51 protein-coding genes and 1 pseudogene are annotated in these 52,889 nt (G+C 66.9%); 24 read left to right on the forward strand and 28 right to left on the reverse strand.

Features of this window, described 5'->3' with window-relative positions; genetic code table 11:
- Nucleotides 1-852 (forward strand): glycosyltransferase family 4 protein (locus tag VHL31_RS08380; protein ID WP_329660757.1); only part of this gene is annotated, 852 nt, incomplete at its 5' end.
- Nucleotides 849-1,613 carry a class I SAM-dependent methyltransferase gene (locus VHL31_RS08385; protein WP_329660758.1) on the forward strand — a complete coding sequence of 255 codons (765 nt, stop codon included), beginning with the start codon at nucleotides 849-851 and terminating at the stop codon, nucleotides 1,611-1,613. The genes VHL31_RS08380 and VHL31_RS08385, both read left to right, overlap by 4 nt.
- On the opposite strand, the gene VHL31_RS08390 is transcribed toward VHL31_RS08385, so the two are convergent.
- From VHL31_RS08390 to ribA, 3 genes are read right to left on the reverse strand one after another with little or no spacing between them, the layout of a single operon-like run.
- On the reverse strand, nucleotides 1,539-2,321 hold the full coding sequence (locus VHL31_RS08390; protein ID WP_329660759.1) for a RibD family protein: 783 nt from the start codon (nucleotides 2,319-2,321) through the stop codon (nucleotides 1,539-1,541). The two genes, VHL31_RS08385 and VHL31_RS08390, sit on opposite strands and share 75 nt — an antisense overlap.
- Nucleotides 2,321-2,911, reverse strand: a complete 591-nt coding sequence (locus VHL31_RS08395; protein WP_329660760.1) for a YceI family protein — start codon at nucleotides 2,909-2,911, stop codon at nucleotides 2,321-2,323. The genes VHL31_RS08390 and VHL31_RS08395 overlap by 1 nt, the downstream gene beginning before the upstream one ends.
- Nucleotides 2,908-3,780, reverse strand: a complete 873-nt coding sequence (gene ribA / locus VHL31_RS08400) for a GTP cyclohydrolase II (protein WP_329660761.1) — start codon at nucleotides 3,778-3,780, stop codon at nucleotides 2,908-2,910. Before ribA ends, VHL31_RS08395 begins: the two co-directional genes overlap by 4 nt.
- Nucleotides 3,781-4,363: 583 nt before the next feature.
- Between ribA and VHL31_RS08405 the strand changes: the two genes are divergently transcribed.
- The gene (locus tag VHL31_RS08405) at nucleotides 4,364-4,918 is read left to right on the forward strand and encodes a CDP-alcohol phosphatidyltransferase family protein (protein ID WP_329660805.1); all 555 of its coding nucleotides are present in this window, start codon (nucleotides 4,364-4,366) and stop codon (nucleotides 4,916-4,918) included.
- Nucleotides 4,915-6,519: a sulfatase-like hydrolase/transferase gene (locus VHL31_RS08410; protein WP_329660762.1), complete on the forward strand. Its 1,605-nt coding sequence runs from the start codon at nucleotides 4,915-4,917 to the stop codon at nucleotides 6,517-6,519. Before VHL31_RS08405 ends, VHL31_RS08410 begins: the two co-directional genes overlap by 4 nt.
- Before the next feature lie 7 nt (nucleotides 6,520-6,526).
- Here the strand turns inward: VHL31_RS08410 and VHL31_RS08415 are convergent, their stop codons facing one another.
- The 8 genes from VHL31_RS08415 to VHL31_RS08450 form a co-directional block, all read right to left on the reverse strand.
- Nucleotides 6,527-7,276 carry a hypothetical protein gene (locus tag VHL31_RS08415; RefSeq protein WP_329660763.1) on the reverse strand — a complete coding sequence of 250 codons (750 nt, stop codon included), beginning with the start codon at nucleotides 7,274-7,276 and terminating at the stop codon, nucleotides 6,527-6,529.
- Nucleotides 7,248-8,594: a hypothetical protein gene (locus VHL31_RS08420; RefSeq protein ID WP_329660764.1), complete on the reverse strand. Its 1,347-nt coding sequence runs from the start codon at nucleotides 8,592-8,594 to the stop codon at nucleotides 7,248-7,250. The genes VHL31_RS08415 and VHL31_RS08420 overlap by 29 nt, the downstream gene beginning before the upstream one ends.
- Nucleotides 8,595-8,688: 94 nt before the next feature.
- Nucleotides 8,689-10,341 carry a GMC family oxidoreductase gene (locus tag VHL31_RS08425; protein WP_329660765.1) on the reverse strand — a complete coding sequence of 551 codons (1,653 nt, stop codon included), beginning with the start codon at nucleotides 10,339-10,341 and terminating at the stop codon, nucleotides 8,689-8,691.
- Nucleotides 10,342-10,522: 181 nt separating this feature from the next.
- Complete coding sequence (locus tag VHL31_RS08430; RefSeq protein WP_329660766.1) at nucleotides 10,523-10,741, reverse strand: dodecin; 219 nt, start codon at nucleotides 10,739-10,741, stop codon at nucleotides 10,523-10,525.
- A 98-nt stretch (nucleotides 10,742-10,839) separates the two neighbouring features.
- Nucleotides 10,840-12,378 carry a sugar ABC transporter ATP-binding protein gene (locus tag VHL31_RS08435; protein WP_329660767.1) on the reverse strand — a complete coding sequence of 513 codons (1,539 nt, stop codon included), beginning with the start codon at nucleotides 12,376-12,378 and terminating at the stop codon, nucleotides 10,840-10,842.
- Complete coding sequence (locus VHL31_RS08440; RefSeq protein WP_329660768.1) at nucleotides 12,378-13,349, reverse strand: ABC transporter permease; 972 nt, start codon at nucleotides 13,347-13,349, stop codon at nucleotides 12,378-12,380. The genes VHL31_RS08435 and VHL31_RS08440 overlap by 1 nt, the downstream gene beginning before the upstream one ends.
- On the reverse strand, nucleotides 13,349-14,383 hold the full coding sequence (locus VHL31_RS08445) for an ABC transporter permease (RefSeq protein ID WP_329660769.1): 1,035 nt from the start codon (nucleotides 14,381-14,383) through the stop codon (nucleotides 13,349-13,351). Before VHL31_RS08445 ends, VHL31_RS08440 begins: the two co-directional genes overlap by 1 nt.
- Before the next feature lie 62 nt (nucleotides 14,384-14,445).
- Nucleotides 14,446-15,477: a sugar ABC transporter substrate-binding protein gene (locus VHL31_RS08450; protein WP_329660770.1), complete on the reverse strand. Its 1,032-nt coding sequence runs from the start codon at nucleotides 15,475-15,477 to the stop codon at nucleotides 14,446-14,448.
- A 116-nt stretch (nucleotides 15,478-15,593) separates the two neighbouring features.
- On the opposite strand from VHL31_RS08450, the gene VHL31_RS08455 reads away from it, so the two are divergent.
- Together VHL31_RS08455 and VHL31_RS08460 are read left to right on the forward strand one after the other, a co-directional pair.
- The gene (locus VHL31_RS08455; protein ID WP_329660771.1) at nucleotides 15,594-16,331 is read left to right on the forward strand and encodes a GntR family transcriptional regulator; all 738 of its coding nucleotides are present in this window, start codon (nucleotides 15,594-15,596) and stop codon (nucleotides 16,329-16,331) included.
- Between the two features lie 11 nt (nucleotides 16,332-16,342).
- Nucleotides 16,343-16,672, forward strand: coding sequence for an L-rhamnose mutarotase (locus VHL31_RS08460; RefSeq protein WP_329660772.1), 330 nt, complete (start codon nucleotides 16,343-16,345; stop codon nucleotides 16,670-16,672).
- A 16-nt stretch (nucleotides 16,673-16,688) separates the two neighbouring features.
- On the opposite strand, the gene VHL31_RS08465 is transcribed toward VHL31_RS08460, so the two are convergent.
- Entirely contained in the window at nucleotides 16,689-17,285 is a 597-nt protein-coding gene (locus VHL31_RS08465; protein WP_329660773.1) for a glutathione S-transferase family protein, read from the reverse strand.
- A gap of 107 nt (nucleotides 17,286-17,392) precedes the next feature.
- Here VHL31_RS08465 and VHL31_RS08470 point away from each other — a divergent pair, with 107 nt between their 5' ends.
- The 5 genes from VHL31_RS08470 (at nucleotide 17,393) to VHL31_RS08490 (ending at nucleotide 21,042) form a co-directional block, all read left to right on the forward strand.
- Nucleotides 17,393-17,749, forward strand: a complete 357-nt coding sequence (locus VHL31_RS08470; protein ID WP_329660774.1) for a TIGR04076 family protein — start codon at nucleotides 17,393-17,395, stop codon at nucleotides 17,747-17,749.
- Entirely contained in the window at nucleotides 17,746-18,783 is a 1,038-nt protein-coding gene (locus VHL31_RS08475) for an aldo/keto reductase (RefSeq protein WP_329660775.1), read from the forward strand. The genes VHL31_RS08470 and VHL31_RS08475 overlap by 4 nt, the downstream gene beginning before the upstream one ends.
- Nucleotides 18,780-19,184, forward strand: a complete 405-nt coding sequence (locus tag VHL31_RS08480) for a hypothetical protein (protein WP_329660776.1) — start codon at nucleotides 18,780-18,782, stop codon at nucleotides 19,182-19,184. The genes VHL31_RS08475 and VHL31_RS08480 overlap by 4 nt, the downstream gene beginning before the upstream one ends.
- Nucleotides 19,185-19,248: 64 nt before the next feature.
- Nucleotides 19,249-19,677, forward strand: a complete 429-nt coding sequence (locus VHL31_RS08485; RefSeq protein WP_329660777.1) for a hypothetical protein — start codon at nucleotides 19,249-19,251, stop codon at nucleotides 19,675-19,677.
- A gap of 111 nt (nucleotides 19,678-19,788) precedes the next feature.
- Nucleotides 19,789-21,042: an ABC transporter substrate-binding protein gene (locus VHL31_RS08490; RefSeq protein WP_414653675.1), complete on the forward strand. Its 1,254-nt coding sequence runs from the start codon at nucleotides 19,789-19,791 to the stop codon at nucleotides 21,040-21,042.
- Here the strand turns inward: VHL31_RS08490 and VHL31_RS08495 are convergent.
- From VHL31_RS08495 to VHL31_RS08505, 3 genes are read right to left on the reverse strand one after another with little or no spacing between them, the layout of a single operon-like run.
- Nucleotides 21,020-21,910: a LysR family transcriptional regulator gene (locus VHL31_RS08495; protein WP_329660806.1), complete on the reverse strand. Its 891-nt coding sequence runs from the start codon at nucleotides 21,908-21,910 to the stop codon at nucleotides 21,020-21,022. The two genes, VHL31_RS08490 and VHL31_RS08495, sit on opposite strands and share 23 nt — an antisense overlap.
- 33 nt (nucleotides 21,911-21,943) lie before the next feature.
- The gene (locus tag VHL31_RS08500) at nucleotides 21,944-22,537 is read right to left on the reverse strand and encodes an NUDIX domain-containing protein (protein ID WP_329660779.1); all 594 of its coding nucleotides are present in this window, start codon (nucleotides 22,535-22,537) and stop codon (nucleotides 21,944-21,946) included.
- Entirely contained in the window at nucleotides 22,534-22,890 is a 357-nt protein-coding gene (locus tag VHL31_RS08505; RefSeq protein ID WP_349262394.1) for a DUF4406 domain-containing protein, read from the reverse strand. Before VHL31_RS08505 ends, VHL31_RS08500 begins: the two co-directional genes overlap by 4 nt.
- Nucleotides 22,891-23,053: 163 nt before the next feature.
- Here VHL31_RS08505 and VHL31_RS08510 point away from each other — a divergent pair, with 163 nt between their 5' ends.
- Complete coding sequence (locus VHL31_RS08510; RefSeq protein ID WP_329660781.1) at nucleotides 23,054-24,559, forward strand: aldo/keto reductase; 1,506 nt, start codon at nucleotides 23,054-23,056, stop codon at nucleotides 24,557-24,559.
- Between the two features lie 10 nt (nucleotides 24,560-24,569).
- Here the strand turns inward: VHL31_RS08510 and VHL31_RS08515 are convergent, their stop codons facing one another.
- Both VHL31_RS08515 and VHL31_RS08520 read right to left on the reverse strand, forming a co-directional pair.
- Nucleotides 24,570-25,796: a winged helix-turn-helix domain-containing protein gene (locus VHL31_RS08515; RefSeq protein ID WP_329660782.1), complete on the reverse strand. Its 1,227-nt coding sequence runs from the start codon at nucleotides 25,794-25,796 to the stop codon at nucleotides 24,570-24,572.
- Nucleotides 25,793-27,319, reverse strand: a complete 1,527-nt coding sequence (locus VHL31_RS08520; RefSeq protein WP_329660783.1) for an FGGY-family carbohydrate kinase — start codon at nucleotides 27,317-27,319, stop codon at nucleotides 25,793-25,795. The genes VHL31_RS08515 and VHL31_RS08520 overlap by 4 nt, the downstream gene beginning before the upstream one ends.
- Nucleotides 27,320-27,875: 556 nt before the next feature.
- On the opposite strand from VHL31_RS08520, the gene VHL31_RS08525 reads away from it, so the two are divergent.
- On the forward strand, nucleotides 27,876-28,319 hold the full coding sequence (locus VHL31_RS08525) for an SRPBCC family protein (protein ID WP_329660784.1): 444 nt from the start codon (nucleotides 27,876-27,878) through the stop codon (nucleotides 28,317-28,319).
- A 39-nt stretch (nucleotides 28,320-28,358) separates the two neighbouring features.
- On the opposite strand, the gene VHL31_RS08530 is transcribed toward VHL31_RS08525, so the two are convergent.
- Together VHL31_RS08530 and VHL31_RS08535 are read right to left on the reverse strand one after the other, a co-directional pair.
- A complete protein-coding gene (locus VHL31_RS08530) occupies nucleotides 28,359-28,778 on the reverse strand; it encodes a hypothetical protein (RefSeq protein WP_329660785.1) in 420 nt (139 codons plus the stop codon).
- Nucleotides 28,779-28,836: 58 nt separating this feature from the next.
- Nucleotides 28,837-29,805, reverse strand: a complete 969-nt coding sequence (locus VHL31_RS08535) for an ABC transporter ATP-binding protein (protein WP_329660786.1) — start codon at nucleotides 29,803-29,805, stop codon at nucleotides 28,837-28,839.
- 102 nt (nucleotides 29,806-29,907) lie between these two features.
- Between VHL31_RS08535 and VHL31_RS08540 the strand changes: the two genes are divergently transcribed.
- From VHL31_RS08540 to acnA, 7 genes are all read left to right on the forward strand, one after another.
- Nucleotides 29,908-30,129 (forward strand): zinc-finger domain-containing protein, encoded by a 222-nt coding sequence (locus VHL31_RS08540; protein ID WP_329660787.1) that lies wholly within the window; start codon nucleotides 29,908-29,910, stop codon nucleotides 30,127-30,129.
- Between the two features lie 224 nt (nucleotides 30,130-30,353).
- Nucleotides 30,354-31,232 (forward strand): hypothetical protein, encoded by an 879-nt coding sequence (locus VHL31_RS08545; RefSeq protein ID WP_329660788.1) that lies wholly within the window; start codon nucleotides 30,354-30,356, stop codon nucleotides 31,230-31,232.
- Between the two features lie 44 nt (nucleotides 31,233-31,276).
- Nucleotides 31,277-32,266, forward strand: a complete 990-nt coding sequence (locus VHL31_RS08550) for a hypothetical protein (protein ID WP_329660789.1) — start codon at nucleotides 31,277-31,279, stop codon at nucleotides 32,264-32,266.
- A gap of 14 nt (nucleotides 32,267-32,280) precedes the next feature.
- On the forward strand, nucleotides 32,281-32,865 hold the full coding sequence (gene ccmA / locus VHL31_RS08555; RefSeq protein ID WP_329660790.1) for a heme ABC exporter ATP-binding protein CcmA: 585 nt from the start codon (nucleotides 32,281-32,283) through the stop codon (nucleotides 32,863-32,865).
- A complete protein-coding gene (gene ccmB, locus VHL31_RS08560; protein ID WP_329660791.1) occupies nucleotides 32,862-33,536 on the forward strand; it encodes a heme exporter protein CcmB in 675 nt (224 codons plus the stop codon). Before ccmA ends, ccmB begins: the two co-directional genes overlap by 4 nt.
- 124 nt (nucleotides 33,537-33,660) lie before the next feature.
- Entirely contained in the window at nucleotides 33,661-34,377 is a 717-nt protein-coding gene (locus tag VHL31_RS08565; protein WP_329660792.1) for a heme ABC transporter permease, read from the forward strand.
- A gap of 145 nt (nucleotides 34,378-34,522) precedes the next feature.
- Entirely contained in the window at nucleotides 34,523-37,234 is a 2,712-nt protein-coding gene (gene acnA, locus VHL31_RS08570) for an aconitate hydratase AcnA (RefSeq protein ID WP_329660793.1), read from the forward strand.
- Nucleotides 37,235-37,404: 170 nt separating this feature from the next.
- Here acnA and VHL31_RS08575 read toward each other — a convergent pair.
- Nucleotides 37,405-38,471: pseudogene (locus VHL31_RS08575) on the reverse strand (integrase core domain-containing protein).
- Nucleotides 38,472-39,111: 640 nt separating this feature from the next.
- On the opposite strand from VHL31_RS08575, the gene VHL31_RS08580 reads away from it, so the two are divergent.
- Nucleotides 39,112-39,315, forward strand: coding sequence for a hypothetical protein (locus tag VHL31_RS08580; protein ID WP_329660794.1), 204 nt, complete (start codon nucleotides 39,112-39,114; stop codon nucleotides 39,313-39,315).
- Between the two features lie 683 nt (nucleotides 39,316-39,998).
- Nucleotides 39,999-40,973 carry a quinone oxidoreductase gene (locus VHL31_RS08585; RefSeq protein WP_329660795.1) on the forward strand — a complete coding sequence of 325 codons (975 nt, stop codon included), beginning with the start codon at nucleotides 39,999-40,001 and terminating at the stop codon, nucleotides 40,971-40,973.
- Here the strand turns inward: VHL31_RS08585 and VHL31_RS08590 are convergent.
- The 3 genes from VHL31_RS08590 to VHL31_RS08600 are packed head-to-tail and all read right to left on the reverse strand — an operon-like array spanning nucleotide 40,963 to nucleotide 42,731.
- On the reverse strand, nucleotides 40,963-41,367 hold the full coding sequence (locus VHL31_RS08590) for a hypothetical protein (RefSeq protein ID WP_329660796.1): 405 nt from the start codon (nucleotides 41,365-41,367) through the stop codon (nucleotides 40,963-40,965). The genes VHL31_RS08585 and VHL31_RS08590 overlap by 11 nt on opposite strands.
- Nucleotides 41,364-42,113, reverse strand: a complete 750-nt coding sequence (locus VHL31_RS08595; RefSeq protein WP_329660797.1) for a sulfite exporter TauE/SafE family protein — start codon at nucleotides 42,111-42,113, stop codon at nucleotides 41,364-41,366. Before VHL31_RS08595 ends, VHL31_RS08590 begins: the two co-directional genes overlap by 4 nt.
- 9 nt (nucleotides 42,114-42,122) lie before the next feature.
- Nucleotides 42,123-42,731: a hypothetical protein gene (locus VHL31_RS08600; protein ID WP_329660798.1), complete on the reverse strand. Its 609-nt coding sequence runs from the start codon at nucleotides 42,729-42,731 to the stop codon at nucleotides 42,123-42,125.
- 105 nt (nucleotides 42,732-42,836) lie between these two features.
- Between VHL31_RS08600 and VHL31_RS08605 the strand changes: the two genes are divergently transcribed.
- Nucleotides 42,837-44,003, forward strand: a complete 1,167-nt coding sequence (locus tag VHL31_RS08605; RefSeq protein ID WP_329660799.1) for an FAD-dependent monooxygenase — start codon at nucleotides 42,837-42,839, stop codon at nucleotides 44,001-44,003.
- Between the two features lie 3 nt (nucleotides 44,004-44,006).
- Here the strand turns inward: VHL31_RS08605 and VHL31_RS08610 are convergent, their stop codons facing one another.
- The 5 genes from VHL31_RS08610 to hemE all read right to left on the reverse strand — a co-directional run bounded on the left by VHL31_RS08610 (nucleotide 44,007) and on the right by hemE (nucleotide 52,120).
- Nucleotides 44,007-47,093: an efflux RND transporter permease subunit gene (locus VHL31_RS08610; RefSeq protein WP_329660800.1), complete on the reverse strand. Its 3,087-nt coding sequence runs from the start codon at nucleotides 47,091-47,093 to the stop codon at nucleotides 44,007-44,009.
- A gap of 11 nt (nucleotides 47,094-47,104) precedes the next feature.
- The gene (locus VHL31_RS08615; RefSeq protein ID WP_329660801.1) at nucleotides 47,105-48,274 is read right to left on the reverse strand and encodes an efflux RND transporter periplasmic adaptor subunit; all 1,170 of its coding nucleotides are present in this window, start codon (nucleotides 48,272-48,274) and stop codon (nucleotides 47,105-47,107) included.
- A gap of 101 nt (nucleotides 48,275-48,375) precedes the next feature.
- Nucleotides 48,376-49,623, reverse strand: coding sequence for a transcription termination factor Rho (gene rho / locus VHL31_RS08620; protein WP_329660807.1), 1,248 nt, complete (start codon nucleotides 49,621-49,623; stop codon nucleotides 48,376-48,378).
- Nucleotides 49,624-50,503: 880 nt separating this feature from the next.
- Nucleotides 50,504-50,935 carry a protoporphyrinogen oxidase HemJ gene (hemJ, locus tag VHL31_RS08625; protein WP_329660802.1) on the reverse strand — a complete coding sequence of 144 codons (432 nt, stop codon included), beginning with the start codon at nucleotides 50,933-50,935 and terminating at the stop codon, nucleotides 50,504-50,506.
- Between the two features lie 138 nt (nucleotides 50,936-51,073).
- Entirely contained in the window at nucleotides 51,074-52,120 is a 1,047-nt protein-coding gene (gene hemE, locus VHL31_RS08630; protein WP_329660803.1) for a uroporphyrinogen decarboxylase, read from the reverse strand.
- Between the two features lie 430 nt (nucleotides 52,121-52,550).
- Here hemE and VHL31_RS08635 point away from each other — a divergent pair.
- The coding region (locus tag VHL31_RS08635; protein ID WP_329660804.1) for a kinase/pyrophosphorylase at nucleotides 52,551-52,889 on the forward strand (339 nt) is incomplete at its 3' end.

Genomic DNA, 52,889 nt, shown 5'->3' on the forward strand with positions numbered 1-52,889 from the left:
GTTCTGGTCGATGGCCTCGCGTTCAGCGCCATGCCCGAGGTCATGGCGAATCATGCGGCACGACTACCTTTCGTCGCCCTCGTGCACCACCCGCTCGGCTACGAGACGGGCCTGCCCGACAAGTGTGCCGACTTCCTCGTCAGCCAGGAACGCGAGGCATTGCGTCATGCGCGTGGCGTACTCGTGACCTCGACCACTACTTTTCGCACGCTCCTCAACGATTTTGGCGTTCCTGCTGACCGGATGCGGGCTGCCATGCCTGGAACGGACGAAGCGCCTATCGCTGTCGGCTCGAACACCGACACGATCGCACTGCTCGCGGTTGGTTCCGTCCTACCGCGTAAGGACTTCGCCGGTCTTGTCGCCGCGCTCGCCCCATCGAGCGGCTTGCCATGGACGCTGACGATCGCGGGAAGCACGAAACGAGACCCGACGGAAGTCCGGCGCCTGCGCGACGAGATCGACCGGCATGGCCTTGGTGAGCGGGTGGTGCTCGCGGGTGAGCTGGAAACGAGCTTTCTGGCGAAACTGTTGGATCGAACCGATTTGTTCGTCTCCTCTTCCCGCTACGAAGGCTTCGGCATGGCGCTGTCCGAGGCGGTGGCGCGGGGACTCCCGATTGTCGCCGTGGCAGGCGGAGCGGTCGCCGACTGGATGGACCCGGAAGCCACCTTGCTGGTTCCACCAGAGGATCCTCCTGCACTACAGCAAGCCCTCGGCCAGGCGCTGTCGAATCCTGACCTGCGCGCGCGTCTGCGGCGGGCCGCCCTGGTGGCGCGGGAGCGCCTCCCGACCTGGAGTGATTGTGCTCGTCAGGCAGATGCGCTGCTCCGCTCGCTCTTGCCAGCATGACCGTTTTTGCCGCTGATTGGCTCTCCCTGCGAGAGCCTCACGACGCCAGGGCCCGCAACAGCAAGGTGCTCAATGCAATGGCGGCCTGGGCGAAAGGGCGGCACGCGCTCCGGATCGTAGATCTGGGCGCCGGCACCGGCAGCGCACGCCGCGCCCTGTCGAGCTGTCTCCCATCCGACTGCACATGGACGCTCATTGAGCACGATCCTCGCCTGATCGTCACCGGCGAGGCGCAATTGGAGGCTGGAGCGAACGCCCATTATCGGCGGGCGGATCTCCTCAAGGATCTTGATTCGATCTTCAGCGAGAAGATCGATCTCGTCACTGCTTCGGCCCTGATCGACCTGGTGTCCGGGAACTGGCTGGAACATCTTGCCCGCCATCTCCGGCAGAAGCGCTGTGCAGCGTGGATCGGCCTCACCTATGACGGGCTTCTCCGCTTCACCCCTAAGATCGTCGGCGACCGCGCCGTAGCGGATGCATTCAACCATGACATGACGCGGGACAAGGGCTTCGGTCCGGCACTCGGCCCGCGCGCGCATCACATCCTCGCGGACCTGCTGCTGGGGCATGGCATCGTCATGGAGGGCTCATCACCTTGGCTGCTCGGTGAAGAGGATCAGAAGATGATCATGGCTACCGTGGACGGCATCGCTGATGCAGCGCTGGATGTACCAGAGATCGGCCTATGGCGGAGCCGGCGCCAGAGCGGTACGAGCGCGATGGAGGTTGGTCATCACGACCTGCTGTTCCTGCCCTGATCCGGCCAAGCATTGCCGCTTGCGGCGCAACACATAGAGCATGTCGTGGCCCAGCGTGAAGCGCTCCGGCTCGAAGCGCTCGGTCTCCTCCATGCAGGTCGCGGAGGGCAGGGGCAGCGCGTCGCGGCCCTGTCCGATGATCACCGGCGCGATGCAGAGGTCGAGCCGGTCGAGGCAGCCATGACGCCAGAATCGCGCGACCGTGGAGCCACCTCCCTCGATCATCACCCGCCGGAGGCCCTGCTTTGCCAATGCAGCCAGCACTGAGCGGGGGCAGTAGTTGCCATCGTCGGCACGCTCAATCGGCAGGACGGTCGCCCTCCCGTGTCCGCTGTCGCCCACGTTCTCCGGAAATGTCAGGAGCAGGGTTCGCTCGTCGGCATTGCGGAACACCCGGTAGTCTGCACCGAGCCTTCGTTTCGGGTCGATGATCGCGCGCCAGGGCGACCGGCCCGGACACAGCCGGACAGTCAGCTGTGGGTCATCGTGAAAAACGGTGCCTCCACCGACCACGACCACGTCCGATGTCGCGCGCAACCGATGCATATGCACGAGATCGCCGTGGCCGGTGACATAGGTGGACTGCCCGTTCGCCGTGGCGATCTTTCCGTCCAGACTCTGCCCGAGATGGGCGACGACGTGGAGGCCGTCCTGCGCCGGCACAACCGGCTCGTCATACAGGGCCGCCACGGAGCCTGCGCTTTCCATCAGGGGGCAGGCTCCTCGCGGATTGCTTCCACTTCGATCCGCACCGGGATCTCGTCGGGGATCCAGCCCTCCTGGAGCGCATAGGTGCTGCCGAAGTCCGATCGCTTGATGATCGTGGTGAGGGAAGCGCCCAGGACATAGTTGGTGCCGAACGGATATGGCCCGATCCGGTTCAGGGTCACGTCCAGCGTCACCTGCCGCGTGACCCCGCGCAACGTGAGGTCGCCAATGATCTGACCGGTGCGGTCCGACATCGGATCGGCATCCGTCATCACGAACTCCGCTACCGGATGAGAGTTCGCATCGAGAAAATCCGCTGAGCGCAAGTGCCGGTCGCGCTTCACGTCGTTGGTGAACACGCTGTCGACGTCGACCTTTACGCGCAGCGATGTGAGCGAGCGGGTGGTCTCATCGAAGATGAGTTCCCCTTGCACCCTCTGAAAGAACCCGAAGATCCGCGCGTAGCCGATGTGTGGGGCCTCGAACATCACCGTCGTATGATCGGGGTCCAGCCGCCAGCGGTTCTCGGCGTAGCCGGTCGCCGGTGCCAGCCAGAGGCACAAGGCAACCACGCCGATCAGTGGCTTCATCCAATGTCCTCGCCGTTCACCGCCGGCCGACCATGATGCCCGGCACGCTGCACCTTCGTCTCCAGATAGCGCAGATTGTGACGGTTCGCAGCGATGGACAACGGTACACGTTCGACCACCTGGATGCCGTGCTGGCCGATCGAGTTCACCTTCTCAGGGTTGTTCGTCAGCAGCTTCACCCGCCGCAGGCCGAGCGCACGCAGCATTTGGGCGGCGGTCCGGAAACTGCGCTCGTCCTGCTCGAAGCCGAGATGCGTGTTCGCATCCAGCGTGTCGAGGCCAGTCTCCTGCAAGCGGTAGGCTCGCAGCTTGTTGGTGAGCCCGATCCCGCGACCTTCCTGTCGCAGGTAGAGAAGGACGCCGGCGCCTTCCGCTGCCATTCGACGCAATGCAGTCTGAAGCTGCGGCCCACAATCGCAGCGCAGGGAGCCGAACACGTCACCAGTCAGACATTCCGAATGTAGCCGCACCAGCGGCGCATCGATCGTCGACGGAGCGCCCACGACCAGGGCCACGTGTTCATACGCGACGTCCGGGGCGCGGAACGCCACGATCTTGGCCGTTTCGGTCAAGCTGATCGGAAGCTGTGCCTGGACCGTCGGCACCAGCGGCGGATCCGCCTCGGGAACGACCGACCCCGCCGCTATGCATTCAACGACGGCATCCGGTTCGCGCCGTCCAACCGGTGCGGCGACGAGCGCCGGAAGCAGGGCTGCGCGCTTTGCAAGGTCGATTGCCGCTGATTCTGCTGCCGTCGCCGGCTCTACGACAAGCGCCGGCAGCCCGACCGGGCCCCGGCCGGTCGTAGGGAGCCCAGCCAGCATTTCCAGGAGTTCATCGCCGCCGGCATGCGGCACGGCCAGCGCCACGCATACTGCTCCTCCGGCGTCCAGCCCGAGCGCTCGCGCGCGTGCGCCTGTCAGCACGAGCCTCACCGCCTCACCCCCGGAGCGGGCGAATGCCAATGCCGCCGCCGTTCCGGCACCATCCATGGCGACACAGTCGACGGGCGTACCGTGTGGATCCAGGATCCGGACGATCCCGCCCTCGCGCATCACTGCCTCGGCAGCGGCCATGCGTGCACGTCGCCGGATGGCCGGCTCGGTCGCATACCCCATCCCAGATTTCTCGTTCCGCCCGAGCATCATTTTCCCCGAGATCTGACTTCAGCCTTGCGGCGTATGACAGCTATGTGAATGGCTAACATGACGTAGGCCGGAAGCGGTTACTGGTAGAAGATGGGCTTGGCACCCGCCGATGTCGATAACACACCATACGAACAGTGGAGCGCCCTCGATCACCGGCAGCTGGACCAGGCTGATCATACGCTGGTCGTGGCCACTCCTGCCATGCGTATTGACGCTCGCTGCCGTGGCGACCGCAGCGCAGCTGGGCGGCTTGCCGGCTCTGCTGCCTGCTCTGCCGCTCGTCTTGGTTGCCATCGTCATTGCGATGTCAGCGGCCCTTGCCACCGATTCAGATGGCCCAGGACCTGCAGATCTCATCACGGGCCTTCGCCTCGGCATGGCGATCGGCATTGGTTCGGCCGCCTTGTTCGCCGCGCCGAAGCCGGCGCTGGTGACAGCCCTGCTTCTGATCGCGCTTGCCACCGATGCGTTTGACGGGTGGCTGGCTCGCGGCAGCGGGACCGCCAGTTCGTTCGGCGCACGCTTCGATCTCGAAACGGATGCAGTGCTGCTGGCCGCTGCGTCGCTGCACGCGGCGGCCTTCGCTGGAGCACTCGTGCTGGTGGCGCCGCTGCTGCGTCCGGCCTGGGTTATCAGTTGCCGATTTCTGCCCTGGCTCGACCAGCCACTGCCGCCGTCCCGACGCCGCCAGACGCTCTGCGCACTCCCGATCTTCTTGCTGATCTTCGTGCCCTGGCCGCTCGGCGGGTCGGTCTGGGCGGCACCCGTGGGCCTGACGGCCGTGTTGTTGCTGTTCGTCTCGTTCGCGATCGACGTTGTGCATCAATGGCTGCGCCGTGCTGCAAGCTCGCCGGCGTGACCAGATACCTGCTGCTGGTCGCACCAGCGTTTCTGCTCGCGATCCTCGGGCTCAACCTGCCGAACTCGCTCGACGAGCTGCGCATGCCGCAATTCTGGAGCCTGCCTGTCGAGTTGCTCCTTGCGTTGCTCCTCGTGATCCTGGCGGGCGCCCGACTTGGCCGCCAACTGGCACGCGTCCTGGGCTTGATCCTTGCACTGATGATCCTCGTCCGGATCGGAGACCGGCTCCTGTGGCTCTGGTTCGGCCGCGAGCTAGTGATCGCAACCGACATCGAACTCGTCCTGCCACTCCTGGAAGTCTCGTCGGGCGGCTGGCGGTTCCTGCCTCTTGCTGCGGTCGTGGCGCTGCTTGCGAGCTGCGCCCTTCTCCTGGCTTGGCCCCTGGTGAAGGGGCTGCAGGCGATGGCCGGCCTGCCGCGGCCGCTGGCGCTCGCTCCGGCCCTGGCGGCTTCCTTGTGGCTGATGGGTGGCCCAATCTCCGCAGCCGGCTTTACCCAGGTGAAGAACCAAGTCGCCCGTCTGGCGGACGCGCGAACTGCCCAGATGCGCTTCCAGGCCGCGCTCGCCACTGATGACTGGCGCCGCGCACTCCCCGCCGAGCTTTTTCCGCAACTGCGTGACGTCGACGTCCTGGTCGTCTTCGTCGAGTCCTATGGCCGGTCGTCCTTCGACCAGCCGGAGGTGGCCACAGCCGTCGGACCCTCCCTGGATCGCTTCGCAGCTGCGGCACATGACGCAGGCAAGATTCTCGTGAGTGGCTACCTGCGCTCGCCCACGGTGGGCGGCCAGTCATGGCTGGCCCACGCTACCGTCGCCTCCGGTATCAGGACGACCGGCCAGGGGGGGTGGCGGGTTTACTTGCAGTCCGCCGACGCCGACCTCGCCCATCTGTTCGGGCGTGCTGGCCACGCCACCTTCATGGTGCAGCCCGCCATCGTCCGGCCATTCCCCGAAGCCGACCGGCTTGGGTTCGACCGGCTGCTGTTCGCTGAGGAACTGGACTATCGCGGACCCCGTCCCGGCTACGTGACCATGCCGGACCAGTTCACCCTGCACCGGGTCGAACAGCTGTTGGATGACCAAGTGGGCGGACCGAGCTACGGCCAGGTCGCCCTGATCGGCAGCCATGCGCCGTTCACGCCGCCGGTACCACGTCCCGTTCCCTGGGCCGGGATGGCCGATGGCCACGTTTTCGCGGGCCAGATTGAGCCGGGCATGGACCCGGCGCCGCTCTGGGCGGACACCAATGCCCTCCTCGATGCCTACAAGGACACGATCGCACGCACGCTGGACGTGCTGGCGGGCTGGGTGATGCTACCCTCGGCCCGACCGCGCCTCGTCCTGCTTCTGGGCGATCATGAGCCCGCCGCCCGCGTGCTCGGCCGATCGCCCGGCTACGATGTGCCGCTCCATGTCCTAGCCACGTCGCCTGACCTCGCGGCACCATTTCGCAGGCTTGGTTTCGTCGATGGCGCCCGGCCGGATCCATCCGTCGAACCGGTCGGCATGGAGAGCCTGCGAAAGATCATGCTCGATGGCTTTGCCCATCAGCGGCATCCGAAGCTTGCTTCAACGGACGGCACTGCCCAGCTCGAGTAGGTCCGGCTCAGCTGCGTTCGGCGCCATCGGATATGTACTCGGGGCCGATTGCGATCCCAGCAGCACCCCCCTGCCGGAAGACCTCGGTCCAGAACGCTTCCAGCTCGCGCGCCACCGAAGCCGACAAAGGCGGTCGGCCAGGGGCATGGCTGCGTCCCGTCCCAAAGGCATCCACGTCGATCCCGGCCACGTCGGGCAATGCGTCCTGCGCCTCGACACGCGCGACGGATGGGCCGGCACCCTGGTTCGTCAACGTGGAGAGGGTCAGCACGTCCGAATTCTCCAGCATGTCCGAGAACATGACCAGCCGTGCGACCTGAGCGTTCCGGTTCGTTGCCATCACCGTCCGGACCGTCTCCAGGATCGCCGAATGTTCATAATGGACAGGCTGCTTCAGGAGATCCAGCAGGGTTGCCAGCAGCTTGCGGGTGAAGTCCTGACGGTTCGCGCGCGCCACGATTGGCTTGCAGGTGCTGAACAGGCTGTCGAGGATACCCTGCTCGGGACAACCGGGTACGCACGCATCAAACAGGCGACGGCTATCGGCCGCACTCCCGCCGATCGTGTAGAGCAGCAGCCGGTCGCCGGTGCCCAGCTCCCTGAAGAACCGGTCCAGCCCGTCGACCAGTACCTCCCGGTCCCGCTCGTCATAGGCGGTGGTGCGGTCGATCAGGAACAGGATGGAACGGGTGCTGCTTGCGCAATAGTCGGTCGCCTGGGCCTCGGCGTCAGCCGGCAGAGCGCATATCGACCACATTAGCAGGATCGTCGATACCAGCCATTGGCGCATCATCCAGGCTCCGCTGCAGCGCCCGTGCAATGCCGGGCTCACTGAAATCATCGAGGCAGGGTGGACTCGCCCCGTCGGTCCGCCCGAGCCGGTTGCCGATGCGATAGGAACCGAAGCGCTCTACCAGCGTCCGTGCGACGGCTCGTACCATGGCCGGCTGATGCTGGGCTGCCTGATCCAGCGTGCGCCGCGCTGTCGCCAGCTCATTGTCGATCCGGACCAGCTGGCGGTCGAGCGTGGAGATACGCTCGTCGAACTGACGGGAGAGCGCCGCTTCCCGCCGCTCATAGTTCCAGCGCATCTTGTTCAGCCGCCGCTCCGTCCGCTTGGACTGGGTCACCGCCGCCTCGTAGTCGGGATGCGGGTCGTGCCGCACGAAGCTGACAATGGCACCGACGACCAGGAGCGCCATGTTCAGGATGAGGAGCGTCCACCCTGGGCCTCCAAGCTCCACCGAAAGCACTTCCCGTGCACTGGATAGCCCACCCTCCAGGCCCTGGCGCAACAAGGTGCCGAAGTCGCTAGCTGCCTCCGCTTCCAGCAGAGCCAGGTAGTGCTGGCGCATTGCCGCGATGAAGTAGAGCAGCGGTGCCGCGATCGCGATGATCAGGAGCACGCCCGCCAAGTGCCCGAGCTTGCCTCCGAGCGTTTTGTAGCTGGCCGCCTGCCGGAGCCAGAGCCCGGCCTGGTGAGCAAAGAACGCCAGGAGGAGACCGACCGCGAAGGACAGGAACAGGGAAACGATCGGCGCTTCCTGGAAGAACAGCTCGAACGCCAGCCGGTTGATCGGAATCTCGGCGATCGCGATGATCAGCAGGATGAAGGGATAGATGGGCACCATGCTGGTGCGCAGGGGGCGGCCCAGGTCGGCCTCGATCTGCGACGCACGGCCCCGCGCCTCGACATGCTGATCGACCGCGCTCTGCATCCGCGTGCTGCGCGGACCGACCGTCTTGTTCAGCTCGGCCAGCGCGCTGGTCCGCTCCTCCAGAACACCGGCCTTGCGCTTCTGGTAATTCTCGTCCGCCTCGCGGGCCAGCTCGTCGACCTGCCGCTCGTTGGTGATCACCAGCTCCATGCGGTCGCGCTCGTAGGCACCGAGTGCACCTTTGGCCTGCCCGAGCAGGCTGCCGTAGTAGAGACACTCCCGGTCGTTGACCTTCGGCTCGCCTGCTGCGCCGTGCTTGCGGCCGGTTGCCTCGTCGGCACGGCGGTCGCCCGATGAGTAGCGCAGGTAGCCAGTCAGATGCGCATTGGCGATCTGCTGCAGACGGTGATCCGACATCCAACAACTCTCCGGGCGGGACGACGTACCGCCGACACTGTCGGATGAAATCGCCCCCGCAGGGAAAAGATTCAACCGCGCAACCGCTATTTCCTCAGGCTCTGGCGGCGGTTGCGCCGGTCGCCACGCGTTCGACACCTCTCACCAGCGAGATCGCGCGGTCGGCGATGGCCATGGTCGGTGCATTGGTGTTGGCCGATACGAGCTTTGGCATGATCGAGGCATCGATCACGCGCAGGCCCATCACTCCCTGCACCGCCAGGTCGGGTCCCACCACCGTCGCCGGATCGCCGGATCTGCCCATCCGGCAGGTCCCGACCGGATGAAAATCGGTGCGCGCAGTGCGGCGCAGATGGGCGGCGATGTCCTCGTCGCTGGTGGCCTGTGGGCCAGGCAGCAGCTCGTCCACGATCACGTCGGCCAGCGGGCGGGAGCGCATGATCTCGCGGACGGCCCGCACGCCGGCGACGTGATGGCGCATGTCATCGGGGTGTTCGAGATAGTTCGGATGAACCAGCGGCATGTCATTGGGATCGGCGGAACGCAGCTTCACCCAGCCGACGGAGCGGGGCCGCAGCAGCACGGTGTGCAGCGTCACCCCGTCCACCGCCGGCACGTCGCCGGCATAGCTCGTCGTCGGCACGCAGTAGACCTGCATCACCGGATCGCCGGTTCCATCCTCCGGCACATGGAACGAACAGGCCTCGACGCCGGTGCTGGTGATCCGTCCGCGCCGGAACAAGACGTATTCGATCCCGTTCAGCACCATCTTCAGGCCGCGGTCATGCCCGAAATGTCCATAGTTGCCGTTCGTCGAGGCCACGACCGGCGAGCCGGGATGGTCCTGGAGGTTCTGGCCGACACCAGGCAGATCGACCTTCACCTCGATCCCCAGGCTGCGCAGATGGTCCGCCGGGCCAATGCCAGACAGCATCAGCAGCTTCGGCGACACGAAGGCGCCGCCGGCCACAAGTACTTCCCCATCCACGTGCGCGGACTCGATCTTTCCGTCGTGGATGAATTCCACGCCCATCGCCCGCCCGTTCTGGACGATGATCTTCGTGACATGGGCATGGGTGCGCAGGTGGAGGTTCGGGTTGTCCATGACCGGCCGCAGGAATGCATCCACCGCGCTGCACCGTCGTCCGGGCGTGCCGGTGATCTGCAGGTAGCCGACGCCACCCGGCGAGCCGTTGTTGAAGTCGGCCCTGAACGGCACCCCCATGCCCTGAACGGCCCGCACAAACATGTGGGTCATGTCACAAACGAACCCGCCGCTGCCGACCTTCAGCGGTCCATCGATCCCGTGCAACTCGTCGTTGAACCGCTGGTTGCCTTCCAGCGCCTTGAAGTGGGGGAGGATCTTCTCCCAGGACCAGGCCTCGCTGCCGGCAAGCTCGCCCCACGCATCGTAGTCTGCGATCCGGCCGCGCATGTAGGCCTGGGCATTGATGCTGCTGCCGCCACCGAGCACCCGTCCTTGCGGGATCGTGAGCACGCGCCCATCCAGCTGCGGCTGTGGCACGGTCTCGTGGTGGCTCATGTACTTCTTGCTGGAGAGCAGCTTCACAAAGCCTGCTGGGATGCGCAGCAGCCAACCGTCGTCAGGACCGCCCGCCTCGAGCAGCAGCACCTTCGCACCGAATTCCTGCGTCAGCCGCCAGGCCGCGACACAGCCGGCACTGCCGCCCCCGATCACGATATAGTCGTAGCTCACCACCGCCCGTTCCTTCTGCGAGGAATCCATCCGACCGTCCCCACATCCCGGGTCGGTCGCGCAGGCGAGGCTCCCTGTCCTGCCGCCGCAAGGAGCCTATGGAAGATCGGGAACGGCAGCCAGACCTAAGCGACGTTCGTCCTGGGACGTAACGGCTGGCCCGGTGGCGGCCGTCACTTGTCGAGCTATGTCTGTTTTCCGCTACGGTCGGTCAGGAAGAGCGGTCGTCCAGCGTGAAGCCCAGCTTCAGGGTGACCTGGAAATGCTTGACCTGACCATCCTCGACATGACCCCGCGTCTCCACGACCTCCAGCCAGCGGATGTGGCGCAACGTCTTCGACGCGTCTGCGACCGCACCCTTGATGGCGTCCTCGATGCTGCTGCTCGAGGACCCGACGACCTCGATGACCCGGTAGGTATGGTCGGACATGGCTTCTTCCGCTTCGGCTTGCTTCCTCTGCGGGAAGAAAAGCCCACCCTACCGATCCGGTTCCACACCGCCCGTTGTAGAATAGCTGCATCCGGCCGTCAGGCGACGACCACTCGATCTTCGGCGGGCTCTTCGCCGTGGATCAGCCGCATGATCCCCTCGGACATCTGGCGGTAGTCGCGGTTGTTCACGAGCGTGCCGGTGACCCGGTAGCCGTCCATCACCGAGATCCTGTCGGCCAGCGTGATCATCTCAGGCATGTCCGAGGTGATCAGCAGGATGCTGGTACCGTCCTCGGCCAGGGCCCGGAGCAGTTCGTGCAGGTAAGCCTTGGTCTTGATGTCGATCCCGACCGACGGCTCATCGACGATCAGGATCTTCACGCCCGCCGCCAGCCACTTGGCCACCGACACCTTCTGTTGATTGCCGCCGGAGAGCAATCCCACCTGCTGCGCCAGGGAAGGCGTCTTCACTTCCAGTCGTTCGATGGCCGGGGAAACCCGGCTCCGGACCGTCCCGTCCTTCAGGTACCCGAGCAACCCGGCCAGCTTCGACCAGACGGTGATCCCGGCGTTTGCCAGCACCGAATGAGCCAGTACCAGTCCTTCGCCCTTGCGGTCCTCGCTGACATAGCCCAGCCCGTGACGATGCAGCGCCTCCGACACTGAATTGATGGCGACGGTTTTCCCGTCGATGGCGACCGTGCCGCTCGCGATCGGAAACAGCCCGATCAGGCATTTCGCCAACTCGCTGCGCCCGGCCCCGACCAAGCCATAGAGACCAAGGATCTCGCCGGCATGGAGCGTCAGGCTGACATTCTTGTGTCCCAGCATCGTCGAGACATCGGTGAGCTGTAGAACCACCGGCTCGGTCGTACGGTCACGTTCGGCCCAGGCCGGGATTTGCTCGTTACGGCCGATCATCAGGCGCACGAGATCCTGCCGGCCCATCCCGGCCATGGACTGGCTCTGGCAGGCATTGCGTCCGTCCCGCAGCACCGTGACGGAGTCGCAGATCTGCAGGACTTCCTCAAGCTTGTGGCTTACGAACACGATGGTGACACCGTCTCGCTTCAGCCGCTCCAGGAGGGCGAACAGGTGGGTCGTCTCGTGTGGGGTCAGCGACGCGGTAGGCTCGTCCATCAGGAGCACCCGCGAGCGTAGCGATAGTGCCTTGGCGATCTCCACCAGCTGCATCTTGGCCGCGGACAACCGTCCGACTGGAGTGGCAGGGTCGACGTCCAGCTCCAGGAGGTCCAGCCAGCGCTTGGCCTCGGCCTGGAGCACGGACTGGTCGACCTTGGAGAGGACGGAAGGGCCCAGCCGCTCCAGCATGATGTTTTCGGCCACCGAGAAGCGCGGGATGAGATTGCGCTCCTGGTGCACCACGCCGACCCCTGCGGCGATGGCCGCGTGCGGATCGGCGAAACGCACCGGCTGGCCGTCCAGCAGCAGTTCGCCCTCGTCCAGCCGGTGAACACCGGTCAGGATCTTGATCAGCGTGGACTTGCCGGCCCCATTCTCTCCGAGCAGTGCGTGGATCGAGCCCTTGGCAAGCGTGAGATTTACGTCGTCGAGGGCACGTACGCCGGGGAACGACTTGCCGATGCCACGGGCCTCCAGGAGTGGCCGTTCCATCAGGCCCTCCTCAGGCGGCGTTCGACGCGCACTTCTCGCCAACGGTTGATGCCGACGGCCCAGAGGATCAGCACGCCCAGCACGATCTGCACCACGAACGGGTCGATGTGGAACAGGACGAGAGACTGGGTGATGATCGCCACCACGACGACGCCCAGCGCCGTGCCCGCCACCGAGACATGCCCGCCGGCCAGGACCGCGCCGCCGATCACCGGTGCGGCGAACGACAGGATCAGCCAGTCGTCGCCGATCGATGGCTGCCCGATCTGCAGCCGGGCCACGACCATGACGCCGCCGAGCGCGGCCAGCAGGCCGGACAGGCCGTGCGCCCAGACTGTCGTCTCGACGATGGAGATGCCGGACAGCTCGGCGGCATGGGCGTTGCCGCCGACCGCCAGGATCTGCCGTCCGACCCTGAGCTTGGCCAGCAGATACCAGATGAACAGGCCGGCGATCGCAGCGGGCAGGACCAGCCAGGGGATCGGCCCCAGCATGTTGGTGTTGCCGAATGCCTTCACGGCCTCCGGGATGCCGTAGAAGGGCTGTGCCTCGGTGATGCCGAGGTTGACGCCCTTGTAGAAGGAGAGGCTGGCCAGCGTGATGATGAAGGCGCTGATGCCGGTCCGCGCGATGATGATGCCGTTGGCCAGTCCGGCGGCCGTGCCGATCGCCAGGGCTAAGATGAGCGCCAGCGGGGCCGGCAGTCCCCACACTTCCATCATGCCGGCAAAGGCGATGGCGACCAGCCCGCCGATGGCGCCTACCGACAGGTTCATCTGGCCGAGCGCGATGATGATCATCTGGGCCAGCGCGATGACCAGGTTCACGGCGATAGCGGAGAGCAGCACCTGGACGTTGAACGATGACAGGAAGGATGGCTCGATCGAGCCGATGGCGGCGACCGCGATCACCACCACGATCAATGGACCGAACCAGTCAGTATCGGTCGCTTTGCCGAGGAATGTCTGCATCACACGGCGATCCGATGGCGGGCCAGCAGCCGGCGGCGGCCCAGGTCGAGCAGGACGGCGGCCAGCAGGAGCAGCCCGAGGAAGGCCTGCACCCAGAACTCGCCGACCCGCAGCAGCAGGAGGCCGTTCGTGAGCGCGCTCACCAGCATCGCACCCAGGAACGTGCCGAGGACGGAGACTTTCCCGCCGGTCAGAAGCGTGCCACCCAGGACTGGGGCCAGGAAGGCCGGCAGGAGCCAGTCCTGGCCGAGATGGCCGGCCATGGATGGAATGGCGGCGCCATGACGCGCGGTCAGCATGGCGCCGGCCAGCGCTGCCAGGATGCCGGACAGGATATGGCAGCCGACGATCGTCCGATCGACCCGGATACCCGACACTTCAGCGGCCCGTGGACTGGCGCCGGCAGCCAGCATTCGGCGTCCTAGTGCAGTGAGGCGATAGAGCCAGGCAAGCACAAGACCGGCGACGATGCTGACCAGGAACAGGGGCGACAGGAAGCCCATGAGCCGCAGCTTGCCGAACTGGGCGACCTCTGGCGGCAACCCGCGAAAGGCTTCGGCCCGGCTGAGGAACACCATGCCGCCGAAAAAGATGCTCATCGTGGCAAGCGTGATGATGAAGCTGTGCACGCCGCTCCGTACGATCACCTCGCCGTTGACAGCACCGAGCGCCGCGCCGACGAGCAGTGTAACGGCAAGCCCGAGCGGCCAGGAGAAACCCAGCCGCTCCATGGCAAAGCCGCCGGCCATGACCGCGCAGACGCCGATCGCGCCGACGGCCAGGTTCAGGCCGCCCGATACGATCACGACCATCATCGAGAAGCCGATGACGATGTCGATCGCCATCGTGCGGCCGAGCGTGAAGAGGTTGAAGGGCGAGGCGAAGCCCTTGGTCGCGAGCGAGAAGATCGCCGCGAACACGCAGATCAGGACGATCAGGCCGAACTCGTTGCCACCGAGAAAGCCCGCCTGGACGAAGGAAGCGGTCTTGGCCGGTCTGGCCGGAGCCGCAGGAAGCGTGCCTGCCGGTTGCATCGATATCCCGAACGGAAGAACACGAGAAAGGCTGCCCCGGCCATGGAGCCGGGGCGACGGGATCAGCTGCAGCTGAGGTACTTGCTCTCGAAGTCGGTCATCAGCTGCTTGGTCACGGCCTGCATCGCACCGACATAGTTGTCGACGCCGGAAGCGTCCACGAAGGCCGTGCCGCTGTCGATGAACCGGTTGGTCAGCGCGGTCGCGCCGAACGGCGCGTCCTCCTTGACCGTGCAGCCGCTGCGCAGCCGGTCGATCGCGAACGTGCCGATGTAGCCCTGGCCATAGGGGTTCTGCAGCATCGTGCCGTCGACGAAGCCATCCTTGATTGCCTGCAGGACGACCTCGTCATGGTCGATGCCGACCATCTTGATGCGCTTGTCGCCGATCTTGCGCAGGGCGTTGGCCGATACGACCGCCGGGATCCAGGCGGTGGTCACGATGCCGTCGACCTCGTTGCCATGGGCGGCGAGGTAGGCGTTGATCTTCTCCTCGGCAGGCTCGGGCGCGTCGATGTCGGCGATCACCTGGATGACCTCGACCGCACCGTTGGTCTCGGCCGCCGCCTTGTTCACCGCGTCGATGCGCAGCTGCGTGTTGGGGTCGACGAGGAAGCCCGTGAAATGGGCGATCTTGCCCTTGCCGCCCATCCGCTTGATGAGCTCCTGGGTTCCAAGATAGGCCGAATTGCCCGTATCGGTGCCCAGGCAGAATGCGGCATCCGACGGCTCTTTCAAGCAGCCGGCCGTCGCGATCACCGGCGCGCCCTGTTCGACCAGTTCGCTCACCACGCCGTTGCCGCCGACCGGGTCGCCGGGGAACACCAGGAAGCCGTTGTAGCCCTGGGTGATCAGGCTCTCGAGGAGCTGGTTCTGCTGGGAAAGCTCCCACTTCGGCGGCACGCGATAATCGGCGCCAGCCAGCTTGAACTCGGCCGCCGCGTCCTTGCCTGCCTGCTCCCAGGCCGCAAAATAGGGGTGTGGTCCACCCGGAACGAGCGCGACCATCGTATCGTCGGCAGCACGCGCCGAGGTTCCTGCAATGCTCAGCAGCAAGCCTGCCGCGAGCGTGGTGAATATTGTCGTTTTGACCATGGCCTGTTCCCTGATCGCGATCTTGGCGCGGGCCGCCCAACTTAGTTGCGGCGCGTGAGCTGGATGCTAGGATACAAGCATCCGGTGCGCAAGAACTCGGGCAGCATGGAACAGGGATGGCGACGAACGCAGCTGCGACAGTGCTCGAACCGATCATGGAGGTGGGCGGTCCTCGCTTCGAACTGCTCGTCGACCGGCGACGGAACGTGGCCGATCAGATCTACGCCGGACTGCGTGATGCGATCGTCGAACTGCGCCTGGCACCGCGGACATTCATCAGCGAGAACATGATCTGCCGCCAGACCGGCGTTTCGCGCACGCCTGTTCGCAACGCCATCGTCCGGCTCGTCGAGGAAGAACTGCTCGACGTCTATCCCCAGCAGGGGACCTACGTCGCTCCGATCAAGATGGGCAAGGTCAAGGACGGCCACTTCATCCGCAAGGCGCTGGAGATCGCCATTCTCGAGAAGGCAGCGCCCGCCTGGACGACTGCCGCGTCGGCCGAGGCGCACGCTGTCCTGGCCGAGCACGAGGCCCTGCACGACCTGAGCGATGTCCACGCCTTCTTTCGCGTCGACGTGAAGTTCCACCAGTGCTTCGCGCGTGCAGCCGGCGTGGAGGGGGTGTGGCGACCGATCCAACATGCCAAGGCCCACCTGGACCGCCTGCACCGCCTGGGCTTCCCGCTCAACGACCGCATGAAGGCCGTGGCCCTCGAGCACCGTGCGATCCTCGACGCCTTCGAAGCCGACCGCCTCGCCCTGGCCCGTGCACGGCTGAACGCGCACCTGGACGTCATCCTGAGTATGCTCGGCCAGTTGCACGAGGCGTACCGTGACTATTTCGACGAATAGGAGCTTCGGCCATGCGCAGATACGGCAGTTGCATCAGGCTGCGGCCGGAGGCCATCGAAGAGTACGAGCGGCTGCATGCTGCCGTCTGGCCGTCCGTGCTCCAGATGATTGCCGCCTGCAACATCCGCAACTACTCGATCTTCCTGAAGCGTCCGGACAACATCCTGTTCACCTACTTCGAGTACCACGGCACCGACTTCGCAGCCGACATGGCGAAGATGGCGGCGGACCCTGAGACGCAGCGCTGGTGGAAGCTCACGGACCCGATGCAGGAGCCGTTCGAGGCGCGCGGCAAGGGCGAGTGGTGGGCGCAGATGGATGAGGTGTTCCACACGGACTGATCCGGTACGTGACTAGCTAGCCGCTGGCATCCATCGCCTGGGCGCGCTGGAAGGCCGGCCGCGCCAGGCAGCGATCGACATAGGCCGAAAGTGCCGGCCGCGGTTCAATCAGTTTGAACTGGTTCATGCCGAAGTTCACATCGGAGCCGATGATGACGTCCGCCGCAGTGAACTGGTCGCCGAGCAGCCAGGGCCTGCCTGCGACCGCTTGTTCCAGGACGTCCACGACACGCTCGAAGCTACCCCATCCGGCAGCCAGGTAGGGCAGCTTCAGGTTGCCGAACTTCTCGCCGAATGCAGCTTCAATGCAGTTGCCCGAGAAGAACAGCCACTTGAGGTAGCTGCCGCGCCTTGAGTCCCCGATCGCCGGCGCCAGCCCTGCTTGGGAGAACCGATCACCCAGATAGGCAGCGATGGCGCCCGATTCGGAAACGATCACCTCGTCGTCCACGAGAACGGGAACCTTGCCCATCGGGTTGATCGCCAGGAACGCAGGGTCAGTTTGTGGGCCTGATCGGATGTCGACAAGAACACGTTCATAGTCACAGCCGATCTCTTCCAGGAGCCAGAGAATCCTGAGTGAGCGTGACTTCGGCGCCCAGTAGAGCTGCATCTTTTTCCTCCCTCCGACCTGCGCATGACCATCGAGCGAACGGGCACCTCTTCTGGCAAAGGTTGTGTCTCCATTCTACCCTTGGAGGACCAACTCCGAGGTAGCCCTTGTCCAACCAAGCCGATGACCTGTTCGAGCTCTACGACCTCGAAATCGAGGTGGTGGCTGGCAACCAGCCGATGGTCTGCAACCACAAGGTCGGCGACCGCCTGTTCCTGTCGGGCGAAAACCTGTCCATGCCACCCGGGCAGAGCTTTCCGATCTATGCACTGGCGGCTCTCCTACCGCTGTTGCCCGCCAAGCAGCGCGATACCCACCCGAACGACTGGATGACCACGGATGCCGTTGTCGCCTGCCCGGACCCGCACTGCGGTGGACGCTTCCTGATCCGCCGCAGCGGTCGCACGGCCTTTCGCCACGCCGAGACCACCCGCGTTTCCCTGCGGGCGGAGAGCGATCGATGACCGTGGAAAGATACGAGCTGGCACCCGGCTATCGCATCTCCCGCATGCTGCGTGGCGGCTGGCAACTGGCCGGCGGCCATGGTCCGGTCGACCAGATGCGGGCCATCGACGACATGGCCGCCTTTGTCGACCAGGGCATCACCACCTTCGACTGCGCCGATATCTACACCGGTGTGGAGGAAATGATCGGTGTGTTTCGCGCGCAGGCTGGCGAGGAGCGTCGCCGCCGGCTGAAGGTCCATACCAAGTTTGTCCCCGACCTTGGCCACCTCCACCAGGTCGACCGGGTCTATGTCGAGCGAGTCATCGACCGTTCGCTCCGGCGCCTGCGCACCGACCGGCTGGACCTCGTCCAGTTCCACTGGTGGGACTATGCGGTCCCGGGCTGGCAGGAAACCGCGGCCTGGCTGGTCCACCTCCAAAAAGCCGGCAAGATCCACCTTCTGGGCGGCACCAACTTCGACCGCAACCACAGCGCGGCCCTGATCGACGCCGGCATGCCCCTCGTGTCCATGCAGAGCCAGTACTCCCTGCTCGACAGCCGAGTGGAGAAGGGGCTGGTGTCCTTGTGCGAAGGCAGCGGCATGAAATTGCTCTGCTACGGCACGCTCGCGGGCGGATTCCTCTCCGAGCATTGGCTGGGCCGGTCAGAGCCTGATGGCTTCGAGAACCGCTCGCTGATCAAGTACAAGCTGATCATCGACGATGTCGGCGGCTGGGAATTGTTCCAGGCCTTGCTGCAGCGGCTGAAGGCGGTCGCAGACCGGCATGGCGTCGCCATCGGCAACGTCGCAACGCGCTGGGTGCTGGACCGGCCGCAGGTTGCCGGGGTCATCGTCGGTTCCCGCTATGCGGACCATCTGGCGGACAACCTCCGCACCTTCAGCTTCGAGCTCGACCAGGATGACCATCGTGCCATCGACGAGATCCTGGCCCAGCGGAGGACACTCGAAGGCGACTGCTTCGACCTGGAGCGCGATCGCGACGGTCGCCATGGCCGTATCATGAAGTACGACCTGAGCAGGGCGACATGAGCGGAACGGCGGCCGCCATCCGCGAGATCGTCGAGTTCCACGAGTTCTTCACCTCCTGGCTCGGCAGCGGTAATGGCAGCCTTACGCGGGCCGAGGCCGCGCTGGCCGCCGACTTCCAGATGGTCGACCCGTCCGGCCACTTGCTCGGGCGTGCTGATGTTCTGACGGGGCTGAAGTCCGCCCGTGGCCGGTTCGGGCCGACGTTCCGCATCGAGATCGCCAACATCCAGGCCGTGGCGATCGACGCGGCGCATGTCATGGCGATCTACGTGGAACGGCAGTTGCACGGAGATGCGATGACCCAGCGTCGGTCCAGTGCGCTGCTGAAAACGGACCACCGGGCACCGCAGGGGTTCGTCTGGGTGCATCTCCAGGAGACCTGGATCAGCCCGACCTCATGACCGGACCCAGGCCGCGAAGCACCTCATCCAGAACCTCGTCGGTGAAATCGCCGTCGAGTGGCGCATGGCTGACCAGCGGGCCGTAGAAGAGCGGCCCGTAGATCAGGTCAAGCGCACTCTCCAGGTCGATGGCAGCCGGTGGCGGGCGATGAAATGGTTGCGGAAGGCCTTTGCAAGCTTGGTATTCGCGTTCTGCCGCCGCGACCATCGCTTCCAGGTTGCGTCCTGTGCGATTCACAAAGGCCATGCAACTGCCGCCGCAGCACGTCCGGTGGACATTCGTCGGCTGTTGGAGATCCGGATCGGCCGAAGCATGGTGATGCTTGCCAACGAGTACCCGGACTTCGGCCAGTTCTACGGCGACAGGAGCGGGATGATCGCTGATCTATCTGGCCATCTCTGGTCGGTAGCGAAGCGAATAGGAATGGTGGACCCTGCCGACATGCAACGTCGTTTCACCCAGGCTCTTGCTGGCAGCGCCTCCTACGCTTGACGGCGGCTGCTCCGCGCTTTCCACTCCAGCTCCGTTCACCGCTGGACCGAAGCACCGGTCCCCTTGGCGGTCTGTTGAGGGTGCCTGATCGTGAAACTTCGTCTCGCAGCATTGGCGCTTGCCGCTCTCGGTACCTCGGCCCTGCAGGCACCGACCCCTGCCGCTGCCCAGGATTGCACGATCACGATCGGCTCGGTGGTCTCCCTGACCGGGCCTGCCGGCCGGTTCGGGCAGGCAGCCGCGAAGTCGATCGAGCTCGCATTCAACGACCTGAATGCAGCCGGCGGAGCGGCTGGCTGCAAGCTCTCCCCCGATGTCCGGGATGCGCAGAGCCAGGGCACGGTCGCGGTCGATGCCGCCCGCCAGCTGGTCGACCTCCAGAAGGTGCCGGCCATCATCGGCGGGATCATCTCGTCCGTGTCCATCCCGATCGTGACCTCGGTCACCGGGCCGGCCGGCGTGGTGCAGGTCTCGCCTGCCTCCTCCTCGCCGACCCTCACCGTGCTTGCCAAGGAAGGAAAGACCGGTGGGGTCTTCTTCCGGACGATCACCTCCGACGCGCTCCAGGGCACCGCCGCGGCCAAGTACGCGCTCGACCAGGGGCTGAAGAAGATCGCCATCGTCCACGTCAACAACGATTTCGGCGTCAACATGGTGGCCGAGTTCCGCAAGTCGTACGAGCGGCTGGGCGGCCAGATCACCTCGACCACGCCCTATAATCCCAACCAGGCTTCCTATCAGCCCGAGGTGACCGAGGCGCTGGGCGGCGAGCCTGAGGCCCTCTACCTCGTGGCCTATCCAGGGGATGGCACCACCGTGGCGCGCACCTGGATCGCCCAGGGCGGGCCCGCCCGGTTCCTGCTCAACGACGGCATGAACTCGGCGGACTTCATCAAGGATGTCGGGGCGAAATACCTGGACGATGCGTTCGGCACCTCGTCCGGCACCACCGCCACGCCGTCGACCGACTATTTCTGCCAGGCCTATAACGCCTTTGCGACCGACTTCGACTGCCAGGCGCCGGCCGCGGACCGCGCCTATGATGCCGCTGCCATCGTCGGGCTCGCGGTCGCCATTGCCGGTGCGCCGGACAAGGCGAAGCTGAAGGACGCGATCCGCAAGGTGGTCGATCCGAACGGCGAGACCATCCATGCAGGGCCGGACGGCTTCAAGAAGGCGCTGGCCCTGATCGAGGAGGGCAAGCCCATCCGCTACGAAGGCGTCATCGGCCCCGTCCAGTTCGACCAGCACGGCGACATTACCGGGCCGTTCCGGCTGTGGCGGATCCAGAACGGCGAGGTCGTGACCATTGGCGAGATGAAGGCCGACGAGGTGGCGGCGCTCAAGGCCCAGGCTGGCGAGTAGTCTTCGCGTCATTGCGAGGCTGTCCGCGCAGGATGGCAGCTTCTGTCCTGAACAGCCGCACCAGCGCGTCCATGACCGCGCGCACCCCGGGCAGTTCCACCAGATCCTGATGCACGAGGAGGAAGACGTCTTCCTCCAGCTCGGGCGGTGGCGGTGCGGCCCGGGCCAGCCGCGGATCGTCGTCACCGAGAAAGCAGGGCAGGAGACCGATCCCCCGGCCGTCCAGGATCGCCTCCAACCGCAAGTGGACGTCGCTGAGCCGAACAGTCATGCGCGCGTCCGGCTGGAATGACGCCAGCCAGCGTGCCTGGCGCGAGCCTGCATCGTCCCGCAACCCGATGATTCCCGCCTGCGCACCGAAGCCGGCAGTGACGTAGGGTGCAAACGTGATCCTGCCCAGGCGGCGCACCATCAGCTGGCCGCGCTCGGGTGGGCGGCGCATGCGCAGGGCGATATCGGCCTGCCAGTGACCGAGATCCAAAGTTTCGCGGGTCACCAGCAGCTCCAGGGGTGCGCAAGCTGCGGCAGCCAGCAGCGTTGCCAGATGCCGCACCAGGAACAGGCCCACCGAGCTGGTCGACGTGATCCTGATCGGCGCGGCCGGGTCGGCGGCGGCGGCCTTGGCCAGCCTGGCCACGCCATTCGCAGCCTCGGCCATGGCCTCGGCGGCCAAGACCATCCGCTCGCCCTCGCTCGTCAGACGCAGCCTGTTCGGGAGCCGGTCGAACAGCCGCAACGCCAGCGCAGCCTCCAGCGACGCCAGATGACGTCCGACCGTGACCTCGCTGGCGCGCAGGGAAGCGGCGGCGCCGGCTAGGCTGCCGGTCCGCGCGATCGCCAAGAAGATACGGACATCGTCCCAGTCCAGGCCTGCACCTCATGCCGGAGCTGCCGGACCGTCTCACTGGAACAGCCCGCTGACCCGCGCATGATAAAGGAGCATGATCGTCTTGGCGTCGACGATCTCGCCGGTGCCGATCTTGGCAAGCGCCTCCTCGAACGGCATCTCCACGACCTCGATGTCCTCGTTCTCCTCCTCCAGCCCCCCACCCGCGTCCGTGCGCATCCCGGCATGGACCGGGGCAGCGAAGAAATGAAGGCGTTCGGATACGGAGCCCGGGCTCATGTAGGCACTGAACAAGGCCCGTACCTCGCTGACCTGGTAGCCGGTCTCCTCCGCGACCTCGCGCCGGATCGCCTCGGCGGGGTCGCGGGCGTCCAGCAGCCCCGCCGGTGCTTCCAGGATCCAGCCGTCGGGGTGCCCGTTCACGAAGGTGGGCAGGCGGAACTGCCGCACCAGCACGACGGTACGCGCAACCGGATCATACAGCAGGATCACGGCGCCGTTGCCGCGGTCATAGACCTCGCGGCTGACCTGGCGCCAGGAACCGTCGCGCCGCCGGTAGTCGTAGTTGTACCGGCGTAGCACGTAGCCATCGTTCGACAGCGTTTGCACCTGGTTCATCTTGATCGTCGCGCTCTGCGGCAGGGTCATGCAGGAACATCCTCGATCCGGCGGTACACGGGCCGGCCAGCAGCCTCGGCAAGGGCCACCATCTCGTCGGCGCCCATGGACGGACCGCCGATCCGCAGCACGGCGTCGCAGCGCTCGAGCAGCCGCCGTGCCACCGGATGAAAGATCTCGTCGAACTGCGGGTCGGACAAGTGTCGCCCGCCGGCCGTCTCGATCAGCGGCAGGGCCAGCCATTCGCCTGCCAGCGGCAGGTGGCCGGCTCGGAACAGGCCGAGCCAGGCCTCGTTCATCGCCCGCATGTTCCGCGCGATCAGTGCCGGATCGTCGCCCGTGCCCGAACGATAGGGACCGGCTACCAGGATAGCCCGAGGCATTGCCACGAATGTGTCTCCCACGACTGCGTGGTGGCGGACATTGCCGCGATCCCCACGCTGCGGGAGCCCCAAACTTCCGCGATGCTACCCCTGCAGATCCGTTGCCCTCCACCATGCCTGCGCAAGCTGCTATCTCTCTACGTAGCAGCGAAGGAATGCGACGTTGGCGAGCAGCTCTTCCGGGATCGAACGCATCGACCTCGCTCCCGGCCTGAACATCCCGCGGGTGGTGACGGGCCTTTGGCAGGTCGCGGACATCGAGCGCGGTGCCGGGCCGATCGATCCGGACGAAGGCGCAACGGCGCTGGCGGCCTACATGGTCGACGGCTTCGATGCCTTCGACATGGCGGACCATTATGGCAGTGCCGAGGTCCTGGCCGGCCGGCTCCGCGAGCGGCTGGCGAACGGGACGCTCGAGGTAGCGGATCAGGCCAGGCTCGCGACCTTCACCAAATGGTGCCCGGAGCCAGGGGAGATGACGCGCGAAGTCGTCCAGATCGCGGTGGACCGAGCCTGCAAGCGCCTGCACACGGACCGCATCGACCTCCTGCAGTTCCACTGGTGGATGTTCGAGCACCCGGCTTGGCTGGATGCGATGCGGGAGCTGGCGAAGCTGCGCGAGGAGGGGCGGATCGCGCAGCTGGGCGTCACCAATGTCGACACGGACCATCTGCGCGTGCTGGTGGCCGAGGGCATTCCCGTGGCGACCAACCAGGTCTGCGTGTCGCTGCTCGACCGCCGGGCCACCGAGGAGATGAGCGTTTTTTGCCAGCAGCACGGGATCAGGCTCCTGGCCTATGGCACGCTTGCCGGCGGATTCCTTTCCAAGCGGTGGCTCGGTGCCGAGGAGCCGGATTCGGTCGGCGATTGGAGCAAGATGAAGTACCGGCGCTTCGTCGAGGCGGCCGGGGGCTGGGATGTCCTGCAGGGCATCCTGCAGGCGCTGGACACGGTCGCCCGCAAGCACGGCGTGTCCATCTCCAACGTCGCGACCCGCTGGGTCATGCAGCAGCCGGCCGTGGCAGCCGTGATCGTGGGCGCCAGGCTCGGGGAGCGCGAGCATCGCGGTGACAACCTGCGGCTTTGCGGGTTCAGCCTGGACGACGAGGACATGGCAACGATCGGCGAGGCGCTGGCGATCGCGACCCGCATTCCCGGCGATTGCGGCGACGAGTACCGGCGTCCGCCCTTTCTCACGGCCTCGGGCGACCTGTCGCACCATCTGGACCAGGTCCCGCCAGTCTATCAGCCGGCGCCGATCGATCACCGGACCGGCCGCATCCGTGTCGACAGCGGCAGCGTGTGGGAGCCGATCTGCGGCTACTCCCGGGCCGTGCGGGTCGGCGACCGGATCCTGGTCTCCGGCACGACCGCCACCCACAGTTCGGGCGAGATGATCGGCAAGGGCGATCCGGCGGCGCAGGCCGTCTACATCCTGGACAAGATCGCCGCCTCGATCCGCTCGCTGGGCGGCAAGATGAGCGAGGTCGTCCGCACCCGCATCTACCTGCGCAACGCCGATGACTGGGAGAAGGTCAGCCGCGTCCATGGCCATTATTTCGGCCAGATACGGCCGGCCAACACCCTCCTGGAAGTCAGCCGGCTGATCGGCGACTACGACGTCGAGATCGAGGCCGAGGCCGTGGTGGAACCGCCCCCCGCCCGCTGATCCCGCGGGTTCAGCCGGCATGGCGCGCCAGCCTTGCCGCAAAGGGGACAGATCCCTCGACGGCGACGGCCCGCAGGCCCAGCCAGGCCGCGAGGTCCTGGAGTTCCAGGGCGAGCGCTGCGGCTACTACCTCCTCGTCCACGCCCTCCTCGGCATGGGCGGAGCGGACCAGCAGGACGCCTGCCGTCCGGTCAGCCTTCAGGTCGACCCTCGCCACCAGGCGCTCGCCCAGGAGGAAGGGCAGGACATAGTAGCCGTGCACCCGCTTCTCGGCGGGCGTGTAGATCTCGATGCGGTAGCGAAAGCCGAACAGCCGCTCCGTCCGGCTGCGCTCGAAGATCAAGGGATCGAAGGGGACCAGCAGTGCCCGGGCCTCCACGCGCCGTGCCATGCGGGCCTCCTTCGCGAGATAGGCTTGGGCACGCCAGCCCTCCACGGCCACTGGCAGAAGATCGCCCGCCTCGACTAGGCGGCGGACCGCCTCGGCGGCCAGCTCGACGGGCAGGCGCCAGTAGTCCCGAAGATCGGTGGCCGTCGCCACGCCGAGCGCCTGCCCAGCCTGCCGGGTCAGGATGGTGGCGGCGTCCGCTGGGTCCGGTGTCGGGGTGGCCAGGACGGCGGAAGGCAGGGCGCGCTCCGGCAGGTCGTAGACGCGCTCGAACCCGCGCCGGCCAACCGCCGTGACCCGCCCTGTCCAGAACAGCCATTCCAGCACGGTCTTCGAATCGGACCAGCCCCACCAGCCGCCCCGGCTTTTCTCCGCGGCCTGGAGGTCGCCGGCACCAAGGGCGCCGCGATCGCGGATCTCGTCGAAGATGGCGGCGACCAGCTGCGGCCGCGAATCGGCCACCGCCTTCACGCCCCGCCACACCCCTTGCCCGGCGTCGGCACGTGCCATCCGCCAGCGCAGCAGGGGGTGGCAGGCCACCGGCAGGAGCGAGGCCTCGTGCCCCCAATATTCGAAGAACTGCCGGCGATGCGGTTTCGGCCAGATGCCGTCATGGCTGGCGAGGCGATCGAGCACGGAACGGTCATAGCTGCCCAGGCGGGAGAAGAGCGGCAGGTAGTGTGCCCGGATCAGGACATTGACCGAATCGATCTGCAGCAGGCCCAGCTTCTCGATCGCCGCGCGGATCCGCGCGGCCGATGGCAGGTCGCTCCGCTTCGGCCCGAAGCCCTGGGCAGCCAGCGCGATGCGCCGGGCCTGGGCCGCCTTGAGCGTTGCGTCGGTCCTCATGCGCCCCCGCCGTCGATCACCTCGTCCCAGTGCGGCGCCAGGGCCCGGGCGAGGTTGCGCCAGATCCGGTAGCGGCGATCGAGCAGGCCGGCCAGCGCGCGGTCCGGCTGGACCTCGCCAACCGTCCTCGTCATCGCGGCGACGGCGCTCGCGAGGTCCGGATGCCGGCCGATGGCGACGCTCGCCAGGATTGCGGCACCAAGCGCGCCCAGCTCCCTGCCGGCCGGGAGGACGAGCGGCAGGTTCAAGGCTGCAGCGAAGATCTCGCGCCAGGGCACGCTCCTGGCGGCACCGCCGGCGAAACGTGCCGCGGACGGACGGCCGCGCAGGGCCGCCAGCCGGTCGAAATGACGGCGATGCTCGAAGGCAATGCCCTCCATCACGCCGCGCACCGTGTGGGGCAGGCCGTGCCAGTTGGTCATGCCGATCAGGCTGGCCCTGGCCGAGGACTGGTCCATCGCACCGTTCAGGTAGGGAAAGAAGAAGATCGGCGGGGCGGCCGGATCGAGCGGGGCCACCGCCGCGTTGATCTCCGCGAACAGCACGTCGTCCGCGATGTCGGGGCGCTGGCTGCGGATGAAGCGCTCCACGAACCAGTCGAGCTGCCCCGCCGAGGTGGGGCTGCCCTCGATGGCGAGCCAGCTGCCGGGGACCAGCCCGTGGGTCAGGAAGATCGCGGTCTCGTCGGCGGGAAGTTCCGACAGGAAGCACTGGTGCAGGCCCCAGGTACCGGCCATCACCACCACGTCGTCGGGCCCGATGGCAGCCGTGCCGAGCATGACCGCCAGGTTATCGGAGCAGCCGGCCGAGACGGGCGTGCCGGCGCGAAGGCCGGTCAGGTCGGCCGCCTCGGCGGTGACCTCGCCGGCGATGTCCATGGGCTCGAGCAGGGGCGGCATCAGCCGCACGAGGTCGCCCAGGCCCACGCACTCCATCATCGCCGGCTCGTTGCGGCGGCTCTGGACTGGCGAGAAGCCGCCGCTGGACTGGTCGCTCACCTCGCCGGCCACACGGCCGGTCAGCCGCGCGCGCAGGAAGTCCTTGCTGGACAGGGCAAAGCGGCCGCGCGCGATCGTGTCCGGCGCATGCCGGTGCAGCCAAGCCAATAGCGGCATCGGCTTGCCAGGCCAGGCGGCGGCATGGGCGCGGCGCCGGCGAGTCGCCTCGTCCTGCTCCTCGTTGCGCCAAGCCGTGCAGAGCGAGGCGGCCCGCAGGTCCAAGGTCAGCACGCCGTTCATGACCGCATGGCCGGCCTCGTCGACCAGCCACAGCCCGTTGCCGTAGCCGGTCACCCCGATGCCGTCCACGTCCTCGCCGCTGATGCCGGCATCAGCCAGAACCTTGTGGATGTCGGCGCCCAGACAGCGCCAGACCCGCTCGGGATCGCGCTCGGCGTGGCCGGGTTTCGGCGTGATGGCGGGGTGGGTGGTGCCGCGTACCGCCACCTCCGTGCCATCGGACGCGATCACGGCCACCTTCACGGCCGTGCCGCCGCTGTCGATCCCCAGCATGAACTCTGCCACGTCGCCCCCCGGATTCTTCTCGTTCGACTGCCGTCGCGACTTGTCCGGCGGGATCGCCCATCTGTCGAGGTGCCTGCGAGCAGGTGGCCGCGGCTCGGGTTCGTTTATGCAATTTCCCGTGCTGCCGGACAGCACGAAGCCTCTCTTTTCCGGCGGCAGGTCGGGTCGCCCGGACGGGTACCGGTCGCCATCGCTTGCGCATGAGGCCGTGGAAGCGGCGCTCGGGTTCGTTCATGCAATCATGCACCGTTGCGGCCCCCACGCTTGGCGGCTCCGCTCGGGTTCGTTCGTGCGTGTCGACGATGCGGGTGGCGGTGCATGCGGCCTCCTGGATGGGGAGGAGAATAGCACAGCCATAGGATCATTTGCCTGCCAATAACGGTGCGGCGGGGCTTGGGATCGTCGCAAGGGAACAGTGACGGGAAGCTGGGGCCCTTTGCGCATGGCGATCAGGACGGTTCCGATAGGCTGCGAATTGATCTAGAGGCGGTCGTGGGTCGCTGGCGCGGGTGGATGCCGGGCGATGCCGGGCGATGCCGGAATCAGGGAGAGAAGAATGCCGAAGGCCTATGCCAGCACCGTGATCGATCTGCCGGCCGACCAGGTCTGGGCGGCAGTCCGCGACTTCAACGGCTTGCCCGTCTGGGGCGGTCACATGGTGGCGCGCTCCGAGATCGAGGATGGCAAGCAGGGGGATCAGGTCGGCTGCGTGCGCAGCTTCCATCTCCATGATGGCGCCCATCTCCGCGAGCGCCTCCTGGCCTTCTCCGACCGGGACCGCTTCTACGTCTACAATTTCGAGAAGACCCCGTTCGACGTGCAGAACTATGTCGCCACCCTGCGCGTCACGCCGGTGACGGACAGCGGGCGGAGCTTCGTCGAGTGGTGGACCACCTTCGACTGCGCACCAGCCGACAGCGAATCCTGGGTCGATACCTTCGCCAACGGCGTGTTCGGCGGCGGGTTAAAGAACCTCCAGGCCCATCTGGCCAAGCGCTGAACGGCGTCCGCGCCGGGCGCACCCGGCGCGGAGCATCGGCTAGGGATGCTCGGGGAACAGCGGGATGGGCAGCCCTGGCGGCGGCTGGCCCTGGCCGATCCAGCGATCGCCCCGCTGCCGGTCGATGTTCTGCTGGCCGCTTCCGTTCACCCCGGTGGTCTGGTCGAGGTGGATGCTGTTGTCCGAGCTGTCGATCGAGAGCCCCGGCGGCAGCTCGAAGAAGTCCGGCCCCAGCTGCACCGGGGGCGGACCGCAGTTCCCGCGCAGGATCCCGCAATCCCAGCGCCACCCTTCCGGCTGGCCGATCATCAGCCCGCCGCGCTGGAATTCGCAGGCGCAGGAGCGCCCGGCCATGCAAACCACCGCGCCGGCGACCTCCGGCGTGCAGCGCGGCAGGTCTTGCGCCCCGGCCGGGAATGACATGGCCAGCAGCAGCATCAGGATCGGCAGAACGGGCAAATGTTGTCCCCGGATCGGTTCATTTGCCCGATCCTAGCCGCCATTCCTGAATGATCCGTTAAGCCACCTCTTCGACAGGTTCCGCATGGTGGCCGGTCAGGCGGACGAACAGGTCTTCCAGGTCAGCTTCCTGGGTCGTGAGGTCGGCGATCGACACGCCCGCCGCGCGCAGCCGGTCCAGGAGATGCTCGACCATCGTCGAGGAGCGCCGGTAGCGCAACACGAGGCGCCCTTCACCGTCGATCAAGGCGTGGCCATCGTCCAGGGCCGGGGGCACACGGGTGAAGGGTTGGGCGCCGCGGACGATCAGGCACTTCTCGTCCAGCCGGCCCAGCAGGGCCGAGGTCGTATCGAACGCCACCACCCGGCCGCCGTCGACAATCGCGATCCGGTCGCACAGCTCCTGGGCTTCCTCGAGATAATGGGTGGTCAGGACGATGGTCACGCCCTGCTCGTTCAGCTCGCGCATGTAGCGCCACAGCGAGCGGCGCAGCTCGACGTCCACCCCGGCCGTCGGCTCGTCCAGCACCACCACCGGTGGCCGATGGACCAGCGCCTTGGCGACCAGCAGCCGGCGCCGCATGCCGCCGGACAGCGTCCGGGCATAGGCATCCGCCTTGTCGGCCAGGCCCACTGCGTCCAGCAGTTCGTCCGTGATGCGGTCGCGCCTGGGCACACCGTAGAGACCCGCCTGGAGGTCCAGCGCCTCGCGCGGCGAGAAGAACGCATCCAGGTTCAGCTCCTGCGGGACGACGCCGATCGCCCGGCGGGCTAGCCGCGGGCGCTGGTCGATGTCGATGCCGAAGATCTCGACCTGGCCCTCGGTCTTGTTCACAAGTCCTGCCAGGATGTTGATCAGCGTGGACTTGCCCGCGCCGTTCGGCCCGAGCAGGCCGAAGAAGGAGCCGCGCGGCACCGTCAGGTCGATCCCATCCAGGGCCCGCTTGGCCGGGCGCTTGCCGTCCGCCGCGTAGACCTTGCCCAGGCCCCGGATGGACAGCCCGTGTTCGGGCGGGGAAAGCGGCATGTGCGGTTGTCTCCGTGCGCGGGCAGCGGCTATATCGCGCGGCGCCGGCCATCATGGCAAACTGCCTGCACAATTGGGCAGGTTCTCAAAAGGATCGACCGGGTGAAGGATCTTTTTCTGTCCGTCGAAGGCCGGGAGGTGGTCATCACCGAGGCACTCTATGTTCGCTGTGACGGTGGCGACGGCTCGATGGGGCACCCGCTCGAGTTCATGACGCTCGAGAAGGGCGGCGAGACGATGTGCAAGTATTGCGGCCGCCATTACATCCATGCCTCGGCGCCGACGGCAGACAAGTTCAAGCAGCCGCTCGACCCGGCCGCCTGACACGACATGATGCCGGGTCTCCGATCCGGCATGGCCGCTCCGCTCGATTGCAGCAATAACGTCACGCTGGCCCGGCCAACGCGTGCGGCAGCCATTCCTACGCTTGACGCACCATGGCGGGACGCCGTTGGACTTCCGCCCGGACGGGGCTCCTTCGGCACCGGTCCTGCCTTCGTTGAACGGATGACGTGGTGCTGGCTGTCGATCTTGGAGAACCGCAAGTCGTGATGGAGGGACCCGCCGCGGTACCCTCGGCAGGGCAGGCCCCCTTGCCGGCCCGGCGGCCGCCGGGCCGGCGCTCTGGCCCCGCGCAACGGGCAGTGCAGCGGCTGGCGGCCGCCTTGAAGCGGGAACGGCCGGACGTCGCGGTGGATGCCGACGGCCGGGTCGCCCGGATGCGCGATCTGCTGGTCCCCTCGGCGCTGCCGGCCGCGCAAGGGTCGGGCATGCTGATCGACCGGCCCCGCACCCCGGTCGACGATCCGCTGGCGCTGACGGCCAACTGCTTCCTGCCCTGGAGCGGCCAGGAATCAAGACTGCGCCTCGCCAATCTGGAAGGTTTTCACGAGCTGCGCTTTGCGGCTCGCTGCCCGACCGGCATTCGCGGCACGCCGCCGCAGACCGACCTGCTGCTGACCGGCGTGCAGGACGTCGTAGGCGTGGTGACCAGGGTCACCGAGCACCTGACCGTACCGCGGACCAAGCTCGCCGACGGCTACGACCACCAGCAGCGCGAACCCCGCCTGGACGCTTGGTACGACCTCCTGGCCCAGCTGCGCCGCTCTCCCGGAATCTTCCGCCTGCTCGATGCGGCGGGCCTCGCCAAGCATGCGATCGGCCTGGCCCACACCTTTCCCCGGCGCAGGACCGCGCTGGTCTACCTGTTCTGGGAACCCACCGACGCCCGGGCGTTCCCGATCTTCGCGGCGCATCGGGCCGAGGTCGAGATGCTGCGCCGGATGGTGACCGAGGGTGCCGTTCCGCTGCTGCCCATGTCCGTGCGGGAACTCTGGGACAGCTGGCGGGCGGAGGCGCCGGCGGGCTGGCTCCGCGACCACTTGACCTTCCTCCTTGCCCGCTATGGCGTTGCCATCGGAGACTGAGTGGCGGCACGATCGTTTGATGACCTGCAGGAATGGGCTGCCTGATGCCCGATACCAAGGCCTTGTTCTTCGACCGGCAGGAAGTGCGCTCGGCCGAGGAGCGTGAAGCCGCCATCTTTCATGCCTTGCCGGGTCTGCTCCGCCACGCGCTCGACAACGTGCCAGGCATCGCTGCCCACCTGGGCGGGATCGAGCCGGATCGCATCACGTCACGGGCGGCCCTGGCGGCATTGCCGACCCTGACGTTCCAGGACCTGCTCGACGACCAGGCCGGCAGCCCGCTGGGCGGCATGATCGCGACCCCGATCGGCCGGCTGGCCCGCGTGCTCACCGGCAAGCGCGGGCAGTTCCTGCCCGAAGGTGCCAGGGTCGACTATTGGAGATTTGCCCGCGCCTTCTTCGCGGCAGGGGTGCGGCGCAACCATCTCGTCTGGAACGCGCTGCCGCACCATCTGGGCGCGCTCGCCTCGATGGCGGAGACGGGTGCCAGGGCGCTCAGCTGCACGGTGGTCCCGGCTGGCCCCGGCCTCGGCACCGCGGAGCTCGACACGATCTTGCGCCTGCAGCCGAAGGTCTTCGTGGGCATGGCCCCCGTCCTCGAACAGCTCCTGGACCTGCTGGGCGACAGACAGCCCTTCCGCTCGGCCCTGCTGGTCGGACCGGTGCCGGACCCGGCCCTGCTGGTGGCGGCCTCGGCCAGGCATGCGCTGGAAACTTTCTTCGTCTACGCGACCGAGGAGATCGGGCTGATCGCCTACGAGACGAGCGGGCATGAAGGCCTGGTGGTCGACGAATCGGTGATTCTGGAACTGATCGGAACCGACGGCAGCCACGTCCTGGCCGACGGCGAGGAGGGTGCGGTGGTCGTGACCGTGTTCAACCCCGACTTCCCGCTCATCCGCTTCATCACCGGCGACCGGGCCCGCTACATCGCCGGCGAGAGCCCGTGCGGGCGCACCAATCGGCGCGTGACACCGCCCCTGTCCGATGACGATCCGACCGGTGGCGGTGCCACGCCCGAGCCGGTGAACTGACCCGGGCGATGCTCGTGGCGAACGACCTGGTTTCCGCACGGGCCGGCCGGCCCGTCCATGCGCCGGTTGCCTTTGAGCTGGCCGCGGGCGATGCGCTGATGCTGCGCGGGGCCAACGGCTCGGGCAAGTCGACCCTCCTGCGCACGCTCGCGGGTTTCCTGCGTCCGGCTTCCGGCGAACTGTCCTGGCAGGGCCGGCCGGCCGACGAAGGCACGTGGCAGGCAGCAATGCACTGGGTCGCGCACAGCAATGGCCTCAAGCCGCACCTGACCGTGCGGGAGAACCTGGTTCTGGCGGCTGCCCTGGCGGGGCAGCGGAGCGATCCAGAGTTAGCCGCGGACCGGTTCGGGCTCCGTTCCCGGCTGGACGAGCCGGTGGCCCGGCTGTCCCAGGGCCAGCGCCGCCGTGCCTCCCTGGCCCGGCTCCTGACCTGCGCCCGGCGGGCTTGGCTGCTCGACGAGCCGGGGGCGGGACTGGATGCGGCGAACGGCCGCCAGCTCGCCGACCTGATCCGCGCGCATCGGCGGACGGGCGGCCTCGTGGTGGTGGCAAGCCATGGCGACGTCGTCCTGGACGATCCGCTGGTCCTCGACCTGTGAGCACCGCGCGCGCCATCCTGGCTCTGGCCCGCCGCGACCTGACGGGCGCCTTGCGCCGCCCGGGCGACGCGCTACTGCCCGTCCTGTTCCTGATCACGGGCACGGCCCTGTTCCCGCTGGGCGTGGGGCCGGGTGCCGACACGCTGGCGCGGATCGGTACGGGCGTCATCTGGGTCCTGGCCCTGTTCGCGATCACCATCGGCACCGACCGGCTGTGGGCCGGCGACGTCGAGGACGGCAGCCTGGAAACGCTGGCGCTGAGCATCCTGCCGCTCGAAGTCACCGCCCTGGTCCGCACCGGCGTGCACTGGCTGGTGTCGGGCCTGCCGATCGTCCTGGCCTCGCCGCTCCTGGCCCTCCTGCTGCAACTGGAGCCGACAGCGCTGCTGGTCCTGCCGGCCGCCCTGCTGCTGGGCACGCCCGTGCTGGTGATGATCGGCGGCATCGGGGCGGCACTGCTCGTCGGCAGTCGGCGAAGCCAAGCACTCACGGCCCTGCTCGTGCTGCCCCTGCAGATCCCGACCCTGATCTTCGGCGTGGGTGCGGTCGAAGCGGTGACGACCGGCGTGGGCGGCACCGTGCCGTTCCTGGTCCTGGGCGCCCTCCTGCTCGCCACGGCGGCCCTCGCACCGTTCGCGACCGCCGCGGCCCTGCGCCTGGCGCTGGAATAGGTCCCGGCCACCGGGCCTTGCCGCAAAGGGTGCGGCGGAAGGAACAAGCCCATGGCATGGACCTCGCACAGCGGCGGACTTGCCGCTACACAGGTGCTGGCCGTTCCGAGGACCCGTCGCCGCCGTGCACGCCTACGCCAACCCGCTCCGCTTCCAGAAGATCGCCGAGGCGATCAGGCCATGGACGACCGTCCTGTTCCTGTTCTGCTTCCCCGTGGCCCTGTTCTGGGCCCTGGTCCTGGCCCCGGCCGACTATCAGCAATCCGACGCCTACCGGATCATGTTCGTCCACGTGCCGGCCGCCTGGATGAGCATGTTCACCTACATGATCGTGGCCACCGGCAGTGCGGTGGCCCTGATCTGGCGGCATCCACTGGCGGAGATCGCCGCACGGGCCGCCGCCCCGGTCGGCGCCTGCTTCACGGCGATCGCACTCGTGACCGGCTCGATCTGGGGCCAGCCCATGTGGGGGACCTGGTGGGTGTGGGACGCCCGGCTCACCTCGGTGCTGATCCTGTTCTTCCTCTATCTCGGCTACATCGCGCTCTACGACGCGTTCGACGACCCGACCCGCGGCGCCCGTGCCGCCTCGATCCTGGCGCTGGTGGGGGTCGTGAACATCCCGATCGTGAAGTTCTCGGTCGACTGGTGGAACACGCTGCACCAGCCGGCCTCGGTGCTGCGCATGGGCGGGCCAGCCATGCACCCGTCGATGCTGTGGCCGCTCCTCTTCATGGCGGTCGTCTTCAAACTATATCTGGTGAGCGTGCTGCTGGTGCGGATCCGGGCGGAGCTGGCCGAACGACGCGCGGCAGCCCTGCGAAGGTCCGAACCGGCTTGACGTTCTTGCGTCGCAGCAGGACACCCGGCCACATCGGATCAGTTCCAGGATCCGGGTTAACCTTTGCGAAAACCGGCGGTGGTACTGTCCGCTTCGGCAGGCCCGACCGCCCGACTGGTTTTGCCGGCACGAGGAGACGATTGCAGTGCGAGTTACCGGCCACGACACGCTGAAGGTCCGTCGCACCCTCGAGGTTGGCGATCTCTCCTACGACTATTTCAGCATTCCCGAGGCGGAAAAGCAGCTGGGCGACCTGTCCCGCCTGCCGTTCTCGATGAAGGTGCTGCTGGAGAACCTGCTCCGCTTCGAGGACGGTCGCACCGTCAAGGTCGCCGATTTGAAGGCGGTCGCCGAATGGCTGGCGACGCGCTCGTCCAAGCACGAGATCGCCTATCGCCCCGCCCGCGTGCTGATGCAGGACTTCACCGGCGTGCCGGCGGTGGTGGATCTCGCAGCCATGCGCGATGCCATGGTGGCGCTGGGCGGCGATCCCGCCAAGATCAACCCGCTGGTCCCGGTCGACCTGGTGATCGACCATTCGCTCCAGGTGGACGCGTTCGGGTCGCCCGAGGCGTTCGAGCAGAACGTCGAGCGGGAATACGAGCGCAACAACGAGCGCTACCAGTTCCTGCGCTGGGGCTCCAAGGCGTTCGACAATTTCCGCGTCGTGCCGCCCGGCACCGGGATCTGCCATCAGGTGAACCTGGAGCATCTGGCCCAGGTCGTCTGGACCGCGAAGGAAGGCAACAGCCAGATCGCCTATCCCGACACGCTGGTCGGCACCGACAGCCACACGACCATGGTCAATGGCCTTGCCGTGCTCGGCTGGGGCGTGGGCGGCATCGAGGCCGAGGCGGCGATGCTTGGCCAGCCCGTGTCGATGCTGCTGCCCGAGGTGGTCGGCTTCAGGCTCACGGGCAAGCTGCCCGAGGGGGCCACGGCGACCGACCTCGTGCTGACCGTCACGCAGATGCTGCGCAAGAAGGGCGTGGTGAACAAGTTCGTCGAGTTCTACGGCAGCGGGCTGAACAACCTGCCGCTCGCGGACCGGGCGACGATCGGCAACATGGCACCGGAATATGGCGCCACCTGCGGCTTCTTCCCCATCGACCAGGTCACCATCGATTACCTGAAGCTCACCGGCCGTACGCCGGAGCGGGCGGCCCTGGTCGAGGCCTATGCCAAGGCCCAGGGCATGTGGCGCCACACCGACGCGCCCGATCCCCTGTTCACGGACGGGCTGGAGCTCGACCTGGGCGATGTCGAGCCGTCCATGGCCGGGCCGAAGCGGCCGCAGGACCGGGTACCGCTCAAGGCCGCGAAGCTGGGCTTCGAGGCGGCCCTGCCGGGCCTGGCGGGCGATACGGCGCTCGACGCCAAGGCGCCGGTGGCCGGCAGCGACCATGCGCTGGGCCATGGCGACGTGGTGATCGCCGCCATCACGTCCTGCACCAACACCTCCAACCCTGGCGTGATGATCGCCGCAGGCCTGGTCGCGAAGAAGGCGGCCGCACTCGGCCTGCAGCGCAAGCCCTGGGTGAAGACGTCGTTGGCACCCGGCTCCAAGGTCGTGACCGACTATCTGGCCGCCGCCGGGCTGACCGAGCCCTTGAACCAGATCGGCTACAACCTGGTCGGCTATGGCTGCGCCACCTGCATCGGCAATTCCGGACCGTTGCCGGACGAGATCGCCGATGCCGTCAACGAGGGCAAGCTCGTGGTGGCCGCCGTCCTCTCCGGCAACCGCAACTTCGAGGGCCGCGTCCATCCGCAGGTGAAGGCGAACTACCTGGCCTCGCCGCCGCTGGTGGTAGCCTACGCGCTGGCCGGCACCATGCTGAAGGACATCACGACCGAACCGCTCGGCACCGGCCGGGAGGGGCAGCCGGTCTACCTGAAGGACGTCTGGCCGACTCCGCGCGAGGTCGACGAGGCCGTGCACAAGGCCGTCACCGCCGAGATGTTCGCCAGCTCCTACGCCGACGTATTCGCGGGCGACGAGCGCTGGAAGGCGATCGGCGCCGGCGAGACCGGCATGACCTATGACTGGGACGACCAGAGCACCTATGTGCGCCTGCCGCCCTATTTCGAGGGCATGAGCCCGTCGCCCGCGACGGCGCTCTCCGACATCACCGGGGCGCGCGTCCTGGGCGTGTTCGGCGACAGCATCACGACCGATCATATCAGCCCGGCCGGCAACATCGCCAAGAACGGGCCGGCGGCTCGCTACCTCCTGGACCATGGCGTCGAGCAGCGCGAGTTCAACTCCTATGGTGCCAGGCGCGGCAACCATGAGGTGATGATGCGCGGCACCTTCGCCAACATCCGCATCAAGAACGAGATGCTGAACGGCAAGGAAGGCGGCTACACTAGGCTGATGCCGGACGGCGCGGAGATGTCGATCTACGACGCCGCGATGGAGTACCAGAAGCAGGGCACGCCCCTGGTGGTCTTCGCAGGCCAGGAATACGGCACCGGCTCGTCACGCGACTGGGCGGCCAAGGGCACCAACCTGCTGGGCGTAAAGGCGGTCGTGGCCGAGAGCTTCGAGCGCATCCACCGCTCCAACCTGGTGGGCATGGGCGTGATGCCGCTGGTGTTCTACCCGGGTACCGACCGCAAGACGCTCAAGCTGGATGGCAGCGAGATCGTCGACGTGATCGGCCTTGCCCAGGGCCTGCGCCCGCTCATGGACCTGACCCTGCGGATCACCCGTACCGACGGGAGCAGCGAGGAGCACAAGGTGCTCTGCCGTGTCGATACGCTCGACGAGGTCGAGTACGTCATGCATGGCGGCATCCTGCACTACGTCCTGCGCCAGCTGCTGGCGCAGGCCGAGCCGTCAGGATCCGCCTGACCACTTGTCCGGGCCGCCCCCTGGGCTGCCCGGGCGTTCCCGTCGCTGGTCTGCCGACGCGGACCTCATGATGGGAGGCAGGGCCATCGGGCCGCCTCAGGCGTAGCGGGCTGTGACGGCCGCTGCCGGCCATACGGCACGGCCCATCACATCGGCTGCCCGACGGGCCGTCACGTCGATCGCCGCTGGGTGTATGGTCCCGGGATGAGGTGGTGTGGGTTGATCTTGAAGGCTGACGCGTCGGCTTTCCAAGCGTCGCAGATCGCCTGGAACGGCGTTCGCCATCGCAGTGCCTTGAGGTGCCTGGCGAAGTTATAGGCGGTGACGAAGGCCAGGATGTGGGCCTGGAGCGCCTCCAGGTCAGGATAGTGGAACGTCTTGAGCGTGGCATCCTTGACCGTGCGGTTCATCCGTTCAGCCTGACCATTCGTCCAGGGGTGGCAGGGTTTGGTGAGACGGTGCTGGATGCCATGTGCATCGCAGACGCGGTCGAAGATGTGGCCGCCGAAGAGGCACCGATCTCTGGGTAGCGGCCGCGGTTCTTGGGCAAGTTGGCGAAGGCCATGCCGCCTCCGCCGTCTCCTGACGGCGGTCCTTCCAGGAAGCGGATCGATCGCCTGCTGGCGATCGATTGTCGGTCAGCACGGTATGGATCTGGTAGGGGAACACCTCGACGACCTCGCGCAGAAAGGCGGCGCCGTTGGCCTTGGTGTTGGCATCAAGAAAAGTGACTTGCGTGAAGCCCGGTCGCCTCCCGGTCCTGCTGGACCGGTTCCTTGCAGGAGACGGATCAGCCGTCTGCTGACGGCTGATTGCGAGGAACATGAAGAGCTTGTCCTGAGCCTTATAGCGCAGTTCACGAACGTCGATGTGGACGTAACCGATCTTCGTCAGGGCGAAACGTCGGCGTTTGGAAGTGGTCTCTGCGCCTTCGGGCAGGCGAGAGAGGGCGGGGATCTCCTTGCACAGGTAGCCCAGGACGTCGTCGAGTGGCAGCAGCGTGCGACGACGGAACTCGACGACGATGACCTCCTCGGCCTCGGTGAGGACCGAGCTGCGTGGCCGGGTCGCTCCCATCCGCGCATCAGCTGTGAACGTGCGCCGACGCCACTTGGCGACGGTCTTCAAAGTTCAGCCCGTAGCGGGTGGCCAGGGTGCGGGTCGCTTCTTGCGACGCTTGGAGCTCGGCTCGAACTCGCGGCGTCGTACGGGCTGAGCCATGAAGACCTGCTGCCATAGCGCGTCCTCGTGTTCAGAAGATAACGCACCACGACACTCCGGGACGATGCAACTAGGCTCCATGGGGCGCGACAGATCCAACCCGCTCCGCGCTGCGCCTCCGGATCCAGGATCGGGTCATGTGGGCGGCTGCTCAAGATCATTGCTCTCGCAGCGATGTCGAACCATCCCTGGCGAGCGACCAGGGCCTGTCATGGAGCAGCTTGGCGGTAGATGACCCCGCCCGAGGCAGTCCGTGCGAAGATCCCGCGCCGGGCTCTGTCGATCGGGTGTCACCGACGAGGAAACGGCCTCAGATGCGCCGCTTCATCCATCTGGCCGGTAAACGTGCGGTCGGCGGGCGCATCAGGGTCAGATCCGCTGCAAAGCCTGCATTCTCCAGGCTGTTGGCGCACTCGGTTGGGGCTGCCGACATCGAGCGGGCGGCCAATGTTGTTCCGGAAGGTCGTGCAGGTTCGGGCCTCGGTGCAACGCAGGAACGCCTTGAGCACGGTGACCAGCTGTTCGCCTCCCGACCTGATCCCTTCCGGGGTTCGGCGGCTGCCGGGTCATGGGTACGGCCGGCCGAGCAGGGCGGCAGGTAGAGGACGCCGGCGTCGGTAACGGCTACCACCATCCTGTGAATGGCCAGGTTGCCCATGACGCGCCAGCAGGCGCTTCATCGGTCACCACAGAGCAAGCGGAGGCATAAGCAAGTTGCATTGCTGGCGCCTGCTGCGCTGCCGAAAGCCTCGCGTCGACGGTCCGAGGATCACGAGGCGCTGGATGCCGGCGGCGATGCCTCTGAGCAGGAACTGGGCCTGCCGCGCCGGTTCCAGGCGAGCTATGGGCACCTCGCCTGAGCGGCGCTTCCTGGCTGGGTCCACACCAAGCCGTTCCCGGCAGAAGCGGTGTTGGCTTTGCTGTCGTAGCCGGCATCGGCGACCAGCAGGTCGTACGGCATGAGCTCCGACGCGCTGGAGGCGAGAGGAACCAGTTCGCCGACGTCGCTGGCTATGGCCTGACCCGCTGCGCCAAGAGCAACGGCGGCTCGAGAGGTGCGAGAGAACCATGGGCCGGCGGAACGAAGGCGACCTGGCGCGCCTGCTTGGCGCACTGGCTTGCCAACCGAACCGCTTCTCGCCGCCCGCAGGCAGATGGCGTGGGCAAGCCGGCAGGTGGACAGGCTGGCTCTGCATCCTTGGCAAGTCGTGGCGGGAATGAGCCAAGTGCCATCATCATCGACAGCTGTGCGAAGCGGAGAAGCTCACTGTCGATGCCGGTCACAGATGGGACATCAGGGCCAGTCGTCGCATGGCTTTCGACAGAGCAAGCGCTCGTATCAAGAGGAGAGCCCGCTCCTTCATGAACGTCCTCTGCCTTGCGTCCGCTCTTGATTGGTTCAAGACCGGACGGAGCCCAAGGGCACGATCCGGGGCCTGTCGACGCTTTCCCGGCGCTGCCAGTTGAAGGCCGCAGCTGCCTTGCGCGCGAGGGAGATGAGCGCAAACTGGTCGAGGGAACGCGTGAACGAGGATCGAGGCGGATGGCGACGAGGGTGATACTGCACCGAACGGGTGGGCCGGAGGTTCTGGAAACGGAGAGCTATGATCCAGGCAAGCCCGCAGCGGGCGAGGTCCTGATCCGGCAGGCGGCGATCGGGCTGAATTTCATCGACTGCTATTTCCGTTCCGGCCTCTATCCCACGGCCCTGCCCTATACGCCCGGCTTCGAGGCTTCCGGCGTGATCGAGGCGGTAGGCGAGGGTGTCGCCGATCTCCAGGTTGGCCAGCGCATCGCCTATGGTACCGGTCCCGCGGGTGCTTACACCGACCTGCGCGTGATGCCGGCTGCAAGCCTGGTGCCGGTCCCCGACTCGATCCCGGACGACCAAGCTTGCGCCATGATGCTGAAGGGCATGACGGCCCAGTACCTGCTCCGCCGGACCTTCAGGGTCCAGGCCGGGCAGACGATCCTCATCCATGCCGCTGCCGGCGGCGTGGGGCTGCTGGTCTGCCAGTGGGCCAGGCATCTGGGCGCCACCGTGATCGGCACGGTCTCCTCGGACGAGAAGGCGGCGCTCGCCAAGGCGCATGGCTGCGATCATCCGATCGTCTACACGCGCGACGACTTCGTGGCGGCGGTGAAGGAGCTGACCGGTGGCAAGGGCGTCGACGTCGTCTACGACTCGGTCGGCAAGGACACGTTCATGAAGTCGCTCGACTGCCTGAAAAGGCTCGGGATGATGGTCACGTTCGGGCAGTCCTCGGGCAAGATCGAGCCGTTCGACACGGCCCTCTTGGCCCAGAAGGGCTCGCTCTTCCTGACCAGGCCGACGCTGTTCAGCTATGTCAGCACCCGCGACGAGCTGCTCGCGACGGCGAACGACCTGATCGAGGTCGTCGCCAGCGGTGCCGTGAAGGTCGAGATCGACCAGACCTACAAGCTGGCCGACGTGGCGCAGGCCCATCGCGACCTGGAGAGCCGCAAGACCACGGGCTGCACGATCCTTACTCCCTGACCTGGTCCGGCGCCGGCACGGTCTCCTTGGCGAGACCGGCCGGCTCCTTGAAATGCTCGCGCAGGGCGCGGTCGAAGAAGAACAGCGCGGCCGCCCGGCCCTCGCCCAGGCACCATTGCCGCTTGCCGCTGTTCGAGCGGTTCTGCCACTCGTCGTCGAAGGCCACGGCGGCCTGCACCCGCGCCCGGAACGCCGCCTCCTCGTCCAGCGCCGCCGCCTCCCTGGCCTCCGCGCAGGCCAGCTCCGCCCCTTTCGCCAGCACGTCGCTCCAGATACCGCAATACTGCAGCACCTCACGATCGTAGAAGCAGCGGGGATAAGGCTGCAGCGCGTCCCTGGGTCCTGCCGTCGCCGGCAGGCCGGACAGCATGAGGGCGGCCGCCAGCCATTTCACGCGAGGCCGTCCCAGAGCAGCTTGAGGCCGGTGAGCAGCACGAAGCCGACGCAGAGCGGATAGAACCACCGGTCGCTCACCCGATGGTGCATCCACACGCCGGCCACCATGGCCAGCGCGGCTACCGGCACCATCCAGAGGATGGTCGATACGATCGTCTGGTCGAACAGGCCGATGGCGAAATAGGGCGGCAGCTTGGCCAGGTTGATGCCGGTGAACAGGATGGTCATCGTGCCGACGAACACCGTCTTGTTCAGCTTGAGCGGCACAAGGTACAGGTTGGCCGGCGGGCCGCCCGCATGGGCGATCGTGCTGGTGAAGCCGGCAGCACCGCCCAGCAGGATCCCGGAGAGCCGGCCCGGCCGCTTGCCCGTCCCAATCCGTGCGGCCGGTCGGAAGAACCAGTCCAGCGAGAACAGGACGGAGGTGGCGCCGAGCAGCACCCGCACCACGTCGTCGGACAGCCAGCCGAAGGCCAGCGTGCCCACCACGATCCCGGCCAGCGCACCCGGCAGCAGGGCCACCACGGCCCGCCTGTCCCAGTTGCGGCGGTAGGCCCACACGCCGATGGCATCCATCAGGCACAACAGCGGCAGCATGATCGCCGCCGCATGGGCCGGCGGCATGATCCAGCTCATCAGCGGCACCGACACCATGCCAAGGCCGCCGCCGAAACCGCCCTTGCTCAAGGCGCTGATGATCACGCCGGTCGCCACCAGCGACCAGTACAGAACGACATCATCCACGATGAAAGCTCACATTCCGGCGATCTTCTTGAGTTCGTCCAGCTTCCAGTTCGCCGCCATCTCTTCCAGGAGCGCGCTGTTCTCGAGCCCGCGCCCCTGGAGCTGCAACAGCATCCGTCCGCCCAGGACCAGCGTCGCCTCGCCGCTGTCCCCGCCTTCCTCGAGCTGGACGAGCACGTTCTCGCGGCCCACCCGTACGCGCCTGGCCGCGGGATTGGCAGCCATGATGGCTGGATTGTTGAGCATGGCGGCCAAGCCCTGGATCATGGGATTGTCGACGGAGATGGTGGCGTCGATCACCCCCTCGCCGCCCTGCTGCGTATAGGTGCGGGCGACCGAGGTCCCTCCACCGAACATCGCCATGGCCGCACTGTTGTCCTCGGAGCCGTCGGCTGCGACCCAGCCTGCCGGCGCATCCGGGAAACCGGCCCTATACCTTGCGGACAGCTGCGACCGGATGTCCTGGATGGCGAACTGAAGCTCGTTGATCGCGCCGGTCAGATCACCTTCTTCGTAGTACTTCTTGCCGAGGTCGAGCTGATCGGTGACCTGATCGGCGGCCGCAGGAAGCGAGGCAGTGCAGACCAGCATGCAGACGGCAAAGAATGACAGGCGCATGATGTCCACCGCTCCGGCGCTGACCCGGCGGAATCTTAGCCCTACCTGTGTCGCCGCGTCGAGCCGAAGCCTGGCGGTACCGGCCACTGCACGAAGGATACAGTCATGACGGACGCCAGCGATGTCGTGGTCGTGGGCGGGGGCCATGCCGGGCTGCTGACGGCGATCGCGCTTTCTGACCTGGGGCTGAGCGTGCGGGTGGTCGAGCCGATGCCCGAGAATGCCATCCGCGAGGCGCCACCCGATGGCCGCGCCCTGGCCCTGCTCGCCGGCAGCATCGACCACCTGACAGCGCTGGGCCTCTGGGATGACCTGGCACCATTCGGCGCGCCGATCCGGCGGGTCGAGGTCCTGGACGTCGGCAGCTCGTCCAAGGTCGCGTACCGGGAGAACGACGCGCCGCGGACCACGCCGTTCGGGCAGGGGTTCGAGAACCGGGTCCTGCGCCGGGCCCTGCTCGATCTCCTGTTGGCGCGGACGGGCAGATCGGTCCTGCTGGAGGACCGGATCACCGGCATCGAGCGGCAGGCGGCCAAGATCGTCGTGCGCACGGAGCAGGGCAGGGATCTTCCTGCCAAGCTGGTGATCGGCGCGGATGGACGCGGCTCCAAGCTGCGCACCCTTGCCCGCATCGGCCTGCAGCGCTGGAGCTACGGCCATGCTGCCCTCGGGCTGATCGTCCGGCACAGCACCGATAATGGCGGTGCCGTGCTCGAGCGGATGCGGCCAGGCGGCCCGCTGGCGACCCTGCCGCTGCGCGCCGACCGTACCGGCATCACCTGGGTCGAGACGACCGAGCGCGCCCAGGTCCTCGCCAACGGTCCGCCATCTGTCCTGCTGGGCGAGCTGTCGGACGCGCTGGACGGCGTGCTCGGCGAGATGCAGCTGGATGGGCCGGTCGGCATGTGGCCGCTCTCGGGCCAGCACGCCGAGCGCTACGTGGCCCCTCGCCTGGCGCTGGTGGGCGATGCCGCGCATGGCGTCCACCCGATCCACGCCCAGGGCTTCAACATGGGCGTGGCCGACGTGGCGGCGCTGGTCGGGCTGATCCGTCGCAACCTGAGCGATCCCGGATCCCCGGACGTCCTCAAGGCCTACGAGCGGATGCGGCGCGGGCCGAATACGCGCGTCATCTGGCTGACCGACGGCCTGGCCAGGCTGTTCACCAACGACCTGGTGCCGCTGGCCCGCGCCCGGGGCGCTGCGCTGACGATCCTCGATCGGATCACGCCACTCAGGCGCCTGGCCATCCAGCGCGGCATGCGGACCTGAGCCTTACTCCGCCGGTACGGGCGTGGCCGTCACCGGCTCGTCGTGGTGCGGCCGATGCCGGCGTGCCAGCAGCGTGTAGGCCGTGGGCACCACGAACAGGGTGAAGAACGTGCCGAGCGTGAGCCCGCCCACGATCACCCAGCCGATCGCATGGCGGCTCTCGGCGCCCGCACCAGTGGCCAGTGCCAGTGGCAGCGAGCCCAGGACCATGGCGCCCGTGGTCATCAGGATCGGCCGCAGCCGCAGGACGGATGCCTCGATCACCGCGGACTTCATGTCCCTGCCCTGCTCGCGGAGCTGGTTGGTGAACTCCACGATCAGGATGCCGTGCTTGGTGATCAGCCCGACCAGCGTTACGAGGCCAATCTGGCTGTAGACGTTGATCGAGCCTCCAGCGAGCTTGAGTGCCAATAAGGCGCCTGTGATCGAGAGTGGCACGGTCAGCATGATGATGAACGGATCGATCCAGCTTTCGAACTGCGCGGCCAGCACTAGGTAGATGAAGGCCAGCGCCAGCACGAAGGTGACGTAGAGGCCGCCGCTCGCCACCTTGAACTCGCGGCTCTCGCCGTTGAGGTCGTAGATGATGGTGGGCGGGATCTTCCCCTCGTCCTGCAGGCGCTGGAAGGTCGATTCGAGGAACTCCAGGGCCTGGCCGGTCGTGAAGCCGGGTGCGAGCGTCGCCGTGATCGAGGCCGAGCGCAGCTTGTTGAAGTGGTTCAGCTCCTTGGGCGCCACCGTTTCCTGGCTGACCACCAGCGTGGCGAGCGGGATCATCTGCCCTGCACCGTTGCGCACGTAGATCTGCTCCAGGTCGGAGCGCGAAGTGCGCTCGTCGTCCTCGACCTGGACCACGACCTCGTACTGCTTGCCCTCGCGCTTGAAGCGGGTGACCTCGCGCCCACCGAGCATCGTCTCGACCGTCCGGCCGATCGTCTCGATGTCGATGCCCATGAGCGCCGCCTTCTCGCGGTCGATCTCGAACTTGATCTGCGGCTTGTTCAGCTTGAGGTCGGTGTCGAGATTGACCAGCCGCGGCTCGGCCGCCACCGCGGCGATCATGGTGTCGGCCGCGGCCTGCAACTCGGAATACGGACTGGAGGTCTGCAGGACGAACTCGATGGGCTTGTCGATCGGGCTCTGGCCCAGCGAAGGCGGGTTCACCGCGAAGGCGAGCAGCGCCGGGATCCCGAACAGCTTCGGCGTCATCTGCGCCGCGATATCCTGCTGCCGGACCGGCCGCTTGTCCCAATCGACCAGACCCACGAAGCCCAGTCCCTGCGTCACCGCGGGGAAGCCCACCACGGTGAAGAAGCGGTCCATGTAGTCGGTGCCGGCGAAGATCTTCTCCATCTCGCGCACGTAGCGGTCGGTGAAGTCGACCGTGCTGCCTTCCGGCGCGATGCCGATGGAGATGATCGTGCCGCGGTCCTCCACGGGCGAGAGCTCCGACGGCAGGGCCTTGAGCAGGAACCAGGCGCAGCCCGCCACCAGCAGGCCGGCCAGCACGACCGCCACGCGCACCGTCAGGATGAACTGGAGCGTGCGCCGGTAGCCGTTGGTCAGCCCGTTCAGGCCGCCTTCGATGAAGCGGTAGAGGAAGTTGTGCCGCTCCTGGTGCTTGAGGATCAGCGAGCACATCATCGGCGACAGGGTCAGCGCCATGAAGCCGGACACGAGCACGGCGCAGGCGAGGCTGAGCGCGAACTCGATGAACAGCCGGCCGGTGCGGCCCGTCTGGAATGCGATCGGGGCATAGACCGCCACCAGCGTGATCGTCATCGCGATGATCGCGAACTGGATCTCCTTCGCGCCGACGATGGCGGCCTGGAACGGCTTCATGCCTTGCTCGACGTGACGGCTGATGTTCTCCAGCATGACGATCGCATCGTCGACCACGAGACCCACCGCCAGCACGAGGGCCAGCAGGGTCAGCGTGTTGATGGAGAAGTCCAGCGCCCACATGAAGATGAAGGCGCCGACCAGCGACACCGGGATCGTCACGATCGGGATCAGGGTCGCGCGGAACGAGCGCAGGAAGATGAAGATCACGATCACCACGAGGATGATCGCCTCGCCGATCGCGTTGAACACGTTGTCGATCGAGGTCGCGATGAAGACCGAGCTGTCGTAGGCGACATCCACCTTCATGCCGAGCGGCAGGGCCGCCTCGATCTGCGGCAAGGCCTTGGCGACCTCCCGGCTGACGTCGAGCGGGTTGGCGGTGGACTGCTTGACCACGCCGATGGCGACGGCGGGATTACCGTTGAACCGGGCTATGATCCGCTCGTCGAGGGCACCCACCTCCGCCCGGCCCACGTCCTTCAACCGGACGAGATAACCGTCGCTATCGCGGATGATCAGGTTGTTGAACTGCTCGGGCGTGCGCAGGTCGGTCTCGGAGAGCACCGTGAACTCACGGTCGGCACCCTCGATCCGCCCGGCCGGCACCTCCACGTTCTGCCGGCGCAGGGCGGCTTCCACGTCCTGCGGCGTCAGATTGAAGGCCGCCAGCCGCAGCCGGTCCAGCCAGATCCGCATCGCCTGCTCGCGCTCGCCATAGATCTCGATCTCGGCGACGCCCGGCAGGTTCTGGAGCCGGTCCTTCACGACGCGGTCGGCGAAGTCGGTCACCTCCATCGCGTTGTGGCGCGTGGAAGCAAAGGCCAGATACATGACCGGCTGGCTGTCCGCCTCGACCTTGGCGATGACCGGCTCGTCGATCTCGTCCGGCAACGCATCCCGGGCCCGCCCGACCCGGTCGCGCACATCGGCCGCGGCGGAATCAGGGTCGCGGTCGACCCGGAAGCGCACGTTGACCTGTGATTCCTCGGGCCGGCTGATCGACGTCATCACGTCGATACCCTCGATACCGGCCAGACTTTCCTCGAGCGTGCGGGTCACCTGGCTCTCGACGATCTCCGCGGAGGCACCCTTGTAGGTCGTCGTGACCGAGACGACAGGCTCGTCGATCTTCGGGTACTCGCGCACCGACAGGCGCGAATAAGCCATCAGGCCCACCAGCAGGATCGCGAGGCTCATGACCGTTGCGAAGACCGGCCGGCGGATGGAGATCTCGGAGAGTGACATGGCCCTGCTCCTCAGCCTGCGGCCGCGGCCGGCTGCGCCTCGCCTTTGGCGCTGCCACCCTGAACCGGTGCTGCCTCACCGCCTGGTTCCGCACCGGCTGCCGGGATCACCTGGATCGGCGAGCCGTCGCCGATCTTCAGCACGCCGGCCGTGACCACCTTGTCGCCCTTGGCCAGCCCCTCGACGACCTCGACCTGCCCGGGCTGGCGCATGCCGAGCTTCACCGGCTGGGTCTTGGCCGATGTCTTGCCGTCCGCTCCTTCGACGACCTTGAAGACGGTGATCTGGTCGCCCATCGGCACGATCGCCGCTTCCGGGATCCAGATGGCATCCTCGCGGGTCTCGAGCGTGAGGGTCACACGGGCGAACAGGCCGGGCCGGAGAGTCAGGTCGTCGTTCTTGACCACCGCGCGGATGACAAGGGATCGGCCGGCCTCGTCGATCTGCGGATCGATCGCCGCCACTTCGCCCTCGAACTGCCGGTCCGGGAAGGCATCGACGGCAACGCCGATCTTCTGGCCCAGTTGCACGACCGGCAGGAACCGCTCGGGCACCCGGAAGTCCAGCTTGAGCGGGTCGATGTCCTCAAGGTTCACCAGCGCGGTACCGGCGTCGACGAACTCGCCGGGGCTTACCCGGCGAAGGCCGGTGCGCGCGTCGAAGGGGGCCAGCAGCGAGCGCTTGGACAGCCTGGCCTCGGCCAACGCGATGGCCGCCGTTCCGGTATCCAAGGCTGCCTTGGCCTGGTCGAGCGCCGCCTGCGACACGGCGTTGCGCGAGCGCAGCGTCTGCTGCCGCCGGTACTCCGATTCGGCGAGAGCCAGTTGCGCCTGGGCTTGCGCCAGTTCGGCCTCTTCGATGCTGCGGTCGAACTCGACCAGCACATCGCCGGCCTTCACATCCTGGCCTTCATTGAAATTGATGCTGACGATCCGGCCCGCGACCTCGGGCCTCAGGTGCAGCGATTCGGTCGAACGCAAGGAGCCGACCGCATCGGTCGTGGTGGCGGCGACGTCGATCGTCACCTCGGCCGCTTCGACCGGCATGGCGAAACCAGGGGGCGGCCCGCCGCCTCCCTGCGCGGCCGTCAACTGCGGCCGCATGACGAACCACCAGTAGGCTCCTCCAGCGCCCGCAGCGACTAGGAGGACGACCACGATGGCCACGAGATTGCGCAACACGATCGATCATCCCTGTGGCGTGAGCCGGGAGGTCTGCCTTCTGCCGGGCAGACCTCCGGGAACACCTTGCCTCAGGGGAAGAACCCGCTGCTCTCCCGTGATCAGTTCATGGTGTTCCAGAAATCGTCGTTCGTTTTCGCGTGTTTCATCTTGTCGAGCAAGAACTCGATCGCATCGACGGTGCCCATCGGGCTGAGGATGCGGCGCAGGACCCACATGCGCTGCAGCGTCGCACGGTCGACCAGGAGCTCCTCCTTCCGGGTGCCGGACTTCTGGACGTCCATGGTCGGGAACACCCGCTTGTCGGCGATCCGGCGGTCCAGGACGATCTCGGAATTGCCGGTGCCCTTGAACTCCTCGAAGATGACCTCGTCCATGCGCGAGCCCGTGTCGATCAGCGCGGTGGCGATGATCGTGAGCGAGCCACCGGCCTCGATGTTGCGGGCAGCACCGAAGAAGCGCTTGGGGCGCTGCAGGGCGTTCGCGTCGACACCGCCCGTCAGGACCTTGCCCGACGAGGGGACCACCGTGTTGTAGGCGCGCGCCAGGCGGGTGATCGAATCCAGCAGGATCACCACGTCCTTGCCCATCTCGACCAGCCGCTTGGCCTTCTCGATCACCATTTCGGCGACCTGGACGTGCCGCGTCGCCGGCTCGTCGAAGGTCGAAGACACCACCTCGCCGCGCACGGTGCGCTGCATGTCGGTGACTTCCTCGGGCCGCTCGTCGATGAGCAGCACGATCAGGAACACCTCGGGGTGATTCGCCATGATCGCGTGCGCGATGTTCTGCATCAGCACGGTCTTGCCGACGCGCGGCGGTGCTACGATCAGGCCACGCTGCCCTTTGCCGAGCGGCGTGGTCATGTCGATGATCCGGGTGCTCATGTCCTTCTGGCCCGTGATCTCGAGCTTGAGCTTCTCGGTCGGGTAGTAGGGCGTGAGGTTCTCGAAATGCACGCGGTGGCGTGCCCTTTCCGGCTCCTCGAAATTGATCGTGTTGGCGCGCAGCAGCGCGAAGTAGCGCTCGCCTTCCTTGGGAGCGCGAACCAGGCCGTGCACCACGTCGCCTGTGCGCAGCCCGAACCGGCGGATCTGCGACGGCGACACGTACACGTCGTCAGGGCCTGCCACGTAATTCACGTCCGGCGAGCGCAGGAAGCCGAAGCCGTCCTGCAGGATCTCGATGACGCCCTCGCCGGTGATGGCGATGTCGGTCTCGGCCAGCCGCTTGAGGACGGCGAAGATCAGGTCGCCCTTCTTCAGCGCACTCGGCTGCTCGATGCCGAGCTCCTCGGCATAGGTCAGCAGCTCCGCCGGCGAGCGGCGCTTGAGCTCGGTGAGGTTGATCGTGGGCCGGTTGACATCGGCCGCGATCTCGGCGGCGGCGAGTTCTTCCTCCTCGCGCACCCTCGGCAGACCGTCATGGCGGCCGCCACCGCCACCGCGGCGCTGTTCGAAATGCCGCTGCCGGCTGTCGTCGCGATCGCGCCGGAACTCGTTGCGCGGCTGCTCGAAGCGTGGCCGCTGGTCGCGCCCATCCTGCCGGTCGCGGAACTCACGGGGCTCGCGCTGTTCGCGAGGTTCGCGCGGCTCACGGAAGTCGCCTCGCCCCTCGGGACGCTGCCGGTCCGGCCGAGGGCCGCGGTCATGGCGGTCGGCGAAGCGATCCTGCTGCCGGTCCTGGTTGCGCTCGGGCCGCCGGTCCGGGCGCTCGTCGCGCTCGGGCCGCTCCGCCCGCACCGCCGGTGCCGCCGCCGGCACGTCGCCAGCCGGCTCCTCGCCGGGCATGGGCGGAATCTCGATCACCGGCTGGGGTGCCGAAGCCGGATCGGCCTGGCGCTGGTCCTCGCCCATCTCCGGGGCCGCACGTCCGTTCGCGGCCATCGGTGCAGGGGCGTCATCGCCATTGCGGTCGACTGGCACCTCTGCCCGCGGCGCCGCCCGGCGTCCGCGCGCCGGCCGGGCGACCGGCGGCGCCTCGTCCCGCACCGGCTCCAGGCCAAGGGCACGCTGCAGGCCGGTCGTATCGGCTACCTCGTCCACGTCGTCACGGCCGAGCGGCAGTTCCGCCGCTTCGGCGTCCTTGGCCCGCTCGCTGCGCGTGCGTGTGCGTCGCCGTCTGGCGCCGGTCGGCTTGGCCGGACCTTCGGTGGTATCGGGCGAGGGCGTAATGGGATCGATCGTATCGTCAGACAAGCTGGCTCTCGCGGGAAAGGCTATCGAGGCTTCAGAAGGGCTTGAGGATCACGAGCAGGACGATGCCGACGAACAGCACCGTGGGGACCTCGTTGATCATGCGGTAGAAACGAGCGGGCTTGGGCCGCTCGTCACGCCCGAACTTCTTGACGTGCGCGGCAAGCAACCCGTGGCAGGCGGCCATGCCCAGAACCAGCAGCAGCTTGGCGTGCAGCCAGCCGTCGGAGAATTGGTTCTGGATGACCCCGAGCCACACGCCCAGCACGATCGTCACGATCATGGCCGGCGTTGCGATCCCCTTGAGGAGCCGCCGTTCCATGATCTTGAACGTCTCCGACGAGTCGCTGCCGACGACCTTGTCGGAATGGTAGACCATCAGGCGTGGCAAATACCACATCGCAGCCATCCAAGCCGCGAATGCCATGATGTGTAGGGATTTCAGCCAGAGCGACCAGTCGCTCAACCGGACCTCGCGTACGCTGCCGATCGGATAGTCCTGCAGTCTCCACGGCGGAGACTGTCGACCTCGGATGCTAGCGGGAAGTTGTCAGGGGACGGATATAGTGCCGCCCCTCATCATTGGCCCATCGGGAAACGGATTTCAAGGGGAACCGGTCCTGAGCTCGTCGGCCAGTCTCTGCACCTCGCCCGGATCGGTCTGCTGCAGCACGCCATGGCCCAGGTTGAAGACCCATGGACGGCCCCGCGTCACCTCCCGCAGCTGGGCCAGCTGCGCCAGCATCGCCGGTCCTCCCGCAACCAGCGACACCGGGTCGAGATTGCCCTGCAGGCAGAGGTCCTTGGGCAGGATGCGGACGGCCTCGGCGATCGGTATGCTCGTGTCCAGGCCGATCGCCTGGGCGTTCACGGCCGCGGCCACCTTCGGCAGCGAGAGCCCGGCGCCTCTGGGGAAGTGGATCACCGGCACGTCTGGATGACGCTGCCTCAGCTCCGTGATGATCCGCACCACCGGGCGGATGCACCAGCGCTCCAGCTGGTCCTCGGGCAAAACGCCCGCCCAGCTGTCGAACAGCTGCAGCACCTCCGCCCCCGCCTGCACCTGCCGGTCCAGGAACGTGATGATCGCATCGGTCAGCAGATCGATCAGCCGCTGGAACAACGGCTCGTCGGTCCGCGCCAGCGTCCGGGCCACGGCGAAATCCTTCGACCCGCTGCCCTCCACGACATAGGCGGCCAGCGTCCAGGGTGCGCCTGCAAAGCCGATCAGCGCGGTCTCCTGCGGAAGATCCTGCCTCAGCCGGCTCAGCGTCCGATAAACCGGTGTCAGGTGATCGTGAAAGCCGCTCAGGCTCAATCGATCCAGCGCCTCCACCGTCCTGATCGGCTCCAGGACAGGACCCTCTCCCTGCTGGAAGGCGACCTTCACGCCCAGTGCATCCGGAACGACCAGGATGTCCGAGAACAGGATGGCCGCATCCATGCCGTAACGGCGGATCGGCTGCAGCGTGACCTCGACGGCGAGGTCGGGACTATAGCATAAGGTGAGAAAGTCCGGAACTTCTTTACGTATCGCGCGATATTCCGGCAGGTAACGGCCTGCCTGCCGCATCAGCCAGAACGGCGGCCGATCGACCTCTTGGCCATTCAGCGTCCTGATCAGCCGTTTCTGTCCCGGTGGAACCTGCAAGCTCGAAGTTCTCCACAGCTCTTTCTATCAGGAGTCTTCCTATCTCTTTCAGATGGATTCCCAAAAAGAAAGGTGGCTGTGGTGGTTGTAGGGGCCCCCTGGACCGGGAGAGCGAGACTGTCCCGGCACCGCCCACCGGCTGTACGCTGGTTGGCCGGCATGTCGAGAGTCTGGGCATCCTTGCGTGGAGCGTCATGAAAAGCTTCAGCATTCCAATGGCTTCCGACGCTGCAGCTAAGATGTGGATGGTGGGGATGGATCGGCGCTATCGTGGTTGTGCCAGGGAAGGGCCGCGAAGCCTTCCCCATGGGTGTCGAATCTCTTGGGTACGGTGGATGGACGGCTTGATGGTGGGCGAAGGCAGCGGCGCTCGTCCCGCCAAGAAAACCGTCCACCGCTTCTCCACAAGCTCGAAGGCTGGGAGGGCATCGTGCGTCTGCACCTGCATCTGATCTCGGACAGCACCGGCGAGACGGTCACCACCGTCGCGCGCGCGGCCGTGTCCCAGTTCGAGGACGTCGTCCCGGTCGAGCATGTCTGGTTCTTCGTGCGGACCCGGGCCCAGCTGGAGAAGGTGCTCTCCATCATCGGCATGCTGCCGGGCATGGTGATCTTCACCCTGATCTCGCCGGACCTGCGCCAGATCCTGCAGGAGCGCTGCGAGCAGCTGAACGTACCCTGCGTGCCCGTCCTCGACGCGGTCATGGACTCGCTGACCCAGATGGTCGGCTCGTCGGGCATGCCGAAGATCGGCAAGCAGCATCAGATG

It is taken from the genome of Geminicoccus sp. (assembly GCF_036263595.1).
In the GTDB taxonomy this organism is placed as follows: domain Bacteria; phylum Pseudomonadota; class Alphaproteobacteria; order Geminicoccales; family Geminicoccaceae; genus Geminicoccus.

Excerpts from the sequence above, each read along its gene's own strand:
- VHL31_RS08580 (WP_329660794.1), top strand. The coding sequence starts at position 39,112 with ATGACGCGCCAGCAGGCGCTTCATCGGTCACCACAGAGCAAGCGGAGG.
- VHL31_RS08515 (WP_329660782.1), bottom strand. The coding sequence starts at position 25,796 with ATGAGGACCGACGCAACGCTCAAGGCGGCCCAGGCCCGGCGCATCGCG.
- VHL31_RS08435 (WP_329660767.1), bottom strand. The coding sequence starts at position 12,378 with ATGGAACGGCCACTCCTGGAGGCCCGTGGCATCGGCAAGTCGTTCCCC.
- VHL31_RS08390 (WP_329660759.1), bottom strand. The coding sequence starts at position 2,321 with ATGGAAAGCGCAGGCTCCGTGGCGGCCCTGTATGACGAGCCGGTTGTG.
- VHL31_RS08480 (WP_329660776.1), top strand. The coding sequence starts at position 18,780 with ATGAGCGGAACGGCGGCCGCCATCCGCGAGATCGTCGAGTTCCACGAG.
- VHL31_RS08420 (WP_329660764.1), bottom strand. The coding sequence starts at position 8,594 with ATGTCGGATCACCGTCTGCAGCAGATCGCCAATGCGCATCTGACTGGC.
- VHL31_RS08440 (WP_329660768.1), bottom strand. The coding sequence starts at position 13,349 with ATGCAGACATTCCTCGGCAAAGCGACCGATACTGACTGGTTCGGTCCA.
- VHL31_RS08525 (WP_329660784.1), top strand. The coding sequence starts at position 27,876 with ATGCCGAAGGCCTATGCCAGCACCGTGATCGATCTGCCGGCCGACCAG.
- VHL31_RS08605 (WP_329660799.1), top strand. The coding sequence starts at position 42,837 with ATGACGGACGCCAGCGATGTCGTGGTCGTGGGCGGGGGCCATGCCGGG.
- VHL31_RS08500 (WP_329660779.1), bottom strand. The coding sequence starts at position 22,537 with ATGACCCTGCCGCAGAGCGCGACGATCAAGATGAACCAGGTGCAAACG.
- VHL31_RS08455 (WP_329660771.1), top strand. The coding sequence starts at position 15,594 with ATGGCGACGAACGCAGCTGCGACAGTGCTCGAACCGATCATGGAGGTG.
- VHL31_RS08445 (WP_329660769.1), bottom strand. The coding sequence starts at position 14,383 with ATGCAACCGGCAGGCACGCTTCCTGCGGCTCCGGCCAGACCGGCCAAG.
- VHL31_RS08385 (WP_329660758.1), top strand. The coding sequence starts at position 849 with ATGACCGTTTTTGCCGCTGATTGGCTCTCCCTGCGAGAGCCTCACGAC.
- VHL31_RS08550 (WP_329660789.1), top strand. The coding sequence starts at position 31,277 with ATGCCCGATACCAAGGCCTTGTTCTTCGACCGGCAGGAAGTGCGCTCG.
- VHL31_RS08505 (WP_349262394.1), bottom strand. The coding sequence starts at position 22,890 with ATGCCTCGGGCTATCCTGGTAGCCGGTCCCTATCGTTCGGGCACGGGC.
- VHL31_RS08425 (WP_329660765.1), bottom strand. The coding sequence starts at position 10,341 with ATGGATTCCTCGCAGAAGGAACGGGCGGTGGTGAGCTACGACTATATC.
- VHL31_RS08415 (WP_329660763.1), bottom strand. The coding sequence starts at position 7,276 with ATGTGGTCGATATGCGCTCTGCCGGCTGACGCCGAGGCCCAGGCGACC.
- VHL31_RS08610 (WP_329660800.1), bottom strand. The coding sequence starts at position 47,093 with ATGTCACTCTCCGAGATCTCCATCCGCCGGCCGGTCTTCGCAACGGTC.
- VHL31_RS08485 (WP_329660777.1), top strand. The coding sequence starts at position 19,249 with ATGGCTGACCAGCGGGCCGTAGAAGAGCGGCCCGTAGATCAGGTCAAG.
- VHL31_RS08405 (WP_329660805.1), top strand. The coding sequence starts at position 4,364 with ATGTCAGCGGCCCTTGCCACCGATTCAGATGGCCCAGGACCTGCAGAT.
- VHL31_RS08600 (WP_329660798.1), bottom strand. The coding sequence starts at position 42,731 with ATGCGCCTGTCATTCTTTGCCGTCTGCATGCTGGTCTGCACTGCCTCG.
- VHL31_RS08450 (WP_329660770.1), bottom strand. The coding sequence starts at position 15,477 with ATGGTCAAAACGACAATATTCACCACGCTCGCGGCAGGCTTGCTGCTG.
- VHL31_RS08430 (WP_329660766.1), bottom strand. The coding sequence starts at position 10,741 with ATGTCCGACCATACCTACCGGGTCATCGAGGTCGTCGGGTCCTCGAGC.
- VHL31_RS08585 (WP_329660795.1), top strand. The coding sequence starts at position 39,999 with ATGGCGACGAGGGTGATACTGCACCGAACGGGTGGGCCGGAGGTTCTG.
- VHL31_RS08465 (WP_329660773.1), bottom strand. The coding sequence starts at position 17,285 with ATGCAGCTCTACTGGGCGCCGAAGTCACGCTCACTCAGGATTCTCTGG.
- VHL31_RS08475 (WP_329660775.1), top strand. The coding sequence starts at position 17,746 with ATGACCGTGGAAAGATACGAGCTGGCACCCGGCTATCGCATCTCCCGC.
- VHL31_RS08535 (WP_329660786.1), bottom strand. The coding sequence starts at position 29,805 with ATGCCGCTTTCCCCGCCCGAACACGGGCTGTCCATCCGGGGCCTGGGC.
- VHL31_RS08460 (WP_329660772.1), top strand. The coding sequence starts at position 16,343 with ATGCGCAGATACGGCAGTTGCATCAGGCTGCGGCCGGAGGCCATCGAA.
- VHL31_RS08395 (WP_329660760.1), bottom strand. The coding sequence starts at position 2,911 with ATGAAGCCACTGATCGGCGTGGTTGCCTTGTGCCTCTGGCTGGCACCG.